General features: G+C 62.7%; 54 protein-coding genes, 1 tRNA gene and 1 riboswitch (2 of these 56 running past the window's edge). Of the genes, 20 read left to right on the top strand and 35 right to left on the bottom strand.

The features are described from left to right. The 23 genes from J2Y68_RS14635 to argS all read right to left on the bottom strand — a co-directional run. Positions 1 to 104 carry the 5' end (the start) of a DUF2550 domain-containing protein gene (locus tag J2Y68_RS14635; RefSeq protein ID WP_309994483.1) on the bottom strand. Its footprint begins 328 nt before the window's first position, so 104 of the gene's 432 nt are visible here — the first part of the coding sequence; the start codon lies at positions 102 to 104; the stop codon falls past the left edge of the window. A gap of 10 nt (positions 105 to 114) precedes the next feature. Further along, on the bottom strand, positions 115 to 399 hold the full coding sequence (locus J2Y68_RS14640) for a F0F1 ATP synthase subunit epsilon (protein WP_026540143.1): 285 nt from the start codon (positions 397 to 399) through the stop codon (positions 115 to 117). A gap of 1 nt (position 400) precedes the next feature. After that, positions 401 to 1,852: a F0F1 ATP synthase subunit beta gene (atpD, locus tag J2Y68_RS14645; RefSeq protein ID WP_144649785.1), complete on the bottom strand. Its 1,452-nt coding sequence runs from the start codon at positions 1,850 to 1,852 to the stop codon at positions 401 to 403. 84 nt (positions 1,853 to 1,936) lie between these two features. Then, positions 1,937 to 2,827: a F0F1 ATP synthase subunit gamma gene (locus tag J2Y68_RS14650; protein WP_211711548.1), complete on the bottom strand. Its 891-nt coding sequence runs from the start codon at positions 2,825 to 2,827 to the stop codon at positions 1,937 to 1,939. A gap of 76 nt (positions 2,828 to 2,903) precedes the next feature. After that, on the bottom strand, positions 2,904 to 4,541 hold the full coding sequence (atpA, locus tag J2Y68_RS14655) for a F0F1 ATP synthase subunit alpha (RefSeq protein WP_211711786.1): 1,638 nt from the start codon (positions 4,539 to 4,541) through the stop codon (positions 2,904 to 2,906). Between the two features lie 85 nt (positions 4,542 to 4,626). Next, positions 4,627 to 5,454 carry a F0F1 ATP synthase subunit delta gene (locus J2Y68_RS14660; protein ID WP_309994484.1) on the bottom strand — a complete coding sequence of 276 codons (828 nt, stop codon included), beginning with the start codon at positions 5,452 to 5,454 and terminating at the stop codon, positions 4,627 to 4,629. Then, entirely contained in the window at positions 5,454 to 6,011 is a 558-nt protein-coding gene (locus J2Y68_RS14665) for a F0F1 ATP synthase subunit B (protein ID WP_309994485.1), read from the bottom strand. The genes J2Y68_RS14660 and J2Y68_RS14665 overlap by 1 nt, the downstream gene beginning before the upstream one ends. A gap of 56 nt (positions 6,012 to 6,067) precedes the next feature. Then, positions 6,068 to 6,271, bottom strand: a complete 204-nt coding sequence (gene atpE / locus J2Y68_RS14670) for an ATP synthase F0 subunit C (RefSeq protein WP_009356484.1) — start codon at positions 6,269 to 6,271, stop codon at positions 6,068 to 6,070. 79 nt (positions 6,272 to 6,350) lie between these two features. Continuing rightward, positions 6,351 to 7,151: a F0F1 ATP synthase subunit A gene (atpB, locus tag J2Y68_RS14675; protein ID WP_309994486.1), complete on the bottom strand. Its 801-nt coding sequence runs from the start codon at positions 7,149 to 7,151 to the stop codon at positions 6,351 to 6,353. An 81-nt stretch (positions 7,152 to 7,232) separates the two neighbouring features. Continuing rightward, complete coding sequence (locus tag J2Y68_RS14680; protein ID WP_309994487.1) at positions 7,233 to 7,568, bottom strand: hypothetical protein; 336 nt, start codon at positions 7,566 to 7,568, stop codon at positions 7,233 to 7,235. After that, entirely contained in the window at positions 7,555 to 8,043 is a 489-nt protein-coding gene (locus J2Y68_RS14685) for a hypothetical protein (protein ID WP_309994488.1), read from the bottom strand. Before J2Y68_RS14685 ends, J2Y68_RS14680 begins: the two co-directional genes overlap by 14 nt. 119 nt (positions 8,044 to 8,162) lie before the next feature. After that, the gene (locus J2Y68_RS14690; protein WP_211711542.1) at positions 8,163 to 9,278 is read right to left on the bottom strand and encodes an MraY family glycosyltransferase; all 1,116 of its coding nucleotides are present in this window, start codon (positions 9,276 to 9,278) and stop codon (positions 8,163 to 8,165) included. 282 nt (positions 9,279 to 9,560) lie between these two features. Next, positions 9,561 to 10,517 carry a glycosyltransferase gene (locus J2Y68_RS14695; RefSeq protein ID WP_309994489.1) on the bottom strand — a complete coding sequence of 319 codons (957 nt, stop codon included), beginning with the start codon at positions 10,515 to 10,517 and terminating at the stop codon, positions 9,561 to 9,563. Then, on the bottom strand, positions 10,518 to 11,303 hold the full coding sequence (locus J2Y68_RS14700) for a WecB/TagA/CpsF family glycosyltransferase (RefSeq protein WP_309994490.1): 786 nt from the start codon (positions 11,301 to 11,303) through the stop codon (positions 10,518 to 10,520). Further along, on the bottom strand, positions 11,300 to 12,100 hold the full coding sequence (locus J2Y68_RS14705; protein ID WP_309994491.1) for an L-threonylcarbamoyladenylate synthase: 801 nt from the start codon (positions 12,098 to 12,100) through the stop codon (positions 11,300 to 11,302). The genes J2Y68_RS14700 and J2Y68_RS14705 overlap by 4 nt, the downstream gene beginning before the upstream one ends. A gap of 12 nt (positions 12,101 to 12,112) precedes the next feature. Continuing rightward, positions 12,113 to 12,985, bottom strand: coding sequence for a peptide chain release factor N(5)-glutamine methyltransferase (gene prmC, locus J2Y68_RS14710; RefSeq protein ID WP_309994492.1), 873 nt, complete (start codon positions 12,983 to 12,985; stop codon positions 12,113 to 12,115). Positions 12,986 to 13,028: 43 nt separating this feature from the next. After that, a complete protein-coding gene (gene prfA / locus J2Y68_RS14715; protein WP_014922181.1) occupies positions 13,029 to 14,102 on the bottom strand; it encodes a peptide chain release factor 1 in 1,074 nt (357 codons plus the stop codon). 240 nt (positions 14,103 to 14,342) lie between these two features. Further along, positions 14,343 to 16,514, bottom strand: a complete 2,172-nt coding sequence (gene rho / locus J2Y68_RS14720) for a transcription termination factor Rho (protein ID WP_309994493.1) — start codon at positions 16,512 to 16,514, stop codon at positions 14,343 to 14,345. A 300-nt stretch (positions 16,515 to 16,814) separates the two neighbouring features. Continuing rightward, positions 16,815 to 17,789, bottom strand: a complete 975-nt coding sequence (gene thrB, locus J2Y68_RS14725; protein ID WP_309994494.1) for a homoserine kinase — start codon at positions 17,787 to 17,789, stop codon at positions 16,815 to 16,817. A 2-nt stretch (positions 17,790 to 17,791) separates the two neighbouring features. Next, positions 17,792 to 18,895, bottom strand: a complete 1,104-nt coding sequence (thrC, locus tag J2Y68_RS14730) for a threonine synthase (protein WP_211711534.1) — start codon at positions 18,893 to 18,895, stop codon at positions 17,792 to 17,794. Continuing rightward, positions 18,896 to 20,212 carry a homoserine dehydrogenase gene (locus tag J2Y68_RS14735; protein ID WP_309994495.1) on the bottom strand — a complete coding sequence of 439 codons (1,317 nt, stop codon included), beginning with the start codon at positions 20,210 to 20,212 and terminating at the stop codon, positions 18,896 to 18,898. Beyond that, a complete protein-coding gene (gene lysA, locus J2Y68_RS14740; protein WP_309994496.1) occupies positions 20,205 to 21,677 on the bottom strand; it encodes a diaminopimelate decarboxylase in 1,473 nt (490 codons plus the stop codon). Before lysA ends, J2Y68_RS14735 begins: the two co-directional genes overlap by 8 nt. A 4-nt stretch (positions 21,678 to 21,681) precedes the next feature. Next, positions 21,682 to 23,331, bottom strand: a complete 1,650-nt coding sequence (gene argS / locus J2Y68_RS14745; RefSeq protein WP_309994497.1) for an arginine--tRNA ligase — start codon at positions 23,329 to 23,331, stop codon at positions 21,682 to 21,684. 245 nt (positions 23,332 to 23,576) lie between these two features. Between argS and J2Y68_RS14750 the strand changes: the two genes are divergently transcribed. The 6 genes from J2Y68_RS14750 to J2Y68_RS14775 all read left to right on the top strand — a co-directional run bounded on the left by J2Y68_RS14750 (position 23,577) and on the right by J2Y68_RS14775 (position 28,182). Continuing rightward, positions 23,577 to 24,053 carry an FMN-binding protein gene (locus tag J2Y68_RS14750; RefSeq protein ID WP_309994498.1) on the top strand — a complete coding sequence of 159 codons (477 nt, stop codon included), beginning with the start codon at positions 23,577 to 23,579 and terminating at the stop codon, positions 24,051 to 24,053. A gap of 5 nt (positions 24,054 to 24,058) precedes the next feature. Next, positions 24,059 to 24,931: an FAD:protein FMN transferase gene (locus J2Y68_RS14755; protein ID WP_309994499.1), complete on the top strand. Its 873-nt coding sequence runs from the start codon at positions 24,059 to 24,061 to the stop codon at positions 24,929 to 24,931. Beyond that, positions 24,928 to 26,430, top strand: a complete 1,503-nt coding sequence (locus tag J2Y68_RS14760) for an FAD-dependent oxidoreductase (protein WP_309994500.1) — start codon at positions 24,928 to 24,930, stop codon at positions 26,428 to 26,430. Before J2Y68_RS14755 ends, J2Y68_RS14760 begins: the two co-directional genes overlap by 4 nt. Positions 26,431 to 26,527: 97 nt before the next feature. After that, positions 26,528 to 26,600: transfer RNA gene (locus J2Y68_RS14765), tRNA-Arg, on the top strand. A gap of 183 nt (positions 26,601 to 26,783) precedes the next feature. Next, the gene (locus J2Y68_RS14770; RefSeq protein ID WP_309994583.1) at positions 26,784 to 27,800 is read left to right on the top strand and encodes a M4 family metallopeptidase; all 1,017 of its coding nucleotides are present in this window, start codon (positions 26,784 to 26,786) and stop codon (positions 27,798 to 27,800) included. A gap of 79 nt (positions 27,801 to 27,879) precedes the next feature. Next, positions 27,880 to 28,182, top strand: coding sequence for a protealysin inhibitor emfourin (locus J2Y68_RS14775; protein ID WP_309994501.1), 303 nt, complete (start codon positions 27,880 to 27,882; stop codon positions 28,180 to 28,182). A gap of 8 nt (positions 28,183 to 28,190) precedes the next feature. On the opposite strand, the gene J2Y68_RS14780 is transcribed toward J2Y68_RS14775, so the two are convergent. Next, positions 28,191 to 29,159, bottom strand: coding sequence for a GlxA family transcriptional regulator (locus J2Y68_RS14780; protein ID WP_309994502.1), 969 nt, complete (start codon positions 29,157 to 29,159; stop codon positions 28,191 to 28,193). 81 nt (positions 29,160 to 29,240) lie between these two features. On the opposite strand from J2Y68_RS14780, the gene J2Y68_RS14785 reads away from it, so the two are divergent. The 3 genes from J2Y68_RS14785 to hrpA all read left to right on the top strand — a co-directional run bounded on the left by J2Y68_RS14785 (position 29,241) and on the right by hrpA (position 34,520). Further along, entirely contained in the window at positions 29,241 to 29,411 is a 171-nt protein-coding gene (locus J2Y68_RS14785; RefSeq protein WP_309994503.1) for a hypothetical protein, read from the top strand. 155 nt (positions 29,412 to 29,566) lie between these two features. Next, on the top strand, positions 29,567 to 30,559 hold the full coding sequence (locus J2Y68_RS14790; RefSeq protein ID WP_309994504.1) for a helix-turn-helix transcriptional regulator: 993 nt from the start codon (positions 29,567 to 29,569) through the stop codon (positions 30,557 to 30,559). Positions 30,560 to 30,572: 13 nt separating this feature from the next. Next, the gene (gene hrpA / locus J2Y68_RS14795; RefSeq protein ID WP_309994505.1) at positions 30,573 to 34,520 is read left to right on the top strand and encodes an ATP-dependent RNA helicase HrpA; all 3,948 of its coding nucleotides are present in this window, start codon (positions 30,573 to 30,575) and stop codon (positions 34,518 to 34,520) included. A 59-nt stretch (positions 34,521 to 34,579) separates the two neighbouring features. On the opposite strand, the gene J2Y68_RS14800 is transcribed toward hrpA, so the two are convergent. Genes J2Y68_RS14800 through J2Y68_RS14810 form a run of 3 tightly spaced genes read right to left on the bottom strand, consistent with a single transcriptional unit; the run spans position 34,580 to position 37,073 of the window. Further along, the gene (locus J2Y68_RS14800) at positions 34,580 to 35,008 is read right to left on the bottom strand and encodes an HIT family protein (RefSeq protein WP_309994506.1); all 429 of its coding nucleotides are present in this window, start codon (positions 35,006 to 35,008) and stop codon (positions 34,580 to 34,582) included. After that, on the bottom strand, positions 35,005 to 36,159 hold the full coding sequence (locus tag J2Y68_RS14805; protein ID WP_309994507.1) for an NAD(P)-dependent alcohol dehydrogenase: 1,155 nt from the start codon (positions 36,157 to 36,159) through the stop codon (positions 35,005 to 35,007). The genes J2Y68_RS14800 and J2Y68_RS14805 overlap by 4 nt, the downstream gene beginning before the upstream one ends. Beyond that, positions 36,156 to 37,073: a sulfurtransferase gene (locus J2Y68_RS14810; protein ID WP_309994508.1), complete on the bottom strand. Its 918-nt coding sequence runs from the start codon at positions 37,071 to 37,073 to the stop codon at positions 36,156 to 36,158. The genes J2Y68_RS14805 and J2Y68_RS14810 overlap by 4 nt, the downstream gene beginning before the upstream one ends. Before the next feature lie 71 nt (positions 37,074 to 37,144). Here J2Y68_RS14810 and cds1 point away from each other — a divergent pair, with 71 nt between their 5' ends. Further along, positions 37,145 to 38,227, top strand: coding sequence for an L-cysteine desulfhydrase Cds1 (gene cds1, locus J2Y68_RS14815; protein ID WP_309994509.1), 1,083 nt, complete (start codon positions 37,145 to 37,147; stop codon positions 38,225 to 38,227). On the opposite strand, the gene J2Y68_RS14820 is transcribed toward cds1, so the two are convergent. Continuing rightward, positions 38,224 to 38,877: an MBL fold metallo-hydrolase gene (locus J2Y68_RS14820; protein WP_309994510.1), complete on the bottom strand. Its 654-nt coding sequence runs from the start codon at positions 38,875 to 38,877 to the stop codon at positions 38,224 to 38,226. The two genes, cds1 and J2Y68_RS14820, sit on opposite strands and share 4 nt — an antisense overlap. A gap of 94 nt (positions 38,878 to 38,971) precedes the next feature. Between J2Y68_RS14820 and J2Y68_RS14825 the strand changes: the two genes are divergently transcribed. Next, positions 38,972 to 39,439 carry a Fur family transcriptional regulator gene (locus J2Y68_RS14825; protein WP_309994585.1) on the top strand — a complete coding sequence of 156 codons (468 nt, stop codon included), beginning with the start codon at positions 38,972 to 38,974 and terminating at the stop codon, positions 39,437 to 39,439. On the opposite strand, the gene J2Y68_RS14830 is transcribed toward J2Y68_RS14825, so the two are convergent. The 5 genes from J2Y68_RS14830 to J2Y68_RS14850 all read right to left on the bottom strand — a co-directional run bounded on the left by J2Y68_RS14830 (position 39,436) and on the right by J2Y68_RS14850 (position 44,824). Further along, complete coding sequence (locus J2Y68_RS14830) at positions 39,436 to 40,326, bottom strand: metal ABC transporter permease (RefSeq protein ID WP_309994512.1); 891 nt, start codon at positions 40,324 to 40,326, stop codon at positions 39,436 to 39,438. The genes J2Y68_RS14825 and J2Y68_RS14830 overlap by 4 nt on opposite strands. Next, a complete protein-coding gene (locus J2Y68_RS14835) occupies positions 40,327 to 41,142 on the bottom strand; it encodes a metal ABC transporter ATP-binding protein (protein ID WP_211711516.1) in 816 nt (271 codons plus the stop codon). A 152-nt stretch (positions 41,143 to 41,294) separates the two neighbouring features. Continuing rightward, positions 41,295 to 42,296 (bottom strand): metal ABC transporter solute-binding protein, Zn/Mn family, encoded by a 1,002-nt coding sequence (locus J2Y68_RS14840; RefSeq protein WP_309994513.1) that lies wholly within the window; start codon positions 42,294 to 42,296, stop codon positions 41,295 to 41,297. A gap of 108 nt (positions 42,297 to 42,404) precedes the next feature. Further along, positions 42,405 to 43,475: a hemolysin family protein gene (locus J2Y68_RS14845; protein WP_309994515.1), complete on the bottom strand. Its 1,071-nt coding sequence runs from the start codon at positions 43,473 to 43,475 to the stop codon at positions 42,405 to 42,407. After that, positions 43,472 to 44,824: a hemolysin family protein gene (locus tag J2Y68_RS14850; protein WP_309994516.1), complete on the bottom strand. Its 1,353-nt coding sequence runs from the start codon at positions 44,822 to 44,824 to the stop codon at positions 43,472 to 43,474. Before J2Y68_RS14850 ends, J2Y68_RS14845 begins: the two co-directional genes overlap by 4 nt. 483 nt (positions 44,825 to 45,307) lie before the next feature. Between J2Y68_RS14850 and J2Y68_RS14855 the strand changes: the two genes are divergently transcribed. From J2Y68_RS14855 to J2Y68_RS22035, 5 genes are all read left to right on the top strand, one after another. Then, entirely contained in the window at positions 45,308 to 49,102 is a 3,795-nt protein-coding gene (locus J2Y68_RS14855) for a multifunctional oxoglutarate decarboxylase/oxoglutarate dehydrogenase thiamine pyrophosphate-binding subunit/dihydrolipoyllysine-residue succinyltransferase subunit (protein WP_309994518.1), read from the top strand. 138 nt (positions 49,103 to 49,240) lie between these two features. Next, positions 49,241 to 49,840 (top strand): GDSL-type esterase/lipase family protein, encoded by a 600-nt coding sequence (locus tag J2Y68_RS14860; RefSeq protein WP_014922202.1) that lies wholly within the window; start codon positions 49,241 to 49,243, stop codon positions 49,838 to 49,840. 110 nt (positions 49,841 to 49,950) lie between these two features. Then, positions 49,951 to 50,799: a DUF4097 family beta strand repeat-containing protein gene (locus J2Y68_RS14865; RefSeq protein WP_309994520.1), complete on the top strand. Its 849-nt coding sequence runs from the start codon at positions 49,951 to 49,953 to the stop codon at positions 50,797 to 50,799. Continuing rightward, positions 50,799 to 51,413 (top strand): PadR family transcriptional regulator, encoded by a 615-nt coding sequence (locus tag J2Y68_RS14870; RefSeq protein WP_309994521.1) that lies wholly within the window; start codon positions 50,799 to 50,801, stop codon positions 51,411 to 51,413. Before J2Y68_RS14865 ends, J2Y68_RS14870 begins: the two co-directional genes overlap by 1 nt. Before the next feature lie 103 nt (positions 51,414 to 51,516). Further along, a complete protein-coding gene (locus J2Y68_RS22035; protein ID WP_369299106.1) occupies positions 51,517 to 51,591 on the top strand; it encodes a 50S ribosomal protein bL37 in 75 nt (24 codons plus the stop codon). A gap of 95 nt (positions 51,592 to 51,686) precedes the next feature. On the opposite strand, the gene rsrA is transcribed toward J2Y68_RS22035, so the two are convergent. Both rsrA and J2Y68_RS14880 read right to left on the bottom strand, forming a co-directional pair. Continuing rightward, positions 51,687 to 51,947 carry a mycothiol system anti-sigma-R factor gene (gene rsrA, locus J2Y68_RS14875; RefSeq protein WP_309994523.1) on the bottom strand — a complete coding sequence of 87 codons (261 nt, stop codon included), beginning with the start codon at positions 51,945 to 51,947 and terminating at the stop codon, positions 51,687 to 51,689. Continuing rightward, positions 51,944 to 52,747, bottom strand: coding sequence for a sigma-70 family RNA polymerase sigma factor (locus J2Y68_RS14880; RefSeq protein ID WP_309994525.1), 804 nt, complete (start codon positions 52,745 to 52,747; stop codon positions 51,944 to 51,946). Before J2Y68_RS14880 ends, rsrA begins: the two co-directional genes overlap by 4 nt. Before the next feature lie 181 nt (positions 52,748 to 52,928). Here J2Y68_RS14880 and J2Y68_RS14885 point away from each other — a divergent pair, with 181 nt between their 5' ends. From J2Y68_RS14885 to hisN, 4 genes are read left to right on the top strand one after another with little or no spacing between them, the layout of a single operon-like run. Then, positions 52,929 to 53,444: a DoxX family membrane protein gene (locus tag J2Y68_RS14885; RefSeq protein WP_309994526.1), complete on the top strand. Its 516-nt coding sequence runs from the start codon at positions 52,929 to 52,931 to the stop codon at positions 53,442 to 53,444. Between the two features lie 6 nt (positions 53,445 to 53,450). Beyond that, a complete protein-coding gene (aroA, locus tag J2Y68_RS14890) occupies positions 53,451 to 54,821 on the top strand; it encodes a 3-phosphoshikimate 1-carboxyvinyltransferase (protein WP_309994528.1) in 1,371 nt (456 codons plus the stop codon). A gap of 2 nt (positions 54,822 to 54,823) precedes the next feature. Then, entirely contained in the window at positions 54,824 to 55,939 is a 1,116-nt protein-coding gene (gene rsgA / locus J2Y68_RS14895) for a ribosome small subunit-dependent GTPase A (RefSeq protein ID WP_211711506.1), read from the top strand. A gap of 54 nt (positions 55,940 to 55,993) precedes the next feature. Beyond that, positions 55,994 to 56,806: a histidinol-phosphatase gene (hisN, locus tag J2Y68_RS14900; protein ID WP_211711505.1), complete on the top strand. Its 813-nt coding sequence runs from the start codon at positions 55,994 to 55,996 to the stop codon at positions 56,804 to 56,806. A gap of 183 nt (positions 56,807 to 56,989) precedes the next feature. Beyond that, positions 56,990 to 57,026, top strand: a riboswitch (SAM riboswitch) (it continues 77 nt past the right edge of the window).

The following is a 57,026-nucleotide window of genomic DNA, read 5'->3' on the forward strand; positions in this document are numbered from 1 at the left end:
GCGCGCCGCAGATTGAAGCGGCGCACCCCGAAAAGGCACAGTGAAATGATCAGCAACGTAAACGCTGTTGCCAAGGCGATGAACGGAATAAGGGAATCGTCCATCAAGGTCTTGCTATCGGATCCCCGCTGTAGCCGCTTCGCCCAATTTGGCGTTGTCAGCAACAATGACCACGCGATCGTTGTCAACGGAGAAGAATCCGCCGTCGACAACTACCGCAATTCGGTCTCCGGAAACCGGCTGGATTGCCAGCTCGCCCTCGGCCAGGATGGCCAGGAGGGGCGAGTGGCCCGGCAGGATTCCGATTTCACCATCGCTGGTGCGGGCCTTCACCATCTTGGCCGCCCCGGACCACACGAAGTGGTCCGCTGCGACAATCTCAACCTCGAGCTCAGCCATACTACTTGGTCTGTTCCTGGATCTTGGCCCAGTTACGCTCGACGTCATCCAGGCCGCCGACGTTGAAGAACGCCTGCTCTGCAATGTGGTCCAGCTCGCCGTCGCAGATAGCGGTGAAGCCTTCAACAGTGTCCTTGATGGACACAGTGGAGCCCTCGACGCCGGTGAACTGCTTGGCGGTGTAGGTGTTCTGGGAGAGGAACTGCTGGATGCGACGTGCACGCGACACGACGATCTTGTCTTCTTCGGACAGTTCGTCAACACCGAGGATGGCGATGATGTCCTGGAGTTCCTTGTTCTTCTGCAGGATCTGCTTTACACGGACAGCCGTGTTGTAGTGGTCCTTGCCGATGTACTGGGGATCCAGGATACGGGAAGTCGACGTCAGCGGGTCAACGGCCGGGTACAGACCACGGGATGCGATTTCACGGGAAAGTTCCGTGGTCGCGTCGAGGTGTGCGAAGGTCGTGGCCGGAGCCGGGTCGGTGTAGTCATCAGCAGGCACGTAAATGGCCTGCATCGACGTGATGGAGTGACCCTTGGTGGAGGTGATGCGCTCCTGGAGCAGACCCATCTCATCAGCAAGGTTCGGCTGGTAGCCCACAGCGGACGGCATACGGCCGAGCAGCGTGGAAACTTCCGAACCTGCCTGCGTGAAGCGGAAGATGTTGTCAATGAAGAGCAGCACGTCCTGGTTCTGGACATCGCGGAAGTACTCCGCCATGGTGAGCGCCGACAGAGCGACCCTCAAGCGCGTTCCCGGCGGCTCATCCATCTGGCCGAACACAAGGGCGGTGTCCTTCAGGACGCCTGCCTCTTCCATTTCAACCCAGAGGTCGTTGCCTTCACGGGTACGCTCGCCAACACCGGCGAAGACGGAAGTACCACCGAAGTTGCGTGCAACACGGGTGATCATTTCCTGGATCAGAACGGTCTTGCCAACGCCGGCGCCGCCGAACAGGCCGATCTTTCCACCCTTGATGTACGGGGTGAGAAGGTCGATGACCTTGATGCCGGTCTCGAGCATCTCCGTGGAGCCCTCGAGGGAAGCGAAGGCCGGAGCCTTGCGGTGGATCGGCCAGTAGGCGTCAGCCTTGATCTCGGACTCTTCGACGTCCAACGGCTTGCCGAGGACGTTGAAGATGTGGCCCTTGACGCCGTCGCCGACGGGCACGGAGATCGGTGCGCCGGAGTCCTGCACGGTGGTACCGCGGACAAGTCCGTCGGTAGCCTGCAGGGAGATGGCGCGAACGAGGTTGTCACCCAGGTGCTGGGAGGTCTCGAACGTGATGGTCTTGGTCTGCCCATTGAGGGTGATCTCAGTGGTCAGAGCGTTGTAAATCGACGGGATTGCGTCAGCCGGGAATTCGACGTCGACAACCGGACCAATAACACGGGCAATGCGGCCGGTGGCACCGGCCGTTGCTACGTGTTCGGTAGCAGTGGCAGTCATCTCTCTCACTTCACTCAGTAGATGGCGTGGGGTTAAGTTTATCTGTTGTTGCAGGTAAGGCTTTACAACCGAAACAGCTGCGGGCTAGGACGCGAGAGCGTCGGCGCCGGCCACGATTTCGGAAAGCTCCTGCGTAATTTCGGCCTGGCGGGCCGTGTTGCGAAGGCGCGTGTACTTCTTGATCAGATCCGTAGCGTTGTCACCGGCCGACTTCATGGCACGCTGGCGGGCAGCGAGCTCGGAAGCTGCAGCCTGCAGCATTGCTGCGAAGATGCGGGATTCGATGTAACGCGGGAGCAGTGCATCAAGCACCTGCTCGGTTTCCGGTTCGAATTCGTACAGCGGCAACAGCTCGGACTCCGAGGCTGCTTCCTCTTCGACGACCTCCAGCGGGAGCAAACGGATAACCGTAGGTTCCTGCGTCACCATGGACTTGAAGCGGGTGTAGACGACGTGGATCTCGTCCACGCCTCCCTCTTCGAAGTCTGTGGAGAAGTCTTCCAAAAGTGCAGCGCCGACTTCCTGGGCGGTTTCGAATTCCGGTGCGTCCGTGCCGCCGGTCCATACACGGGAGTATGACCGGTTGCGGAAATCGAAGTACGCCTGCGCCTTGCGGCCAACGAGGTACGCTTTGACTTCCTTGCCTTCTGCGTGAAGAAGCTCGAAGAGACCTTCAGCCTGCTTGAGCACGCTGGCCGAGTAGGATCCTGCAAGGCCGCGGTCTGAGGTAATAATCAGGACAGCGGCACGGCGGATCTGCTCCGGCTCCGTGGTCAGAGGGTGATCGATTTCGCTCTGAGTTGCGACAGCAGAAACGGCGCGGGTAATGGCGTTCGCGTAAGGCAGTGAAGCTGCTACGCGTGCGCGGGCCTTCCCGATGCGCGAGGTAGCGATCAGTTCCATCGCCTTGAAGATCTTACGCATCGACGTCGTCGAGCTGATCTTCTGACGGTAGACCCGAATCTGGGCTCCCATACTTATCCTTTCCTATGTTCCCGATGTGCTGCCCTGCCGGGGCCCTTGCGGACCCCGGCAGGGCAGGTTATCGAAACTAGCGCTTCTGCTTGACGATCTTTTCCTGGTCGACGTCGCCGCCGGCGATCGCTGCGTGCTCTTCGTGGCCTGCGCCAACCAAGTGGTTGTCGCCCTGGCCGAAGAAGCCCTTCTTGAAGGAAACAATGGCTTCCTTCAGTGCAGCAGCGGTGTCGTCATCCAGGACGTTGGTCTGGGCCAGCGTGGTCAGGATGGAGGACTGGTGCTTGAGGTGCTCCAGGAACTCGGACTCGAAACGGCTGATGTCCTCAACCGGAACATCATCCAAGTAGCCGTTGGTACCGGCCCAGATGGAGACAACCTGGTTCTCGACCGGGAACGGCGAGTACTGGCCCTGCTTCAGCAGTTCCATCAGGCGGGCACCACGGGTCAGCTGCTGACGGGAAGCAGCATCAAGGTCGGATGCGAACATGGCGAAAGCCTGCATGTCGCGGTACTGGGCCAGGTCCAGCTTCAAAGTACCGGAGACCTTCTTCATGGACTTGACCTGCGCAGCACCACCCACGCGGGACACGGAGACACCAACGTCAACTGCGGGACGCTGGTTGGCGTTGAAGAGATCCGACTGGAGGAAGATCTGGCCATCAGTAATGGAGATCACGTTGGTCGGGATGTAGGCGGAGACGTCGTTTGCCTTGGTTTCGACGATCGGAAGACCGGTCATCGAGCCCGCACCGAGCTCGTCGGAGAGCTTGGCACAACGCTCCAGCAGACGGGAGTGCAAGTAGAAGACGTCACCCGGGTAGGCTTCGCGTCCCGGCGGACGACGCAGCAGCAGGGACACGGCGCGGTAGGCTTCGGCCTGCTTGGACAGGTCATCGAAGATCACCAGGACGTGCTTGCCGCCGTACATCCAGTGCTGGCCAATGGCCGAGCCTGCGTACGGTGCCAAGTACTTGAAGCCGGCGGGGTCGGATGCCGGGGACGCCACGATGGTGGTGTACTCAAGTGCGCCGTGGTCCTCGAGGGTCTGGCGGACGGCTGCAATGGTGGAAGCCTTCTGGCCAACACCAACGTAGACGCAACGTACCTGCTTGGTGACATCGCCCGAAGCCCAGTTGGCCTTCTGGTTGATGATGGTGTCCACTGCGATCGCGGTCTTACCGGTCTGGCGGTCACCAATGATCAGCTGACGCTGGCCACGGCCGATCGGGATCATGGCGTCGATAGCCTTGAGGCCGGTCTGCATCGGTTCGTGAACCGACTTGCGCTCGGTAACGCCCGGAGCCTGGAGTTCCAGTGCACGGGTGCCTTCGGCCTTGATTTCTCCAAGGTCGTCGATCGGCTGGCCCAGCGGGTCGACAACGCGACCCAGGAAGGCATCGCCAACCGGAACGGACAGGATTTCACCGGTGCGGTGAACTTCCTGGCCTTCTTCAATACCGGTGAAGTCACCGAGGATAATGACACCGATCTCGCGGACGTCGAGGTTCTGGGCGAGGCCCAGCGTGCCATCTTCGAAGCGAAGCAGCTCGTTCGCCATGACCGAGGGAAGACCCTCAACACGGGCGATGCCGTCACTTGCGGTGGTCACACGACCAACCTCTACGCGCTCTGCGTTACCGGGTTCGTAGGACGCCGCGAACTCGTTCAACGCATTACGGACGTCGTCGGCGTTGATGGTCAATTCGGCCATCTGCAGTCCCTGCTCTCCTGTTTTCGTGATCATCGTTGCTCACGATGACCGGGATTTATATCAGTTAAGTTGTGCTTTGTCTCTGCTAGCCAGCGAGCTGGCGGCGGAGTTCGGTCAGGCGGGCAACAACCGAAGCGTCAAGCACTTCGTCACCTACCTGAACGCGTATTCCACCGATCAGTGCCGGGTCGACATTGACGTTGACCTTTAGTTCGCGGCCGTAGAGGGCATTCAGCCCGGCCTGCAGACGGCTGGCCTGCGTTTCCGTCAACGGACGGGTAACGCTGACGTTTGCAATCCAGCGCTGCTGGCGCTTGGCTGCAAGCTTGGCGAAGGACTCGACAAGCTTGCTCGGCTTGACACCCCGCGGCTGCGTCACTGCCTGGCTGATGAGAACCTTGGCTTCCTCGCTGCTGCCAGGAACAAGCTTCTCGGCCAGTGCGATCTTTGCCGCGGGCGATGCCTGCGGCTCAGACAAAGCACGTTGTACTTCGTGGCTGGAAGCGACGGCCTGGTTGAAAGCAAACAGATCGTTTTCCAGCTCTTCCAGCCCCGTGATACCGGAGGCAGAAACGGCCGACTTGTTTTCAGCTACGGCAATGACCACCGTGGCGGCAAGGGTCTCGAGTGCATCGCCGATATCGCGTGCGGATGCCCAGCGTGAGCTGGCCAACCCGCCCGCAATCTCAGCAGCATCAGCGGAGACTTTCCCGCCAACCAGCTGCTTGACCAGCGCCGACTTCTCGTCTCCGGTACGGGACGGGTCAGTCAGGGCGCGGCGCAAGCCAGCCGAGCTGTCCACCGTTCCCAGGATTCCGAAGAGGTCCTTAGCCAACTGCAGCGAGGCGAAAGGAAGCTTGGCTTCCAGTTGCGCCAGTGCTGTGGTCAGCGATTCGCTCGATATACCTGCCATTATTTAGCTGCACCTGCGCTCTGGGTCTCCAGATCAGCAAGGAAGCGGTCCACAACGCGTGCGGCGCGCTGGTCGTCGGTGAGTGCTTCACCAACGATGCGTCCGGCCAGCGTGGTGGCCAGGGTGCCAACCTCGGAACGAAGCGAGACAACAGCTGCCTGGCGCTCCGATTCGATGGCAGCGTGTGCCTGCTCGGTGATCCGGGCGGACTCGGCAGCTGCCTTGGCCTTGAGGTCCGCGAGGATCTGGGCGCCTTCGGCGCGTGCTTCTTCGCGGATGCGGTTGGCTTCGGCGCGGGCGTCCGTGAGCTGCTGCTTGTACTCTTCGAGTGCTGCAGATGCTTCCGCCTGGGCTGCTTCGGCCTTTGCGATGCCACCTTCAATTGCTTCGGCGCGCTCTGCGAAAGTCTTCTCGAACATCGGGACAATGAACTTGACCACGATGTACAGGAGGACCGCAAAGCCGACGAGGACGACGCCCATTTCCCAAACATTGGGAACGAGAGGGTTGGTGGCCTCTTTGCCTTCAGTGGCGGCTGAGATGATCAGCTGATTCATATTTCACCCGTCCTATCTACTCGGTTGCGGAATTCGCTTTGTTCTGAAGCCGGAGACTAGAGAACGAAAGCGAAGACGAGGCCGAGGATGGCGAGAGCTTCGGTCAGTGCCAGACCAAGGAATGCGATCGGCTGCAGCACACGCTGAGCTTCCGGCTGACGAGCAACACCGTTGATGTAAGCCGCGAACACGAGACCCACACCGATACCACCGCCGATTGCGGACAGACCGTAACCTACGAGGTTGAGATTGCCTTCCATTTTTTTCCTTTCAAGATGCCACCCATGTGGCAGGTTGTTTGGTTTACTTCAATCCCCTCGAGGGGAAGTTTTTGGGAGCCTAGTGGCTGTCGGCGTGCAGGGCGCCTTCAATGTAGATCGCCGTGAGAAGCGTAAATACGTAAGCCTGCAGGGCCATGATCAAAGCCTCGAGCATGTACATGGCGACTGCTCCGACGAGAACCAGGACCGAGGTGCCCTTCAAGAGCACGTTCTCCTGCATGACAAGGAACTCGATACCCGAGCCCGCGAGCATGACGATCAGGTGGCCGGCCAGCATGGTTGCGAACAGACGGAGGCTGTGCGTGACCGGGCGAACCAGGAAGTTCGAGATGATTTCGATCGGGACCACAATGGGGAGGATGTACCACGGAACACCGGAGGGAACGGTTGCGAGCTTGAAGTACTTCAGGCCGTTCTTCTTGATGCCGATGATGATCCAGGTGAAGTACACGATGCCTGCCAGCACGTAGGCTCCACCAACATGGGAGAAGCTGGGCAGCTGGATCACCGGAATGGCGCCGTAGATGTTGTTCACCAGAATGAAGAAGAACAAGCTGAACAACAGCGGGACGTACTTGATGAAGTCCTTGCCGCCGATAATGTCTTTGGCGATGCTGTTTCGGACGAAGCCATAGGCCATCTCGCCTGCGAACTGCAGCTTGCCTGGAACCAGCTGCTGCTTACGTGCAGCGAGGATGAAGAATGTAGCGATAATGACGACCGAAAGGATCACCAGCAGCATCTGCTTGGAGAAGCCATCGTGCGCACCCCAAGGCAGGATTGCCGGCAGGTGCATTTCGTCGATTCCGGGTGGGGTGAAGGACCCCGAATCCTGGGCGGGGAGCGCAAGCGCGATCAACGCGTTTCCTCTCTGCTGTGTCCATCATTGGGCATTGGTTGAAATCCGGATGCGTTGGACGCATTCGTCATCCATGTGAAATTATTTGGCATTACTGTCCCCGTCCGTGGACGGACCGCTGTCTGCGTTGCTCTCACCAGCAGAAGAACTTTGCCTGGTGAGGCCATGCATATGGGAAAGATAGAACCCTCCTGCGGCTCCCAGCAGAGCGCCAAGGAGCACAATCCAGCGGGTCCCCCACAGATTATCCAGACCCCAGCCTATCAAACTCCAGACAATGATCCCGCCAACGATGTAGCTGAAGACGGCAATGCCGGCGTTGTATCCGCCGTCGTTTCCGGCTTCGGCAGTTTCACCACCGTTGGCACGTTGCTGGGCAGCGAGGGACGGGCGGGAATAGCGCTTACGCGGAGACATCCGGACCACCCTCCTGTTCGGCAGGGTCGTTGTAGATCTGCAGGCGGGCCTTACTGAAGCCGAAGATTTCCGCAGCTTGCCACAAAACGACAGCAACAACCGCGCCTATCAGGAACAGGCGGCTATGAAGCCAGTCCGGAGTTCCAACAGCAAAGAGGACCACAGCGAATCCGACGACTTTTACGAAGTAGGTTGCCACGAAGAGGCCGACAGCGCCTGAAGGATTGTTGCGGCCGACGAAGTGGCCAATCAGTAGGCTGATGGCGAAAAAGACCATGACAAGCCCACCGCCAAAAGCGGCAGACAGCGCACCTTGGGCGTCGTCCGTGAACAAGGCCACGACGCAGGTGATTGCAAGACCTGCCAGCGATGCGGCGGAACTCAAGAACAGCAATCGGAGCCAGAGGTTGGATGTCTCACCCGAAACAACACCACGTTTACCGGACGGGCGTCCGGTTTCGGCGTTGGATGTCATGGGGATACCAATCCTCGTGGCACAGGTGCCATATTCTCAAAGTGGGGATTTACGGGCGAGTGACTGTCCGCAGTAAGAATTCTACATGAGATAGAACTGTGACTCTAACCGGTCGTCATCTACTGCTCCCCCGGCCTCGTCGAGTTCCGGGTGAAGTAGGGCCACGCCGTGACAGCAGCCATGACGAGCGCTGCCGCTATGACGACGATGAGTACCACCTGCCAAGGAAAGACTGCGAAGGCGACACCGCCAAACGCAAGGATGCAGGTCCACACGTACAGCATGACGACGGCGGTGCGGTGCGAGTAGCCGAGGTCCACCAACTTGTGGTGGAGGTGGCCACGGTCGGCGGACCACGGGGACTGGCCCCTTGCCGTCCTCCGTATCACTGCCATTCCGAGGTCAAGGAGCGGAAGGGACAGGACGGCGAACGGCAGGAGGATGGGAACCACCGTGGGTATGCCGTTTGCGCGGTCGTAGAGGCCGGACCCGATCTGACCTGTCGCTACGACACCGGCGGAAGCCATGAGGAGCCCGATCAGCATGGCTCCTGAATCCCCCATGAAGATCTTCGCCGGGAACCAGTTGTGGGGCAGGAAGCCGATGCAACTGCCAACCAGGATGGCCATCAGAAGCGTGGCGAGGTCTGAGTTGTCGGTGGAGGGGTTGTTGCGGTGGACCCAGTAGGCGGTGAGGAAGAACGCTCCCCCGCCGATGGTTGCGACACCGGCTGCCAGGCCATCGAGTCCGTCAATAAAGTTCACGGCGTTCATGGTGGTGACAATCAGGCCTGCGGTGAGGACGATCTGGACCACCTCGGAGTCCAGGAAGATGGGTTCGGGGATGAACGGGACAACGGACATTCGTACGCCCCAGACGGCGACGATGAGGGCAGCCGCTCCTTGTCCGAGCAGTTTGATCCACCAACGGATGTCCAGGATGTCGTCCGCCACGCCAACGGCCACGATGACCACGGCACCAGCCAGGATCCCCCACGGAGCATCGTTGTGCCTGAAGATGTCTTTGACGAAGAAGGAGTTGCTGGCGACAACCAACGCAACGAAGAAGCCGCAGAAAATACCCAGGCCGCCGAGCTTGGAAATCAGGACAGAGTGCATGTCGCGGCTACGGATCGGCCGGTACAGCCGCAGTTTGTTCCCGGCTACGCGCGCCCCCCACGTTCCCGCGTAGGACACCACGGCAGCCGTGAGCGCCATCAGCAGATACATGATCATGACGCGGCTCCCGGAAGCTGCCCGCTGGCCGGAACGGAAGCCATGGTCAGCGAACGTGGCCGGTTCCCCGCCTGGATGCCGGGGAATTCCAGGCAGCTCAAGGTGTGGAATTCTGTCTGTGGATAAATGGAACTACTCCGTCGCCATGCCTGCACCGGCTCTGCCGAATGTTGCGGGATTTTCGTGGACTCTTGTCACGATACTAATGCCATCGGCCGTGACCAGCCTGTGACGCAGCCGCAGGACCCCAAGTTGTTTAGCTGCCTTAGCACCGCTTTTTTGCTACCGGACGGGCTGCCGGACATCGCGCAGCGCATAGATCCCGGCCAGCACTTCGGCGTTGGATCGCGGGGCCTTAAGTCCGTCCCGGAGGCCCTTGAAAAGCCCGGCCAACAGTACCTTCCGGTTCTTGGAGGCGGCGATCGTGCGGGTCCAGTTTCGCAGTGAAGCGCCGGTGAACAGTACCTTTTCCCATGGCGCCAGTGCGTTGGACCTCGTGTAGACCCACACCTTGTTGCGTACCTCGTAATAGAAGCGGGGGCCCGGGTCAGCGCCTGCGTCACCAAAGACTTTTGTGTGGTGGTTGGCGACCGACGCGTTTGTGCTCAGTGCGATGCCTTTGCGCGAAACCCTGGCTGTGTACTCAAGGTCATCGTTCCAGATGAAGTAGTCAGCTATGGGCAGTCCGTGGCGCCTGATTTCCGCTGCCGGGATCAGGACCGAAACGAACGACGCGCTGCGGATTTGCGTGGCGCCCAGCCGGGCAGCGGAGCTTCGGGATTCGTCGCTTGCTCCCATCCGGGGACGCATGCGGTTCATGGGGTGGTCACGGCCGTCGGTCCACACGACGCGGCTGGCAATGAAACCAGGGACGTGTCCCGTGTCCTGCCCATATGCCTGGGCAAGGTCCAGCGCCTCCTGCAGCGCCTTGGGCTGGGGCTCGGTATCGTCGTCCATGATCCACACGTGGTCTGCGCCGTGGTCCAGGACTGCGCGTTCCATCCCGACGGCGAAGCCGCCCGCACCACCGACGTTGGTATTCAACGTCACCACGTCCGTGGTCACCGGCCCCCGGTAGGTGCGCAGGAACTCCGACGTTCCGTCTGTGGAGGCGTTGTCGACAACGACGACGGCGTCAGGCACCCGGGTGCCGGAGGCGATCCCTGCCAGGGTTGTCTGGAGAAGTTCAAGCCGGTTATAGGTCACCACGACGGCGACCACAAATGGTTGGGAGGTCATTCACTGGCCTTTGGTCTGGGACGGTTGGAAGCGGCGGCGAATCAAGAGGCCAGCCAGCTTCCACGGTTCAACAAATACCCTGTAGGCAACCCGCTCCGGATGGAGCAGCAGGCGCCACGCCCACTCCAGGCCCAGGCGTCCGAGCCAGCGTGGGGCCAGCTTCTGGATGCCTGCTACCTGTTCAATGGCGCCACCGACTGCGCAATACACAGCTGGCGGCAGCTCCCCGAGCCGTCGCAGCAGGACAGTTTCCTGGAGGGGCATACCCAGGCCCAGGAGCACCAGTTGGGGACGGAAGTCGCTGAGCCACTTCACGACCGCGTCCTCCGTGGCGCCATCCCAGCCTTCACCAGGCATGCCGTCAACCCGCACTCCGGGAACGATGGATCGCAGCCGCATAACTGCCTTCGTGTTGGCCTCACGACCAGCACCTACCACTGCCAGGCGCTGCAATCCGGGCAATTTCCCCAGCTCCGGAATCCAATCCATGGAACCAAGCCGGTAGGCCATGGCTCCTTGGCCGAGGGGACGCAGTTGCTTCCTGTGGGCCAGGCCCCACAACAAGGCCACGGGCGCTCCGTCCAGCAGGACGATGGCGCTGTCCTGGTAGAGGGAGCGGAAATCGGGGCAGGAGTGGAACAGCGTAACGCTGTGGAGGTTGTGACCCAGCACTGTAGCGGTATTGCCCTCCGCAATGAGGCCGCCCATGGCATGGATGAGCTCATCAACGCGCAGCGGAGTAGCGTCGACGTCAAGGACGGGGACGCGCTGGCGGTCGGGAATCATTCGGGCTTGGCTTGGGCTGGAGCGCCTGGTTCCGCGATATCGGCCTCAGGTGACTGCTCGACGGCGGCAGCAACAGGCGCGTCGTCGGCGGTGGTTTCCCCAGGTTCAGGCTGCGGTGCCGGGACCTCCCCCAGGGTTTCCCCAAAACCGAGGATGGACGGAACGATTTCACGCAAGCGTTCAAGCTCGATGGCGCCTTGGCGAACCACACGGAAGGGCGTGGACGTCGCATCGACGATGGTGGACGGCAGTGCTGCGGTGCCCTTGATGGGCCGGAAGCCACCTTCCAGGTAGACCTCTACCGACTCCGCAAGCTGGAGGCGGGCCTCGGAGGCTGTCTGCGCCGCTTGCTGGCCGGTGCGGTTGGCGGAAGAGACAGCGAGCGGGCCGGTGAGGCCCAGAAGATCCAAAGCGATCTCGTCATCGGGCATCCTGAGGGCGACGGTGCCTTTGGTGTCGCCCAAATCCCAGTCAAGGGACGGCTGTGCATGCAGAATGAGGGTCAGGCCGCCGGGCCAGAAAGCCTGGGCCAGGGACCTGGCATCCGCCGGAACATCGGTGGCCAACCCGTCGAGGGCATTGATCCGGGGAATCAGAACCGGCGGAGGCATCTGGCGGCTGCGGCCTTTGGAAGCGAGCAGCATGGTGACGGCCAGGGGTGAAAAGGCGTCCGCACCGATGCCGTAAACAGTGTCCGTGGGAAGCACGATGCACTTCTTTTCGCTGATGGCGCGCTGGGCATGCTGGAGGCCCTCAGTCCGCTGGTCATCGGAAGTGCAGTTGTAGGTTGTGGTCACAGCCCTATTCTTTCACTCATCAGGAGCAGCGCCTGCCAGCACTGCGCTGGTGGCACGTTCCTTGCCGTTCAGGTCAAAGTGCGTGGTGACGTCATTCCAACGTCCCGAGCGTCGCAGCATTCCGGCGATCCACGCCGCCTGGACTTCTGCGTGTTCCATCACAAAGTAGCCGCCGGGTTTCAGGAGTCGCGCTGCTGAGGCTGCCGCCGCCGTCGGGAGTTCCATGCCGTCCGCTCCCCCACCGTACAGTGCCTCGGGGGGATCGTGGAGTGCAACTTCCGGTTCTGTGGGTATCGCCTCCGCGGGAATGTACGGCGGGTTGGAAACGACGACGTCGAAGGTGCCGTTGTGTTCGGGCAGGGCATCGCGCAGGTCCCCTTGAACCAGTGCGACCCCCAGCGGCTGGAGGTTCTTCGCTGCCCACGCGTGCGCGAACGGACTGAATTCCACTGCGTGGACGTCGGCCCCCGGGACCTCGTGGGCTACTGAACCTGCGATCGCACCCGAACCAGTACCCAGGTCCACCACTTTCGGGTTTGGCACTCCTGTCAGGTGATCGATGACCAACTGGACCACCGATTCCGTTTCGGGCCGGGGTATGAACACACCGGGGCCGACGCGCAATTCAAGGTAACGGAAGTACGCGACGCCGGTGATGTGCTGCAAAGGGACGCGCCCGGCACGTTCGGCCACCAGGTCCGCATAGCCTTCCGGGGCAGGATCACTGCCGAGGAGCATGGCACGAAGTCGGCCAAGGCCGACACCCATGAGGTGCTCCGCAAGAAGTTCTGCGTCCACGCGGGGCGTGGGAACGCCGGCCGCGGTGAGGACGGCAGTAGCCTCGCGGACAGCGTCCGCGAGGCTCTGGCCTGCATAAAACGTCATTGGTGTCCCTGCTGCGTGTACGGCGCGGTCTTCCTTACGGAGACTATTCGCCGATGGCGTCCAGGCGCGCCTGCTCGTCAGCTTCGATGGCCGACTGGATGACGGGCTCCAGATCGCCGTTCATGACGGCGTCGAGGTTGTAGGCCTTGTAACCCGTGCGGTGGTCCGCAATCCGGTTTTCCGGGAAGTTGTACGTACGGATCCGCTCCGAACGGTCCATGGTGCGGATCTGCGACTTGCGCTGCTCGGAGTTGGCGGCATCGATCTGCTCCTGCTGGTGGGCGAGGAGACGGGCGCGAAGGACGCGCATACCGGCTTCACGGTTCTGCAGCTGGGACTTCTCGTTCTGCATCGCCACAACGATGCCCGTGGGCAAGTGGGTGATGCGGACGGCGGAGTCCGTGGTGTTCACGGACTGGCCACCGGGACCTGACGACCGGTAGACGTCGATCTTGAGGTCGTTCTGGTTGATTTCGAGCTCTTCGGGTTCATCCACTTCGGGGAGCACCAGCACGCCGGCCGCGGAGGTGTGGATGCGGCCCTGCGATTCGGTGACGGGCACCCGCTGCACCCGGTGAACGCCGCCCTCGAACTTCAACCGCGCAAACACGCCCTGCGCGGGATCGTTCGAATTGCCCTTGATGGCAACGGCAACGTCCTTGTAACCGCCGAGGTCCGACTCGGTGGCGGAGATCATCTCGGTCTTCCAACCGCGGGACTCTGCGTACCGCATGTACATGCGCAGGAGGTCGCCGGCGAACAAAGCGGCTTCGTCTCCGCCTTCGCCGCCCTTCACTTCAAGGATCACGTTGCGGGCGTCATCGGGATCGCGCGGGATCAGCAGACGACGCAACCGCTCCTGCGCCGCGGGAATCTGCTCTTCCAACTGCACAACTTCAGCAGCGAACTCAGGATCCTCGTCAGCCATCTCCTTGGCAGCTTCAAGATCATCGTTGAGCCCGCGCCACTTGTTGTAAGCCTCCACAATGCCCTGAAGCTGAGCCGAACGACGCCCCAACTTCCTGGCCGCAGACTGATCAGCATAAACGGCAGGATCACTCAACTGCGCCTGGATAGCAGCATGCTCATCTAGCAATCCCTGTACGGACTCAAACATTTTCAAACAACCTTTCAACGCTGCGCTCAAGTTTAGTGGCGCAAACAGCGGAAGGTGACACGACCGCCGTCGAGTTATTAACTACCGGCCCGGGAAGGTGGGCCGAAAACGGAACGAGCCGCTGATTCTGCTGCCCCCGGAGTGGCTTCGGGCCTGCCGGAGCGTGGTGGCCGGGTCCGTCAGGACCTGGCCACCACGCGTAGGGGCGGGGGCAGCAGAATCAGCGGCTCAGTAAAGCAGCTATTTGTCGTTATCCGACTTCGCTCCAAGCGTCGTCTTCTGTACCTGCATGAGGAACTCGACGTTGCTCTGTGTTTCCCGGATCTTGTTGGTCAGCAGCTCAAGGCTCTGCTGCTGCTCCAGTCCGGACAGGACGCGGCGCAGCTTCCACATGATCTTGACTTCTTCAGGCGAGAGCAGGTTCTCTTCGCGGCGCGTGCCGGACGCGTTGACGTCCACGGCCGGGAAGATGCGCTTGTCTGCCAGCTGGCGGGACAGGCGGAGCTCCATGTTGCCGGTGCCCTTGAACTCTTCAAAGATGACTTCGTCCATCTTGGAACCGGTTTCGACAAGAGCCGTTGCCAGGATGGTGAGCGAGCCGCCGTTCTCGATGTTGCGGGCAGCACCGAAGAAGCGCTTGGGCGGGTACAGGGCAGCGGAGTCCACGCCACCGGACAGGATGCGGCCGGAAGCCGGTGCTGCCAGGTTGTACGCGCGGCCCAGGCGGGTCATGGAGTCCAGGAGGACTACCACGTCCATACCCATTTCCACGAGGCGCTTGGCGCGTTCGATGGAGAGCTCGGCAACCGTGGTGTGGTCATCTGCGGGACGGTCGAAGGTTGAGGCAATAACCTCGCCCTTGACGGTGCGCTGCATGTCCGTGACTTCTTCGGGACGTTCGTCAACCAGCACCATCATGAGGTGGACCTCAGGGTTGTTGGTGGTGATTGCGTTTGCGATGGACTGCAGGATGAGCGTCTTACCGGCCTTCGGCGGGGAGACGATCAGGCCACGCTGGCCCTTGCCGATGGGAGCCACGAGGTCGATGACACGCGGACCGATCTTCTTGGGGTCGGTCTCGAGGCGCAAGCGCTCGGACGGGTACAACGGCACGAGCTTGGCGAACTCGACGCGGTCCTTGAGCTCTTCCGGCGTCTTGCCGTTGACGGAAGTAACGCGAACCAGCGCGTTGAACTTCTGGCGGGCCGACTGCTGGCTGCGGTCTTCGCCGTCACGCGGTGCACGGATGGCACCGACGACGGCGTCGCCCTTGCGGAGGTTGTACTTCTTGACCTGTGCAAGCGAAACGTAGACGTCGTTGGCACCGGGGAGGTATCCGGACGTACGGATGAACGCGTAGTTCTCCAAGACGTCAAGAATGCCTGCTACGGGCAGCAGCACGTCGTCTTCAGTGACCTCGACGTCGTCAACGTCCGGTCCCTGTGCACGGCCACGGCGGCGTTCGTTGCGGTCGCGGAAGCGGTCGCTGCGGGTGTTTCCGTCACGGCTGTCCTGACCCCCGCGACGGTCGCTGCGGTCGTTCTGGTCGTTGCGGTCGCGACGGTTGCGACGGTTGCGGCGGTTGCCGGTGTCTTCGCCGTCGTTGTTGTCATCACGGCGACCGCGGGTGTTGTCGCGGCGGTCGCGCTGGTCGCCGGAGTCAGCCTGTTCGCGCTGCTCTGTACGGTCGGCACGCTGCTCACGCTGTTCCGTGCGGTCAGCACGCTGCTCACGCTGTTCGGTGCGGTCGGCACGCTGTTCGCGCTGCTCGGTGCGGTCGGCACGCTGTTCGCGCTGCTCGGTGCGGTCAGCACGCTGCTCGGTGCGCTGCTCAGCGGCCGGAGCCTCTGATACCTCAGCGGGGGCTGCTGCTTCGCCGCGGCGGCGGTTACGGGTGCGGGGCTGGCGACGCTCGGTGCCTGCCTCCAGGGCTTCCGTGGATGCTGGTGCCTCAGCAACCGGTGCAGCTACGGGCTCGGCCGGGGCCGCAGCGGCTTCAGCAGCCGCTACTACGCCGTCGCTGGTGGCGCGGCGGCTTCGGCCACGTCCGCGGGCACGGGGGGCTTCCTGGGCCGGGGCTTCAACCGACTGCGCAGAGGCGCCGTTGTCAGAGGCCTTGACCTCCTGGGCCGAAGCTTCCTTGGCTACGGCGGCGTTACCCTTTGCCGTGGCCGTTGCCTTGGCGGGGGCCTTAGTAGTGGACGTGCCTGCGCGGTGGGCGGAAATGGCCGTGACCAAGTCTCCCTTGCGCATGCGGGATCCCCCGGAAATGCCCAACTGGCTCGCGAGAGCCTGAAGCTGGGCGAGCTTAAGGCCCGCAAGCCCGCTGCTCTTGGTGGTTGCTGCCGTTGACGACTCGGCAGCAGAAGATGTTGTGTCCACAGCTGAAGACAGCTCAGTGGTTTCTGTCACGAAGGATCCTTCCCCCTCGACGGCGTCCAGAGCGAGAGCTGGACGCGATGATTTGTTCTGGGCTGCAGTTCAGATCTGCAGCCTGCGATTTGGCCGTGCCTGATGGATTGTGGCCACCAGGGCCGGATACTGATCGTCATCACTGGATCCAGTTACCCGGACAGCCGGCCGAATGATCAGGAACAGAGAAAGATCTGCGGCACCTGAGGCCGGAAAGAGACGACACCACCAACGTTGGCACAGTTGACGAAAGGTACGGCGAAACTGCCGCGATCCAAAATCAGGGAACTGCCCGCGGTTTTACCGGCGGTGCACTTCCACTCTAGCACCTTGAACGTCTACGGCCAGCGTCATCACACGCCAGCCGACCTCGGGTGTGTTGGCCGCCGTGAATGCCCCGATGAATTCAGCAACAGTCGCGGCTTCGCGTTCGCCGTTGGCCAGCACCATCACGGTGGGGCCGGCGCCCGATACTACGGCTGCATGCCCCGCGGAACGGAGCGCCGAAATGAGATCCGCGCTGGGGCGCATTGCCTGCGCGCGGTAGCTCTGGTGGAGGTAGTCTTCAGTGCCCGGGAGCAGGAACTCAGGCTGCGCAGTCAGTGCGTGGATGAGCAGGGCTGCACGTCCGGAGTTCATGGCTGCCGCGTGGTGGCCAACGGATGCCGGGAGCAGGCCACGGGCAGTTTCCGTGGACAGTTCGTAATCGGGCACTGCCACCACTGGGATCACGTCGGGTGCTACGTCGGCACGGGTGCTGCTGTACTGCTCGCTGTCCTGCCATGACAGCGCCAGTCCGCCGAAAATCGCCGGTGCGACGTTGTCCGGGTGACCTTCGATCTCACTGGTTAGCTGCAGGATCCAGTCGCGGTCCTGCCTGGATTCCTCGGGAACCAAGGCATTGGCGGCCGTCACGGCCGCGACGACGGCGGACGCGGACGAGCCAAGCCCCCGGCCATGGGGATTGACGTTGACCGCCGTAATTTTCAGGCCCGAACGCTGGAAGCCCAGGCGATCCAGCGCCAAGTCGATGGCCCGGACCACCAAATGGCTGGCATCGCGAGGGAGGGTATCAGCCCCTTCACCGGAGAGCTCGAACTCGAGCTCTCCGGTGCCAAGGGTTTCCACTGTCAAGGTGTCGTAAATGGACAGGGCCAAGCCGAGGCTGTCGTAGCCGGGGCCCAGGTTGGCACTCGTACCGGGCACCTTGACGGTCAGCCGCTGGCCTGCCGCGACGAGTGCACGATCGGTCGCGGTGGGCTGCGTTGATTCCACTCTTAGTTTTCTTCCAGTCCCAGTTCTGCGGCAACGGTGACGACGTCGTTCGGCACCTTGACGGGCTGGACATCGCTGCCGTCTTCGGTGCGAAGGGCCCACTGCGGATCCTTGAGTCCATGACCGGTGACGGTGATGACGATGGTCTTGCCCGAAGGAACCTCGCCCGCCGCGTGCTTCTTGATCAGGCCAGCAACGCCGGCTGCGGAGCCGGGCTCGACGAAGACGCCTTCCTTGGCGGACAACCAACGGTGTGCCGCCAGGATCTCCTCATCGGTGACGGCCTCGATCAGTCCGCCTGATTCATCGCGGGCCGCTACAGCGGTGTCCCAAGACGCCGGGTTGCCGATGCGGATGGCAGTGGCGATGGTGTCAGGCTCGGTGATGGGGTGCCCTGCCACGAAGGGCGCGGCACCTGCAGCTTGGAAGCCCCACATGATCGGGGTTTTGGTGGAGACGGCGGGAAGCGTTCCGTTGGCGGTCTCGAAGGGCGCGGAGTATTCCTTGTAGCCCTTCCAGTAGGCGCTGATGTTGCCGGCGTTGCCGACGGGAAGCACGTGGATGTCGGGAGCGTCGCCCAGCGAGTCAACCACTTCGAAGGCGCCGGTCTTCTGGCCCTGGATGCGCGCCGGATTGACGGAGTTCACCAGGAAGACCGGGTAGGCCTCGCCGAGCTTGCGGGCGATGTCCAGGCAGTTGTCAAAGTTGCCATCCACCTGGAGCAAGGTGGCGCCATGCGCGATGGCCTGGCTCAGCTTGCCCATGGAGATCTTGCCTTCGGGGACGAGCACTGCGCATTTGAGCCCTGCGGCGGTTGCGTAGGCCGCCGCCGAAGCGGAGGTGTTGCCAGTAGAGGCACAGACAACGGCTTTGGCACCGGCTTCCACGGCCGCGGTCATGGCCATGGTCATGCCACGGTCCTTGAAGGAACCCGTGGGGTTCATGCCCTCCACCTTGAGGTACACCTCCGAGCCGGTGAGCTCAGAGAGCTTCTGCGCGTGGACGAGCGGAGTACCGCCCTCGCCGAGGGTGATGACCTTGGTGGCTTCCGTTACGGGCAAACGATCAGCGTATTCGCGGATTACTCCGCGCCATTGGTGAGCCACTTAGACCCCTTCTACCCGCAGTACGGATGTCACAGAATTGATGACGTCAAGGCCCTTCACGGCCTCGACGGTTGCTGCGAGTGCAGCTTCGGATGCACGGTGCGTCACGATTTTCAGCTCCGCCGACTCGACCTTGGAGGCCGCGTCGCGGTGGATTGTCTGGCGCATGGTCTCGATGGACACGCCGTGCTCGGCAAAGATGTGCGCAATGCGGGCCAGGACGCCGGCCTGGTCGGCGACATCAAGGCCAATGTAGTAGCTCGTGTTCGAGGCATCGATAGGCAGCGCAGGGACGTGCCCCGTGGTGGTTTCCGTTCGGCCCGGGCCGCCCAGCACGAGGCGGCGGGCTGCGGAGACGAGATCGCCCAATACGGCGGATGCGGTGGGGGTACCCCCGGCGCCCTGGCCGTAGAACATCAGTTCGCCGGCGTTTTCGGCCTCAATGAACACCGCGTTGAAGGCTCCGCGAACGGCTGCCAGCGGGTGCTCACGGGGCAGGAGGGTGGGGTGTACCCGCACCGAAATGCCGCTGCCGTTATCCGAAGATTCAATCTTTTCGGCAATGGCGAGCAACTTGATGACAAAGCCCGCTTCCTTGGCCGAGGCGATGTCCGCAGCACTGACCTTGGTGATGCCTTCGCAGTAGACATCGTCCAGGGAAAAGCGGGTGTGGAAGGACAAGGACGCCAGGATGGCTGCCTTCGCGGCGGCATCGTGACCTTCGACGTCGGCAGTAGGGTCCGCTTCTGCGTACCCGAGCCGCTGGGCTTCTGCGAGGGCGTCAGCGAACTGTGCGCCGGTGGTGTCCATCTGGTCGAGGATGAAGTTGGTGGTGCCATTGACGATGCCCAGCACCCGCGTGATGCGGTCGCCAGACAGGCTGTCGCGGATGGGGCGCAGGATGGGAATCGCGCCGGCCACGGCCGCTTCGTAGGACAGCTGGACGCCTGCCTTGTCAGCCTCTTCGTAGAGGGTGGGGCCGTCCTGGGCGAGCAACGCCTTATTGCCGGTAACCACGCAGGCACCGTTCTGGATGGCCGTCAGGATCAAAGAACGGGCAGGCTCAATGCCGCCCATGAGCTCGATGACGAGGTCCGCATCCTTGACCAGGGTGTCGGCATCCGTGGTAAACAGTTCACGGGGCAGCTCAACGTCGCGCGGTGCATCGATGGTGCGCACGGCAATGCCCGACAGTTCCAGTCGGGCCCCGCTGCGGGCGGCCAAGGCATCGGCGTCGTCAATCAGAATCCGCGCAACCTGGGCCCCAACGTTGCCACAACCCAGCAGGGCCACCTTCAAGGTTTGCACTTCAGACATTCGCCACTCCCATGTCGCGGTTCAAGAGATCTTCTTCGGTTTCCCCGCGGACTATCAGCCGGGCGGCTCCGTCGCGTACAGCGACAACCCCAGGCCGGGCCAGGTAGTTGTAATTGCTGGAGAGGGCCCAGCAGTAGGCGCCGGTACCCGGTACTGCGAGCAAATCACCGGCTGCCACATCCGCGGGCAGATATACATCTCTAACAACTATGTCGCCGCTCTCGCAATGTTTGCCCACTACGCGGGACAGCTGCGGAACGGCCGTGGAGTCGCGTGAAGCCAAAATTGCCGAATAATCCGCGTCGTACAGCACCGGACGGGCGTTGTCGCTCATCCCGCCGTCCACCGACACATAGCGCCGCGGATACGTAACGTTCTTCTCCCCCGTTTCACTCTCCGGGACGTCGACGCGGACGGTTTTGAGCGTGCCAACTTCATAGAGCGTGAAGGTGCTGCTTCCCACAATTGCGCGTCCTGGTTCGATGGAGATCCGGGGCGCGGTGATGCCAAGTTGGGCACACGTCGAACGAACGACGTCGGCCATCGCCTGCGCGATCTCGGCTGCAGGCCGGGGCGTGTCCACAGGCGTGTAAGCGATGCCGTAACCTCCGCCGAGGTCCAGTTCGGGAAGGGTGATGGAGTATTTCGCCTGCATGGCAGCAAGGAAACCGAGGAGTTTCTCCGCAGCCAAGGCAAAGCCGTCAGGCTCGAAAATTTGTGAGCCGATGTGGCAGTGCAGGCCCAGCAACTCAATGCTGTCGTAGGCGGTGGCCGCAGCCACTGCCTCTTCTGCTGCCGAGAGCCCTGCTTCGTCGGTGGAGTCCCCCGCCATCGAGAGGCCGAACTTCTGGTCCTCGTGGGCAGTGGCGATGAACTCATGGGTGTGGGCGTGAACACCCGGGGTCAGCCGCAGCATGACTTTGGCCGTTTCGCCCCGGCTGGAGGCGATCTTTGCCACCCGTTCCAGTTCATCGAGGCTATCCACCACGATCCGGCCAAGGGACATGTCCAGGGCACGGTTGATTTCAGCGTCGGATTTGTTGTTGCCGTGCAGACCAAGGTTGGCCCCCTGGATCCCCGCGCGGGCGGCAACTGCAAGCTCACCCCCGGAACAGGTGTCCAGGCGAAGCCCCTCTTCAGCCACCCAAGTGGCCACTGCAGTGCACAGGAAGGACTTACCTGCGTAGTAGACGTCCACTCCCCCGCAGATGTCCGCGAAAGCTTCGTCGAAGGCGTCCTTGAACGCCCGGGCGCGGGATCGGAAATCCGACTCGCTCATAACGAACAGAGGTGTACCGAATTGTTCCTTCAGCGCACTGACAGCAAGGCCGTCTATGGTGACCTCGCCGGCGTCGTTCTTCTCCACGCCCGCAGCCCACATGGGTGACTGCAGGGCGTTGAGGTCCTCAGGGACGGCCAACCAATCCGGAGCGAGCGGTGAAGCGTGTGCAGCGTTTGTGTTCATGGCCCTACATCCGTTCCGGCGCCGAGACGCCCAGCAGTTCGAGTCCGTTGGCCAGCACCTGGCTGGTGGCGTCGTTCAACCACAGGCGGGTGCGGTTGACGTCCTGGACGGGTTCGTCGCCCTGGGGCGAGACACGGCAGGCGTCGTACCAGCGGTGGTAGGCACCGGCGATGACCTCGAGGTGGCGGGCCACCCGGTGGGGTTCCCGCAGTTCGGCAGCTTTCGCAACGATTGACGGGTAGCTGCCCAAATAGGAGAGCAACTCGTTTTCCGTGGCGTGGTCCAGCAGCGACGCGTCGAAGACAGAACGGTCCACGCCAGCCTCCTCGGCGTTCCGTGCCGTACCGCGGGAGCGGGCGTGGGCGTACTGCACATAGAACACCGGGTTCTCGTTGCTGTGCTTCTTCAACAGTTCCGGGTCCAGGGTCAGGGGGGAATCCGCCGGGAAGCGGGCCAGGGAGTAGCGAACAGCATCCTTGCCGAGCCAGGAAATGAGGTCCTTAAGCTCAATGATGTTACCCGCACGCTTGGACAGCTTGGCGCCGTTGACGGACACCAGCTGGCCGATCAGGACCTCAATGTTGACCTCGGGGTCGTCACCGGCACACGCGGCAATGGCCTTCAAACGGTTGATGTACCCGTGGTGGTCCGCGCCGAGCAGGTAGATCTTCTCGGTGAATCCGCGGTCCTTCTTGGACAGGTAGTACGCGGCGTCCGCTGCAAAATAGGTCGGTTCGCCGTTGGCACGGATCATGACGCGGTCTTTGTCGTCGCCGAAATCGGTGGTGCGCAACCAGACGGCACCGCCGTCGTCGAACACGTGGCCCTGCTCGCGAAGGCGCGCCACGGCGGATTCGATCGCACCGGCGTCGTGCAGTTCCTTCTCGGAGAAGAAGACATCGAACTCCACGCCAAATCCGGCCAGTGTGGTCTTGATGTCGGCCATCTGGGCCTCGTAGGCCGCAGCGCGGATGACCGGCAGCGCGGCCTCGTCAGTCAGTTCGCGGACATCCGGGTGGGCTTTCAGAACCTCGTCGCCGAGTTCCCGGATGTACTCGCCCGGGTAGCCGCCTTCGGGGACTCCGCGGCCGTGCAGCCGCGAAAGCACGGAGTTGGCGAAGACGTTCATCTGCGAACCGGCGTCGTTGATGTAGTACTCAGCGGTGACGTCGGCACCGGAAGCCCGGAGGACGCGGGCAATCGAATCGCCCAAGGCAGCCCAGCGCGTGTGCCCGATATGCAGAGGACCGGTGGGATTGGCTGAAACGAATTCCATGTTGACCACGCGGCCCGCGAGGGCCTGGTTTGTACCGTAGCTGGAGCCGGCCTCAACAATGGCTTTGGCCAAGGCACCGGCCGCAGCGGCATCGACGGTAATGTTCAGGAAGCCGGGGCCGGCGATATCCACGCCCGTTACACCGGGAATGGCCTGCAGCCGGTTGCTGAGGATGGTGGCGAATTCGCGGGGATTCATGCCGGCCTGCTTGGACAACTGCAACGCAATATTGGTGGCCCAGTCTCCGTGGTCCCGGTTCTTGGGTCGCTCCACCCGCACGGCGTCTGGCACGGACGTTTCCGTCAACGCGATTTCACCGGCAGAGACGGCGTCCTTGAGGCAGGCGGATATGGCAGCAGAGAGTTCTTCGGGAGTCACGGATCTAGCCTACCGGGGGCCCGCAAAGTCGCGGAATTGAGGCTGCCGTATGTGGATACTTTCGACACAGCCTTGGCACAGGTTTGGCTGGCGGCCGGCACAGACTGAACCATTAGGCTCATTTCAACGTTATGAACACGTAAGGGGACGGCCTGAGCGGCCTCCCGGGACAAGCAAGGACTTTGGAGTCATTGCCCCTTATGCATACCGGTCCAGTCGAACGTCCAGTTGAAACGAGTAGAACCATGACTACGCCACTCCGGAAGAGCCTCTACGTTGGATTTGCCGGCCTCTCCATCATCGGGACGGCTGCGGCCTGCGCCCCCAAGGCTGAATCGCCGGCCGTGGAGACTCCCGCTACCCAGAACGGCGGCCAGGTCTCCACCACCTCGCCCTCGTCGCAGGGATCCGCAGCCAGCGGAGCATCCAGCTACAAGGACGGCACCTACAGCGCTGACGGCACCTACACCTCGCCCAACGGCCAGGAAACAGTGGGCGTTGAGCTGACGTTGGCTGCGGATAAGGTCACTGCGGTCAACATCACAACCCACCCCTCCAATCCGAACACCAAGAAGTTCCAGGGTGAATTTGCCAGTGGCATCGCGGGTCAGATTGTCGGCAAGGACATCGATGAACTGAACGTCTCCAAGGTGGCCGGTTCGTCCCTGACTTCCGGCGGCTTCAACGATGCCGTGCAACAGATCAAGTCCCAGGCCAAGTAGCAGCCATGCCGCACCCAGGCTGGAGCCTTTTCGGCTTCGAGGGGATCGGTACCCGGTGGGAAATTTCGACACCGGACGCCCTGGCCGCCGGGGTCCGGAACCAACTGCTTGGCACAGTTTCGGCTTACGACGAAGTTTGGTCCCGGTTCCGGCCGGACTCGCTGGTGTCCAGCCTGTCCCGCAGCCCGGGGCGCATCACGCTTCCTGATCACGCATGTGGCTTGCAAAGGGTCTATTCGGCCCTGTACCGGCTCAGTGGTGGAAGGATGACGCCGCTCATCGGGAGCAGCCTTGAGCGGCTCGGCTACGACGCCGGTTACACCTTGGCAACCTCGGGCAGCCCGCAGGCCCCACCCCAGTGGGAAGGCACCCTGGAGTGGACCGGCCGGGAACTCATGGTCACCAAACCAGTGGTCCTGGATGTCGGCGCCGCGGGGAAGGGACAGTTGGTGGATCTCCTGGGGGAGGTCCTGCGGGCTTCCGGCCATACCGATTTCCTGGTGGACGGCAGCGGTGACATGCTGCATGCCGGTACCCATCCCGTGGTCGTTGCGTTGGAACATCCCTACAACCCGAAGCAGGCCATTGGCACCGTTGAACTGGCCAACTCCGCGTTGTGCGCCTCGGCGTCCAACAGGCGCGCCTGGGGTGATGGGCTGCACCATGTACTCGATGGCGCCACTGGCAGGCCCATCCAAACCACTGTTGCAACGTGGACCATGGCTGCGAGCGCCTTGGAGGCGGATGCGCTGGCCACGGCATTGTTCATGATGGAGCCGGGGCCGTTGGAGGACGAGTTTGAGTTCTCGTGGCTCAAGGTGTCATCGGCGGGTGCTGCCACGTATTCGGCGGTATTTGAGGGGAGACTGTTTTCATGATTGCCGCTAAGTCCCGACTGGATACCTGGTTGGGACGCTTCACCATGTACCGCTTGATTCTCTGGGTCCTTGGCATCCTGGTTGCCTACAGCATGGTCCTGAATGTGCTGGGTTGGCTAACGTTCGGCATCCCGGAGATGCTGGTGCACCTTGTCCTCTGCGTTGGACTGACGTACTTGTCCAATCGTTTGCTGGCCGTGGTGTTCCGCGTCAGGCCGCACTCGGAGTCCTCCCTCATCACAGGGCTACTGCTGTACTTCCTGTTCTGGCCGGCGTTCGGGGCAACTGACATGGCCGGCGTGGCGCTGGCATGCGTGTTGGCGAGCGTTTCCAAGTACGCGCTGGCATTCCGTGGGCGGCACATCTTCAACCCTGCCGCTGCCGGTGCTTTCCTGACTGGCCTGACGGGCCTGAACATCGCGACCTGGTGGGCTGCGACTCCGGCGATGCTCTGGCTCCTGGTGCCCGGGGTGCTGGTTGTCCTGTACCGCACCCGGAAGATACTCATGGCAACGGTGTTCCTGGTAGCCGCCACCGGCATCATCACCACTGAACTCCTGAGCCGGGGCATGACGTTCGGACAGGCTCTGTGGCAGCCCCTGGCTCAGCGTCCCTTGCTCTTTTTTGTGGGATTCATGCTTTCGGAGCCCCTCACCCTCCCTCCCCGCCGCTGGCAGCAGCTGGCGCTTGCCGCCGTCGTGGGTGTTGTCTTTGCTGTCCCCTACAACCTCGGTTTCGTCGCCAACTCCCCGGAACTGGCGTTGCTGCTTGGCAACCTCATCGCGTTCTTCCTGGGCCAGCGGGGCGGTGTCGAGCTGGTCTTCAAGGGTTCGCGTGCTTTGACGCCGGGGAGCACGGAGTTCAGGTTCGAACCTCAGCGGCCTGTCAGGTTCGCCGCCGGCCAATTCATGGAATTGAACCTGCCGCATTCCGGCTCTGATGGGAAGGGGCGTCGCCGGGTCTTCAGCATGACCAACCCGCCCGGCGCGGCGGAGGTGACGTTCGGCGTCGGCACGGCTGAGCCGTTGTCCACTGCCAAGAAGGCATTGTTGGCGCTTAGTCCCGGAGATACCGTCTCTGCGACGGCGGTGGGTGGTGACTTCCTCCTCCCGCACGACGCCGGCAAACCCGTACTGCTGATGGCGGCAGGGATCGGGATCACCCCGTTCCTGTCGCAGCTTGCGTCCGATTCGGGACATCGGGACACGGTGGTGCTGTACCTCGCCAAAAGCAGCGCCGAATTGGCCGGAACCAGCCAGTTGGAAGCCTCAGGGGCGAAAGTGATTGCCCGGCTCGCGGACGGTTCCGCTCCCCCGGAGTTCATGCACGACGCCGGAACGTCACGGATCGATGCAGGGCGCCTGAAGGAGCTGGTGCCGGATATCGTCGAACGGGAGGTGTTTGTCTCCGGTTCGCCCTCAAGCGTGGACTCGCTGCGGGCGGCGGCCCGCGGTGCAGGTGCCCGACGCGTTCATGTGGACTCTTTCGCGGGGTACTGAACAAGTACTTACCAACATGGGGTTTGCGGTTTTCATTTGCGGGTCAGTGGCTGCTAAGCTCTAGGACGTCCCACCGGCAACGGAGGGAACCCTGGATGCCCTCGTAGCTCAGGGGATAGAGCGTCTGCCTCCGGAGCAGAAGGCCGTAGGTTCGAATCCTATCGAGGGCACAACGAAATACCCCGCCAGCCCTGCTGGCGGGGTATTTTTGTCTCCCGGTTACCCACTATCACTTCAGGGCTTGCCGGGTCTCCAACACTATTTTGTCCGCCCCTGCTCCTAGGCTGATCCCAGATGGTCATAGTCCATAGCCAAAGGGGTTTGCCGTGATTTGCTCAATCGTCCCGCCGTACATGCTCCGTAGGATTGCTGCGCAAAACGAACCACGACTGCGGGCAGTTGCCCGGGCGGCCAAGGAATCCCTGCTGCACATCAAGGACCTGCAGGCCATTCGGACGGCGCCCCTTCCAGCGGCACCGCCAAGCGCGCGCCAGGCCAAGCCTGGGCCACCGAAGCGGACCATCTACGACGCCGGGAGCCTGGAGACGCTGCCTGGCCGTGTCGTCCGGAAGGAAGGCGCCCCGGCGGCCGGGGACTCCGCCGCGGACGAAGCCTATGAGGGATTGGGAAACACCCACCGGCTGTACGGCGAGATCTTCGGCCGGGATTCGATTGACGACGCCGGCCTTCCCCTCGACGCATCCGTTCACTACGGCAAGCTGTACGACAATGCGTTCTGGGATGGAAGCCAAATGGTCTTCGGCGATGGGGACGGCCAGATCTTCCAGCGCTTCACCAAGTCCGTGAGCGTTATCGGCCACGAACTTGCCCACGGCGTGACCCAGTACACCGCCAATCTCGCCTACCGCAACCAGGCCGGGGCCCTCAACGAGTCGATGTCGGACGTCTTCGGGGTGCTCGTGGAGCAGTTCGCGAAGAAGGAATCCGTTGAGCAGGCCAGTTGGCTTATCGGTGAGGGCCTCTTTACCGATCAGGTCCAGGGTGCCGCTCTTCGCTCGATGAAAGCTCCCGGTACCGCATACGACGACGACGTCCTGGGCAAGGACCCCCAGCCGGACTCCATGGACACCTACGTCAGGACCAGTGCCGACAACGGCGGTGTGCACATCAACTCGGGCATCCCCAACAGGGCCTTCTACCTTGTTAGCGCCGCTTTGGGAGGCAACGCCTGGGAGGCTCCCGGCCAGATTTGGTACGGCACCTTGACCAGTGGGGCGCTGCCCGCGACCTGCACCTTCGGAAAATTTGCCAGGACCACGGCCGCTACGGCAGAAGAACTGTTCGGTGCGGGTTCAGCGGAGCATGACGCCGTCCTGAAGGCGTGGGACACTGTGAAGGTCAAGGTTTAGTCAGCTGGCGGGACCCACGGCCGTGTTCAGACCCGCCGGGTGACTGGCATCTGAAGGTCGAACGAGAAGCAGCCCGGTCATGAAGATCACCGTCCAACGCAGTGGAGGAATCGCGGCGATGACGCGCGTCTGGATCGTCGACGCCGTGTCTTCCGACGAGAAGGAACGGTGGGTTCCTATCGTTGAGGCGTGCCCATGGGACGAGGCACAGGCCATGGACCGCACGCTCAACGAACCGGATCGTTTCATGTACTCGATCAGGGCCGGCCAACGCCGCGCCACCCTACCCGAGCGGGCCGTTACGGGCCCGTGGCAGGAACTGGTGGAGTGCGCCAAGGCTGAGGGCTCGGAGTCACGCGGGACGCGGGGCGGTCGGCGCTGACGCGAAGGCTAGATGGCCTCGGCCAACTGACCGCGGAACGCCCGGCGGTAGCTCTGTGGGCTCGTGTCCAGCACCTTCGTGAAGTGATGGCGGAGAAGAACCGAATGCCCAAACCCTGCCTCGCGGGCGATCTCGTCGATGTTCAGTTCCGTACTCTCCAGCAGTTCCTGGGCCCTTAGCACGCGTTGGGAATTCAGCCATGCGGCGGGTGTTGCTCCGGTTTCCGCACGGAACCGGCGCGCGAACGTGCGGGGAGACATGTGGAGCCGGGCGGCGAGGTCGTTGACGCTGTGTTCCTGGTCAAGGTGCTGCACCATCCAGCGAAGGAGTTCCTCCATGGGCGCGGATCCGCATCGCGGCATGGGACGGTCGATGAACTGGGCCTGGCCGCCGTCGCGGTGCGGTGGAACTACCATGTCTCGGGCGATGGCCGCGGCGACGTTGGCTCCCAGTTCGACACGGACCAGGTGAAGGCAAGCATCGATTCCGGCTGCCGTGCCTGCACTGGTGATGATGGTGCCGTCCTGGACGTAAAGGACATTCTCGTCCACGATGATCTCCGGATAGCGCGCGGCGAGGTCCTGGGAGTAGTGCCAGTGGGTGGTGCAGCGGCGCCCGTCCAACAAACCGGCGCGGGCCAGCGCGTAAGCCCCTGAACAGATGGACATGACCCATGCTCCCCGCGCGTGTGCCGCGCGCAGGGCCTCCAGCACGGACTCGGGGAGCTCTTGGTCCCGGCCGAAAGGCGTCATGATCACGAGGTCCGCATCGGCTGCCGCCTCAAGACCGTTCTCCACATGCATGGAGAGTCCCGACTTCATCCGGATGTCGCCCGGTTCCGGGGCGCAGACCCGGAAATCAAAGCCCGGAACTCCAGCGCCCCGGTCCGTCCTGTCAATGCCGAACACTTCGAAAGCCGTGCCGAATTCGAAGATCGAGAAGTTGGGGACAACGATCACCGCCACTGATTTCAACATACATCCAGTGTGGCAGAAAATTATCTAAATGGGGCATTTCTGCCACTGTTTCTTGTTCTGTCACAGGAGCAGGCTGGAGGCATGGAAATCTTCGGAATCATCCTCTTCATCGTCCTCCTCACCGCCGTCGCAGCCACCGTTTCAGCACTGTTGAAGGATGGCCGCGGCCACAACCCGCCGATCAACTCCAAGGAACCGTGGAGCGCTTTCGACGCTCCAAGCAGCCCGTACTGGAACCCCCGGATCTACTGAGGAATCCAACGGCCCTGCGATCCAACCTGCAACCCACCCTCATCCATTCTTCAATCGACGCCCGACCCTTCGCGGAATTCTGCAGGATTCCCCGAACGGCGGGCGTCCCTACGTTCCGGACCCGCCGGGCGGCGGCATGGACTAGATTCGCTTGCATGATCCAAACCTCAGCCCGGCTCCTCCAACTCTTATCGCTGTTGCAGGTTCGCCGGGAGTGGACCGGACCAGACCTGGCTGACCGCATGGGCGTCACAGAACGGACAGTGCGCCGCGACATCGACAAGCTCCGCAACCTCGGCTACCCCATTCATGCCACCCCCGGAATCGCCGGCGGCTACCAGCTCGGCGCGGGCGCGCAGCTCCCACCGCTCCTTCTGGACGACAACGAAGCGTTGGCCGTCGCCTTAGGCTTAAATTCCGTCGCCGCAGGCCCGGTGGCTGGAATCGGGGAAGCCTCGGTGCGTGCGTTGGCAAAGCTGGAACAGGTCCTGCCCTCCAGGCTTCGCCCCAAGTTCGCCATGTTGAAGGCGGCCGTAACCACCCTTCCCAGCAATGCAGCGAGCGTTGATCCGCAACAGTTGACCGTGGTTTCGGCCGCGATATCGGACAGGCGGCAGATTTCCTTCGAGTACGTCAGGTCCGACGGCGATTCGGCGCGTCGTCTGGTGGAACCCTACAGGCTGGTGGACACGGGCCGCCGCTGGTACCTGGTGGCCTGGGACCTGGAGCGCGAAGGTTGGCGGACGTTCCGCGCCGACCGCTTTGCTTCCTTGCCTTCGGAACGCAAGAAGTACACGCCACGGCCGTTGCCTGCAGAGGACCTGGCAGCCTACGTACAGCAGTCCATTACCCGTTCGCCGTACAGGTTCGACGTCGTCGTGCGGCTCCGGGCGCCGCTCGCCGAGGTGGCCGCCGTCGTCAGTCCCCAGTACGCGACGTTGACGGCCGACGGCGGTCGGGCCACCATCCTGCGGTCCGGTTGGGACAACCTGGCTACCTCTGCGGCCTACCTGGCGTCCTTGGACATGGATTTCGAGATCCTCGAGCCCGAGGAATTCAGGACCTTCGCCTTGGACCTTTCCCATCGCCTGCGCGCAGCGGCCGGGACTGTGACGGAGGACGCGGACGCCGGTTCCAGGCCGCAGTAGACTTGCAGCAGCCATGACACTTCATATCTCCTACCCCGCAGAGCTGCCCGTATCCGAGCGCCGCGAGGATCTGATGGCGGCCATCGCGGCCAACCAGGTAACCATCATTGCCGGCGAAACCGGCTCGGGTAAGACCACCCAGATCCCCAAGATGTGCCTCGAACTGGGCCTTGGAGACAAGGGCCTGATCGGACACACCCAGCCACGCCGCCTCGCGGCACGCACTGTTGCCGAACGCATAGCCTCGGAACTTGACGTCGAGATCGGCCAGGAGGTCGGTTTCCAGGTCCGTTTCACCGGCGAGGTGGGCGCGTCCACCAAGATCAAGCTGATGACTGACGGCATCCTGCTTGCGGAGATCCAGCGGGACAAACTGCTGCGGAAATACAGCACGATCATCATTGACGAGGCTCACGAGCGCAGCCTCAACATCGACTTCATCCTGGGCTACCTCAAGCGGATCCTCCCCCAGCGGCCGGACCTCAAGGTCATCATCACCTCCGCTACCATCGACCCCCAACGCTTCGCCAAGCACTTCGGCAGCGATGAAGATCCAGCGCCGATCATTGAGGTTTCCGGGCGCACCTACCCGGTGGAGATCCGGTACCGCCCGCTGTCCCAACCGGCGGGTGCGGACGAGGAAGACTCTGACGACGAGCTCGAAGAGGACCGCGATCCCCTTGATGCCGTGTGCGACGCTGTTGACGAGCTCGCCAAGGAAGCACCCGGCGACATCCTCATCTTCTTCTCCGGTGAACGCGAAATCCGTGACGCGGCAGAAGCCATCAATGGTCGTATCCAAACGAACCGCCGGCTGGCCGGCACTGAAGTGCTGCCCCTCTTCGCGCGCTTGAGCCTTCAGGAACAGCACAAGGTCTTCAACCCTGGGGGCAAGCGACGGATCATCCTGGCTACCAACGTGGCGGAAACATCGTTGACCGTGCCGGGAATCAAGTACGTCATCGACACCGGCACTGCCCGCATCTCCCGGTACTCGCACCGGACCAAGGTCCAGCGCCTTCCCATCGAACGCGTATCCCAGGCTTCTGCCAACCAGCGCTCAGGGCGTTGTGGGCGCGTGTCCGAAGGCATTGCGATCCGGCTCTACTCGGAAGAGGACTTCGAGTCGCGTCCCCAATTCACCGACCCGGAGATCCTGCGCACCAACCTCGCGGCCGTCATCCTCCAGATGACAGCCATGGGGGTCGCCCGGAGCCCGAAAGACGTCGAGAACTTCCCCTTCGTGGAACCTCCGGACTCAAGGGCCATCAACGACGGCGTCACTCTCCTACGCGAACTCGGCGCCCTGCGTGCATCCAAGCCTGCCGATGCCGGTGGCAACGGCCGAAACGGAGGCGGGCTGACCGCCGTCGGCCTTCAACTTGCCCAACTGCCGGTTGATCCCAGGCTGGGCCGCATGATCGTGGAGGCCGGCAAGCGCGGCTGCGTCCGGGAAGTCATGATCCTCGCCGCGGCTTTGACCATCCAGGATCCGCGCGAGAGGCCAACTGACAAGCAGCAGCTCGCCGCGGAGAAACACGCACGTTTCCGCGATGAGATCTCGGACTTTACGGGCTTCCTCAATCTCTGGAACTACATCCAGGAAAAGCAAAAGGAGCTCTCCTCCACCCAGTTCCGCAGGCTGTGCCGCAACGAGTTCATCAACTACTTGCGCGTCCGGGAGTGGCAGGACCTGTTCACCCAGCTCCGGCAAATGGCCAAGCCCTTGGGCATCGCGCTGGACAACAAACGCGAAGCAGATCCTGTGGGCAACTATGAGGGCATCCACATCAGCCTGCTTTCAGGGTTGCTGAGCCACATCGGCCTCCTGGATGAGCGCAAGCGTGAATACGCCGGTGCCCGGGGAACCCGTTTCGCGATCTTCCCGGGCTCCGCGCTGTTTAAGAAATCGCCGGCGTTTGTCATGGCTGCCGAGCTGGTGGAAACCAGCCGCCTCTGGGCCCGCGTTGCCGCGAAGTTCGACCCCTTGTGGGCCGAGCAGGTGGCACCGGACCTGGTGAAGCGCTCCTACAGTGAACCGCACTGGTCCTCGCGACAGGGCGCCGTCCTGGCCCACGAAAAAGTCACCTTGTATGGTGTGCCGATCATTCCCAACCGCCGGGTCAATTACGGGCGGATCGACCCCGAACTGTCCCGGGAACTGTTCATTCGGCACGCCCTGGTGGAGGGTGAGTGGAAGACCCACCACAGGTTCTTCCACCGCAACCGTGCCCTGCTGCAGGAAATCGAAGAACTCGAAACGCGCATGCGGCGGCGCGACATCCTGGTGGATGACCAGACCCTCTTCGAGTTCTACGACGCCCGTGTAGGCAAGGACGTGGTCTCCGAGAGGCACTTCGATAAGTGGTGGAAGGAGGCCCGCCAGACGGACCCCACGCTTCTGGACTTCGACCAATCCCTCCTGATGAGCGAAGAAGCCGAGTCCTTGGACGACTCCGCGTATCCGAAGACGTGGCTTCATAAGGGCTTTGAGCTTCCGCTGAGCTACGAGTTCCACCCCGTCGCACCGGGATCGGCTCCCAACCCTTCCGACGGCGTGACCGCTGAGGTTCCGGTGTTGTTCCTTAACCAGCTGGACGACGCCCCCTTCCGTTGGCAAATCCCCGGCCAACGTGCAGAACTGGTCACGGCCCTCATCAAGTCGCTGCCCAAGCAGGTGCGCAAGAACTTCGTGCCGGCACCCGACGTCGCAAGGCAGGCAACCGCTGCACTTGAGGCGGACTTCGATCCCGCAACCGACGAGCTGGAGCCTTCCCTGGAACTGGTGCTGCGCCGTTTGCGCGGGCATGTCATCCCTCCGGGCTCGTGGAACTGGGATGCCGTCCCGGCACACCTCCGCGTGAGCTTCAAGGTAGTGGACAGCAAAGGCAAGGTCCTGGACGAGGGCAAGGACCTTGGTGAACTCCAGGAAAAGCTGGCGCCCGCTACCCGTCGCGCCATCGCCGAGTCGCTCGGAGCCACCCCGGCCACGACGTCCCGCGCCAAGAGCGGAACGGGAACCAGCTCGCCTGGTACGTCGACCGGCCAGCAGTCGGCGCCCGGCGCTTCAGCGGCGGGCGATGGCGCGGTGGCAGAAAGGAGCGGGATCACCGAATGGGACTTTGGCACCGTGGAACGCCAGGTCACGCGCACCGTTAAGGGCCATGCCGTCACTGGTTTCCCCGCCTTGGTCGATGAGGGCAAGTCTGTGGCGCTTCGGGTCTTCCAGACCCGGCAGGAACAGGAGGCCGCCATGCGGGGCGGAGTCATCCGGCTCCTGGCATTACGTATTCCGCCCCCCGACCGTTACGTGCTGGAGCACTTGAGCAACATGGAGAAGCTGACGTTCAGCCAGAACCCGCACGGCTCCGTCAGCGCCCTGATCGCGGACTGCGCCCTTGCTGCCATCGATAAGCTGACGCCGCAGGAACTTCCGTGGGACCGACAGGCCTTTGATGTGCTGTATGAAGTAGTCCGGGCAGAACTGATCGATACCGTGTTCACGGTGACCGCCGTCGTCGAGCGTATCTTGTCGAGCACCCGCCGCATCCAGAAGGAACTGAAGTCCAACGCGAGCCTGCCCTTGATCAGTGCGCTCAATGACATGAAGAGCCAGTTGGAGCAGTTGGTCTTTCCGGGCTTTGTGGCACGTACGGGCTACGCCCAATTGAGCCAAGTGCCGCGGTACCTGCAGGCCATTGAGAAGCGCTTGGAGAAGTTGCCTGGGAACGTCCAACGCGACAGCCTCAACATGGCAGTCGTGCAAGGCCTTGAGGATGATTACGATGACGCCGTTTCGGCCCTCCTGCCGGGACGTCGGGCAGGCACCGAGTTAACCCGGGTGCGCTGGATGATCGAAGAGCTGCGGGTAAGCCTATTCGCAGTAGAGCTCGGAACCGCCTACACCGTGTCGGAGAAGCGCATACGCACCGTCCTCAACCAGGCACTCGCCCCGGCATAGCAGCCAACAAAAACCCGGCGGAGCTGATTCAGCACCGCCGGGTTAACTCTTGGATGGAATCAGTCTGCCGGAATGGCGTCCCCGTGCCCGGCAGACCGCAGGGCCGCACGCAGCTTCACCGCAGTAGCGTCCATGATCGCCGGGTCCGGGTTATGGTCCACGTTGTGCACTTCGAAGTCCGCAGTGGAGTAGGCCGGCCACACGTGGACGTGCAGGTGCTCCACTTCGAAGCCTTCCATCAGGACGCCCACGCGCTTGGCGTCAAAAAGCTCCTCCTGGACTTTCCCGATGCTCTGGGCAACGTCCATGACCTTGGCCAGCAGTTCCGGGCTTGCATGCGTCCACGAGCCGACTTCTTCACGCGGCACTACCAACGTGTGGCCTTGCGTGAGCGGGGCGATGGTCAGGAAGGCGACCACTTCATCGTCCTTCCAGACGAAGCGGCCGGGAATCTCCCCGTCGATGATCCTGGTGAACAGCGTGCTCATGCGTCTGCCCTTTCCGATGGTTCCTGAAGTGTTGCGGTGTCCAGAACGAAACGGTACTTCACGTCGCCGGCGACCATGCGGTCGTACGCCTGGTTCAGCTGTTCAGCTCCCACGATCTCGATGTCGCTGGCGACGCCGTGTTCGGCACAGAAGTCCAGCATTTCCTGCGTTTCGGCGATGCCTCCGATCAGTGAGCCCGCATAGGCGAGCCGTCGGCGGATGAGCAGCGCGGGGCTGACAGGCGGCATGTCGTCGGCGGGAAGGCCCAGCTGGAAGAGGGCACCGTCCAGGCGGAGCGTACGGAAGTAGGGGTTGAGGTCGTGCGGTGCAGCGACAGTGTCGATGATGACGTCGATGCTGCGGTTGGCTTCTTCCATGGCTTCGGAGTCCTTGGAGAGGACCACGTGGTCAGCTCCAAGTTCCCGGGCAGCGTCGAACTTGGATTCGGAGGTGGTGAACACAGTGACTTCCGCGCCCATGGCCTTGGCGATCTTGACGGCCATGTGACCCAGTCCGCCCAAGCCCACAACGCCCACGGTGTCGCCTTCTTCGACGTCGAAGTACCGCAGCGGGGAGTACGTGGTGATCCCGGCACACAGCAGCGGCGCCGCTGCTGCGGGATCGAGCGCATCGGGGATCCTCAGCACGAACCGCCGGTCAACCACCACCGACGTCGAATATCCGCCCTGGGTGACAGCGCCACCATGCCGGGGGTCCGCTGCACCATAGGTACCGATGTTGCCCCGCTCGCAGTATTGTTCGAGGCCGTCGAGGCAGCTGTCACATTCGCGGCACGAGTCCACCATGCAGCCCACGCCTACGCGGTCGCCGGGGGCAAATTCCTGCACGCCGGTGCCCACACGGGTCACCCGCCCTACGATTTCATGCCCGGGTACCAGCGGGTAGGGCGGAACACGCCATTCCCCGCGCGTGGCATGGACGTCCGAATGGCAGAGCCCACAGAATTCGATCGCGATCTCCACGTCATCTTCCGTGGGGACCCTGCGTGCCACGGTCAGGGGCACCAACCCGCTGTCCGGTGCCGTTGCGCCGTAGGCTGCGGCAAGCGTACTGGTTTCGACGCCGGTCCAGTCCGGATCAAGGGAGATGGGCTTGGCAAGGGGCGGGGGCACAGGGCGTCCGGGTGTCATGCTTCGACGCTACTCCCGGCAGTGGCGCTGGTGCCACTCTGACCCGCGTGACGGCTTTCACTCCCGGCGTCGGCGTCGAACGGTTCTGCACCCACAGCCACCGGATTGCCGGAGTTGTTGGACCACTGCGAGAAAGATCCCGGAAAGAGTGATGCCGTGAAACCAGCGATATGCAGAGCGGCAATCTCGTGGGATGCCGTCACCCCGGAACCGCAATAGACGGCGACATCGCTGGAATTTGCCAGGCCCAGGTCTTCGAACCGTCGGCGGAGCTGCTCTGCCGGCAAGAACGTACCGTCGGCTGCCACGTTCTCCGTGGTTGGAGCACTCACGGCCCCCGGAATGTGTCCTGCCCTGGGGTCGATAGGCTCCACTTCACCCCGGTAACGCTCCCCGGCCCGGGCATCCAGCAACGTCCCGTGGCAGGACCACTGTGCGGCTTCCTCTTCGGTGATGACCGGCATGGCGCCGTCCCCCAAGGACACGTTCCCGACGGCGGGCCGCACCTCCCCCTCTTCCACCGGATACCCTTTTGCACGCCAAGCGGAAAGGCCGCCGTCGAGCAAGTAGACGGAGTCGAATCCTGCGTTCCTCAGCATCCACCACAGGCGGGCCGCGGCCATGCTGCCGCTGTTGTCGTACGCCACCACCGTGTCGCCGTCGTTAATTCCCCAGCTGCGGGCAGCCGCTTGGAAGCGTTCCGGGGCAGGCAAGGGGTGGCGGCCCCGTTCAGGCTGGGCGTGGTCGGCGAGTTCTGAGGGGAGGTCAACGAAAACCGCAGCCGGCAGATGGGCGGCCAGGTACTCGCTGTGCCCGTCGCTACGGCCCAGGACCCAACGCACATCCAGGAGCACAGTCCGCTCGCCCGACTCCTGGCGCCTGCGAAGCCCTGCAGCGCTGATCAGAGTGTCCATGGGTTCTCCTTCGGTCCGACGGCACGGGCACCGTTGCTGTCGGCGCCCGCATTCCAGCCTAGGCTTATCCAGTGAGCAATTCGTGTATTCAGGACAGGGCCTGGGCCAACGAGGCCATCCGTACCATCGAGGCCGAGAACAACCGTTCGGCAGACACCCACCTTTACGCAGTGCCGCTCCCGGAGCATTGGGGCGTGCAACTGTACTTGAAGGACGAGTCCACGCACCGATCGGGCAGCCTCAAGCACCGCCTGGCACGTTCACTGTTCCTCTACGGCCTGGTCAACGGGTGGATCACCGAAGGCACCACCATCGTCGAAGCTTCCAGTGGTAGCACGGCGGTCTCCGAGGCCTACTTCGCCCGTCTGATCGGCCTGCCGTTCATCGCGGTCATGACCAGGACAACCAGCCCCGAAAAAATCGCACTGATCGAAGACTTCGGCGGCGCGTGCCTGTTCGTGGACCACGCGTCGGAGGTCTATGCCGTGGCTGAAGAGACCGCGAAGACGTCCGGCGGCTACTACATGGACCAGTTCACCCACGCAGAACGGGCAACCGACTGGAGGGGCAACAACAACATTGCCGAATCCATCTTTGAACAGCTGTCCCTTGAAGAGCACCCTGTGCCCGAATGGATCGTGGTGGGAGCCGGCACCGGCGGCACCAGTGCCACGATCGGCCGCTACCTCCGCTACAACCGCTACAGCACCCGCCTTGCCGTAGTTGATCCCGAAAATTCGGCCTTCTACCCGGCATGGCGGGACGGCGACGCCTCCACGGCCACAGGGCTGCCCTCACGCATCGAAGGTATCGGCCGTCCGCGCTCCGAACCGAGTTTCATCCCGGCGGTGATCGACCACATGATCCAGGTCCCCGACGCCGCGTCCGTCGCAGCCATGCGGCATCTCCGCGAACTCACGGGCCTGCACGCGGGACCATCCACCGGCACCAACCTCTGGGGCGTCTGGCAGTTGGTTGCAGGCATGATCGCCGAGGGACGCAAAGGCAGCATCGTTTCGCTCATGTGCGACGGCGGCGACCGCTACGCAGGCAGCTACAACGACGCAGCGTGGCTTGCCTCACACGGGCTGGATCCCGCCCCGTATGAAGCGGTGTTGAAGCACTTCCACGACACGGGAACCTGGACCGGCTAGACCTCCACGGAGTCCCGCGGAGCAAGCGTCTGGTAGGCGGTCCCGTAGCGGGCACCAATCCGCGTGACATGGCCTTCCACAAGACCCCGTCCCAGCTCATTGAGCAGCGCATCATGGACCGGGAATGCCTTGGGAGCACGCACGGAGATCACGAAGTCAAGGACCTCGCCCACCTTGGACCACGGCGCATGAATGGGGACCAGGAGCGTCTTGACGTCCAGTCCGTCCGGGACCACGAAGGAATCCCCCGGGTGGAACACGTTCCCGTCCACCAGATAACCGATGTTCGCCACCACCGGAATCTGGGGATGGATGACCGCGTGCTGGCCGCCGAAGGTTCTGACGCCAAACCCGCCAGCCTGGAAGTCCGAGCCGGGCTCGGCGACGTGCACACGAGCTGCGACGTCGCCGTTTTCCTTCAGTGCGGCGGCGACACCGGCCGGAGCATGGACTTCCAGCGAATCGTTGCTGCGCAGGGCGGCCAGAACGGCGGCTGAGTCAATATGGTCGTTGTGCTCATGGGTGATAAGTACTGCGTGGGCTCCCTTCAGCGCTTCTTCCGCTTCCGAGAAGGCCCCGGGGTCGATGACAAGGACGCTTCCGTCCTTCTCCAAGCGGACACATGCGTGGGTGTACTTGGTGAGCTTCATGGGGACAGCCTATGGGCGGCCCCTGACAGTTTCCAAGGTTCCCCTGCTGGTAAAATTGGGGTTTGCCAGCATCCCCACGGAAGTGAGTCAGTCAATGCCACACGGCACCAGTTCCACCACGACAGGCCCGGCTACGCCGGCCTCCAGCGGTGTGAAGGAGCAGCGGGTCACCAAGCAACGCTTGGCTGTCAGCGCTGCACTGGACGAATTGGACGACTTTGTGAGCACCCAGGAGCTCTACAGGCTGATGCAAAACAAGGGCATTTCAGTGTCCCTTGCCACCGCATACCGCATCCTCCAGTCCCTGGCTGATGACGGACTGATCGATGTCCTGCGCAACGGCGAAGGCGAGGCGGTCTACCGTCGTTGCGCTGTCACGGGTCACCACCACCATTTGCTGTGCCGCAACTGTGGCAAGGCGGTCGAGGTGGAGGCCCCCGCCGTCGAGACCTGGGCTGCCCGCACTGCCACGGAACACGGCTTCACCGAGGTTGCGCACACGGTTGAAATCTTCGGGCTCTGCCCGGAGTGCACTGCGAAGAAAGCCGCCGGAAAGCTCTAAAGCGCTCCCGCTGGTTGTTCCCGCGACACACGCCCGTTGAGGCCGCGGTTGGCGCGCACGCGTCCGATCACCCGGCACACCACATAGATCAGGAACGACAACGTGGTGACGTAGGGGCTGATGGGGATCCTGCTTCCAAGGGCCAGGAGGATGCCGCCCACGGTGGCGGTCATGGCAAAGGCCACGCTGAGCACCACCACCAACTTGGGCGAGGTAGTCACCTTGAGCGCAGCTGCAGCGGGGGTGATCAGCAAGGCAAGCACCAGCAGTGCGCCAACGATCTGGATGGACAGCGCCACGCTGACGCCCAGTAGAACCATGAAGCCTATCGCCAGTCCACGCACAGGCACACCGCGCGCCTCCGCCATCTCTGGGTCCACGCTGGCGAAGCTCAACGGCCGCCAGATAGCCACCAACGCAAGCATCACAACTACGGCAGTCCCCGCGAGAACCTGCAGCTGAACGGTGTCAACGGACACGATCTGCCCCGTCAACAGCCCGAACTTGTTCGCAGCCCTGCCCTCATACAGCGCCAGGAACAGGATTCCCAGGCCCAGGCCGAAGGGCATGATGACGCCGATGATCGAGTTCTTATCCCGGGCCCTGACGCCCATGAAGCCCAACAGCACTGCCGCGGCCACCGAGCCGATCAAGGACCCGAAGATGATGTCGGCACCAATCAGCAGCGCAAAAGCCGCTCCGGCAAAGGAAAGTTCCGAGATGCCGTGAACAGCGAACGCGAGATCGCGTTTCATCACGAATGTGCCAACCAGGCCGCCAAGCAGCCCCAGGACGGCGCCGGCCCAGATGGAGTTCTGGACGAGGACCAGCAGCTCCGAGTAATTCTCGAAGTTGAAGATGGTCCGAAAAACAGAATCCAGGTCCATTTAGAGTTCCTCCCCGACGCTGGCGTGGGCATCGTCATGGAAGTGCGTGGTTGCGTCGGGAAGACCGACGACGACGATCCTGCCGTTCGTGTGGATGACCTCCACATGGCTGTCGTACAGTTCCGAAAGAACTTCCGTGGTCATGACTTCCTGTGGCGTTCCGACACGGAATTGCCCACCTGCCAGGTAGAGCACCCGGTCCACGTAGTCGATCACAGGATTGATCTCGTGGGTCACGAAAACCACGGCGCTGTTCCTCTCGTGGCACTGTTTGTTGATCAGCGCGCTCACGCCTTGCTGGTGATGCAGGTCCAACGAAAGCAGCGGCTCGTCGCACAGCAGGACCTGCGGTTCCGAGGCAAGCGCCTGGGCCACCCTGAGCCGTTGTTGCTCACCGCCGGACAGTTGGCCCACAGGAACCTTGGCGTAATCGGAGGCACCTACCTGCTCCAGCAAGTCGTCGATCCGTTGGTTGACCTTGCCCGACGATAGCCTGATGCCCCAGCGGTGTCCGTCGATCCCAAGCCCCACCAGGTCGCGGGCACGTAAGGGGGTATCTGGCGCGAACGCCTTCTGCTGTGGAATGTAGCCGATCCGTTTGCTGCCCCTTTCCACCGGGTGGCCGCCCAAGGACACGGTGCCGGAATGGAGTTCCTGCAATCCAAGGAGGACCTTCAGGAAGCTCGTCTTACCGCTGCCGTTGGGCCCCAGGACGGCGAAGAACTCTCCCGGGTTGATGTCGAGATCCAGGTCCCGCCAGAGTGTCCTCTTGCCGAACTGCAGGCTGGCGCCGCGGAGGCTCACTACCGGTGTCAAAAGTTGTCCTCGATCCAAGCGCTGCTGGGAACGCAATAGTTCTGGTGCTGGTGATAACTGCTGTTCTGGTGGCAGGCAAAAGGCCCCGAAGCCATCCTGAATATCTTAGGACGCCGACAGGACCCTTTACCTCAGGTGGGCCTTGGGTAGGGTTACTTCTTCAATGCCGAGGCGATGGACTCGACGTTGTCAGTCATCCACTGGACGTAGTCCTTGCCCTCCGGCAGCGTCTCGGTGAAGTTCAGTACCGGCACCCCGGAAGCTTCTGCCGCGCGCTTGACGGCTTCGGTCTGCGGGCCCTCGGTCTGCTCGTTGTAGGCGAGGAACCGCACAGACTTGGAAGCGAGGAGGTCAGTTGTCTCCTTCAGTACCGAGGCCGGTACATCGGTTCCCTCTTCGACGGCGGCGCTGTAGGCCTCGGGAGTCTTGTTCTCAAGGCCTGCCGCCTCAAGGAGGTACAGGGGAACCGGCTCTGTGATGGCCACGGGCTGGTGTTCGTTGGCGGCCTTAACGTTATTCAACGTGGTGGTCAGCCCATTGAGTTTTGCTTTGAAGGCATCCGCGTTACCGGTGAAGGTCGCAGCGGACCCGGCGTCGAGGCTGCCGAGCTTGGCCGCCACCGCATCAGCGAGCTTGCCCATGGTGTCCAGGCTGTACCAGACGTGCTCGTTGAAGTCGCCGTGGTCGTGTGCGTGGGGCTCGTCGCTGTGGGCGTCCGCGCTGTGGGATTCCTCCTCGGGAGCGAGCCCCGAAACCTCGACGGCACTGATCATGTTCTCGTGGCCGATCTTGGTCTCGTCCGCGATTTTGTGCAGGAACTCGTCGTACCCGCCGCCGTTCTCCACCACGAGCTTCGCCTTGGAAATGACCAGCTTGTCCTGGGCGCTGGCCTCATAGGAGTGCGGGTCCTGACTGGTCTTGGTGATGATCGCCTTGACGTCCACTTTGTCCCCGCCGACGGCCTTGACGATGTCGCCGTAAACGTTCGTCGAGGTAACTACCTCGATGGCACCTGACTGGGACTGGTTGCCCGCCCCGGCCGGGCCGGCACAGGAGGACAGGAGGAGCGCGGCAAGGCCTGCAGAAGCGGCCAGGGACAGGCGGACGGCGGAACGACGCACGAAGACCTCGGATCTACTCAAAATGAGAATCAAACACAATTACTGACGGGATTCAGTGTAGCCCTAAATAGGAATGATTCCTATTTAGACAACTCTGGCGTCGATCGATAACGACCGACGCCAGAACTGGCTCACTGTGCCTTATTGGGCTTGCTGGCCACCATAACGGCGGATCCCCGTCGCCTGGGTGGCGTCCCGGATCTCCCCCACCAACTGCTCAATGACATCCTCAAGGAAGAGCACGCCCTGGGTGTCGCCACCCGCACCAACGACTCGCGCCAAATGTGATCCTGTGCGCTGCATGACCGACATGGCCTGCTCGATCTCGTCATCCGGTGCCAGGTTGGCCAAGGAACGGATCCGGCCTTCGGCAATGGGGTGCTTCCGGCCCTCCTCCGGGATGGACAAGATGTCCTTCACGTGCAGGTACCCGGCGAGTTCGCCGTCGTCGTCCACCATCGGGAAACGTGAGAAACCCGTCCGGCTGACTGCCTTTTCAAGGTCCACGGGGGTGGACGCCGTCTTGAGCACCATGAGCTTGTCCAGCGGAACCATGATGTGGGACGCCGTGTGTTCGGAGAACTCCAAGGCTCCACTCAACAGACCAGCGTCATCGTCCACCAATCCATGTCGCGTGGACTCCTGGACGATCGATTGAACCTCTTCCAACGTGAACGAGGAAGACACCTCATCCTTGGGTTCGATCTTCATCAACCGCAGGATGTGGTTGGCCAGCCAGTTGAGGGTCCAAATGACCGGATTAACCAAGCGGGCAATGAACATCAGCGGCGGGGCCAACAGCAGTGCTGCCTTGTCCGCCACGGACACGGAGATGTTCTTCGGAACCATTTCGCCAAAGGTGACGTGCAGGAACGTTACGAACAGCAAGGCGATCGCGAAGGCGATGATATCCGCCAACTCGACCGGAACGCCCACCAATTCAAGGGGCTCAGCCAGCAAATGGTGGATGGCGGGCTCGGCCACCTGAAGAATCAGGAGCGAGCAAACGGTGATGCCCAATTGGGCGCAAGCCAGCATGAGCGAGACATTTTCCATGGCGCGCAATGTTGTCTGCGCGCGTTTGGAACCCGCCTCCGCCAAAGGTTCGATCTGGCTGCGCCGGGCCGACATGACTGCGAATTCGGCACCCACGAAGAACGCGTTGCCGATCAGGAGCACGACAAGCCAGAGGATTCCTACCCAGTCGCTCATAGGGCACCTGCTTCATGACGCGCGCTTTCTGCGTCCTCCGGGGACGACTCGTCCGTCTCCACGTGATGGAAGCAGATCCTGTCGATTCTCCGGCCATCCATCCTGGTCACGGTCAGCGTGCCGCCGACCGCGTCCACGACGTCGCCCGTCTTCGCGATGCGTCCCAGCTGGCTCATGACGTACCCGCCCACGGTTTCGTAGGCGGATTCGTCAGGGACTACCAGGTTGGGGATTTGCTCTGTTACTTCGTCTGGCCGCAGAAGGCCGGGGAAGTACCAGTCCCCGGATGCGCTCTGCAGCACACCGGGACGGACTTTGTCGTGCTCGTCCGCCACTTCGCCCACAATCTCTTCCACCAAGTCTTCGAGGGTGGTGATGCCGGCCGTGCCACCGTATTCATCCAGGACAACGGCAAGTTGCAGGTTGCCCTCACGCAGTTCCGACAGGAGCGCATCCAAGTGGATGGTTTCCGGAACCTGAAGGACATCCGTCATGATCGCTCCGGCCTGGAGCTTGGAACGGCGCTCAGCGGGTACGGCCACGGCTTTCTTAACGTGGACCACCCCGCGGATATCGTCCGTGGAATCACCAATGACAGGGAACCGCGAGTATCCGGTCCTACGGGCGGCATCCAGAATGTCCGCCACCGACTGGTCGGCGTCGATTGTTTCCATCCGGATGCGCGGGGTCATGACGTCCGCCGCGGTGCGTCCCGAAAAGTTCAGGGTTCGCGCCACGAAGTTGGCCGTGCCGGCATCCAGCGTCCCAAGCTCAGCGGAACGCCGAACCAACGAAGCGAGTTCCGCGGGGGTGCGTGCGCCCGAGATCTCTTCCTTGGCTTCAAGACCGAAAAGGTTCAGCACCTTGTTCGAGAAGCCATTGAGCACCACAATCGCCGGTTTGAAGACCGCCGTGAACATCAGCTGCGGACGGGCGAGCCGCTTGCCCAACGGGAAAGCAAGGGCGATGGCCATGTTCTTGGGAACCAACTCGCCGATCAGCATGGACAGGAGGGTCGCGAAGGCCATCGCAACGATCAACGCGACAGAGTGCACCACCTCGGGGGGAAGGCCCAGCAGGCCCAGGGGCCCTACCAGCAACTGCCCAACGGAGGGCTCCATCACGAAACCAGTCAACAGCGTGGTCAGCGTGATGCCGAGCTGGCAACTGGAGAGCTGGGTGGAGAGCGATTTCAGGCACTTCAGCAACGGGGCGGCCGCTTGGTCGCCGTTGTCGACTGCACGCTGGACACTGGACTGGTCCAGGGCTACCAGGGAAAACTCAACTGCTACGAAAAAGCCGGTGCCAAGAATCAGGGCAAATCCGGCCAGGAGAAGAATCCATTCCACCTAGCGCATCACTCCAAGGGTGGGCAAGTGCAATGGGGATAACGCCATCGGCCAGGGGATTCGCCCCGGCGGAGGCTGGTCGGGCGCCGCGGACGCATGGTCTGCGGCACCACCGGCAGTAAACGCCGGCGCGTGATGGGCATGTGAACGGGTATTGCCGGCTCGACGGGCACGCTGTGCGGAGTTGCCAGATTGACTCCCCCGACAGTTCCCAGGCCGGCACCTAGATTTACTGTCCATAAGACTTTCAGTCTACAGTCCGCCGGCAGGGATCCCACACGCGGGTTACCGCACATTAATGGACGCCTTGGTCCACTAAGTCAGCTCCAACATGATTTAGGTCACCACTATTGGCAGTTAACCAACGATCCTAACTAGACTGTCAGGGGTCTGAGTTCGCGGGACCCGGACCCTGTCCCATCGTTGCGGAAAAGCAACCTTGGCCAGCGGGAAAACAACACTCATGGAAGAGGCGTATTTCAAGTGCCAGAGCAGCCCAGCCACCGTCTACCAGAGGAATTTGGCGGAAACGAGTGGCTCGTTGACGAACTGTACGAGCGGTACCAACAGGACAAGAATTCGGTCGACGCCAAGTGGTGGCCGCTCTTCGAATCCTTTGCCTCCGCTGACGGCACTTCTTCCAACGGAACCTCCGCAGCTCCAGCAGCTGCCAATCCCCCAACCCAAGTACTTCCCGTAGTGGCTCCGGCCGCAGCGGCCCCGGCACCGGCGCCGGCCGCTCCCGCAGCTGCCACGGAGACTGCCCCTGCAGCACCGGCTCCGGCCAAGAAAGAACCGGCCACGGTTGCCCGGGACGGAGCAAAGAAGCCCGCCGGCGGCAACGCAACACAGCCCATACCGGCCCAGCTGCCCAAGAGCACCAAGGCCCCCACCGCGCCGGAAGAAGACGTCGTCTCCGTCCTGCGTGGCCCGGCCAAGGCCATCGCCACCAACATGGTGACCAGCCTGGAAGTACCCACCGCCACCAGCGTCCGGGCAGTCCCCGCCAAGCTGCTCATCGACAACCGTGTGGTCATCAACTCCAACCTGGCCCGCGCACGTGGTGGCAAGGTGTCCTTCACGCACCTCATCGGCTACGCCGTTGTCCGTGCGCTGTCCCAGTTCCCCTCGATGAACGTCTACTACGACGAAATCGACGGCAAGCCAAGCGCCGTGCAGCCCGCGCACGTCAACTTCGGCATCGCCATCGACATGCCCAAGCCCGATGGCACGCGCCTCCTGATGGTTCCCAACATCAAGAAGGCCGAGACCATGGACTTCGCCGAGTTCTGGCACACCTATGAGGACCTGATCAAGCGCGCCCGCAACGGCAAGCTGACGGCCGATGACCACGCCGGCACCACGGTTTCGTTGACCAACCCCGGCGGCATCGGCACGGTCCACTCCGTCCCGCGCCTTTCCAAGGGCCAGGCTGCCATCATCGGCGTCGGCGCCCTCGACTACCCGGCGGAGTTCCAGGGCGCCAGCGAGAAGATCATCGCCCAGAACGCCATCAGCAAGATCCTGACGCTGACATCCACCTACGATCACCGCGTGATCCAGGGCGCGGGCAGTGGCGAGTTCCTCAAGCTGGTCCACCAGCTGCTCCTCGGCGCGCAGAACTTCTACGACGAGATCTTCGAAGCCCTGCGCATCCCGTACGAGCCCGTGCGCTGGAGCCCGGACCTGCAGGTGGATCCGGCCGACGAGATCAACAAGGTCGCCCGCATCCAGCAGCTGATCCACTCCTACCGCGTGCGCGGCCACCTGATGGCCGACACCGATCCGCTTGAGTACGTCCAGCGCAAGCACCCGGACCTGGACGTCCTGACCTATGGCTTGACGCTGTGGGACCTGGACCGCGAATGGCCCACGGGCGGGTTCGGCGGCAAGCCGCAGTTGAAGTTCCGCGACATCCTTGGGGTGCTGCGCGATGCTTACTGCCGCACCACCGGCATCGAGTACATGCACATCCAGGAACCGGCGGAACGCAAATGGTTCCAGGACCAGCTGGAGCACCCGTACTCCAAGCCGAGCCGTGAAGAGCAGCTCCGCATTGTCTCCAAGCTCAATGCGGCTGAGGCTTTCGAGACCTTCCTGCAGACCAAGTTCGTCGGCCAGAAGCGCTTCTCCCTGGAGGGTGGCGAGTCGCTGATTCCGCTGCTCGACGCCGTCATCTCTGACGCAGCCGACGACGGCCTGGACGAGGTTGCCATCGGCATGGCCCACCGTGGCCGCCTCAACGTGCTGACCAACATCGCAGGCAAGACGTACGCCCAGGTCTTCCGCGAATTCGAAGGCACCCAGGACCCACGCTCGGTCCAGGGCTCCGGTGACGTCAAGTACCACCTCGGCACCGAAGGCACCTTCACCTCGGACAACGGCAAGCAGACCAAGGTCTACCTCGCCGCGAACCCGTCGCACCTCGAGGCCGTGGATTCTGTCCTTGAAGGCATCGTCCGCGCCAAGCAGGATCGCCTGGACCAGGGTGAGTCCTTCCCTGTCCTGCCCATCATGGTCCACGGTGACGCAGCTTTCGCGGGCCAGGGCGTTGTGGCTGAAACCCTCAACCTCTCTCAGCTCCGCGGTTACCGCACGGGTGGCACCATCCACGTGATCGTCAACAACCAGGTTGGCTTCACCACCGCTCCGTCCTCCTCGCGTTCGTCCACGTACTCCACGGACGTCGCCAAGATGATCCAGGCACCGGTCTTCCACGTGAACGGCGACGATCCTGAAGCCGTGGTCCGCGTTGCACAGCTCGCCTACGAGTTCCGTCAGCGTTTCCACAAGGATGTCGTCATCGACATGGTCTGCTACCGTCGTCGCGGCCACAACGAGGGCGACGACCCCTCGATGACCCAGCCGCTCATGTACAACCTGATCGAGGCCAAGCGCTCCGTCCGCAAGCTGTACACCGAGTCGCTGATCGGCCGTGGTGACATCACCGAGGAAGAAGCAGAGCAGTTGCTCCGCGACTACCAGGAACGCCTTGAGCGGGTCTTCGCTGAAACGCACGCTGCCCAGACATCGCCGATTCCGATCATCACCGCGGACTCGGCAGCTGTCTCGGACATCGAGCGGCCTATCGCGCAGCAGGCGGACTTCGGGACCAACTCCCCGGCATCCACCGCGATTTCCGCTGAGACGCTTGCCCGCATCGGCAAGGCCCACCTGGAAATCCCGGATGGCTTCACCGTTCACTCCAAGCTCAAGCAGCTGTTGGAGAAGCGCGAGCAGATGTCCCGTGAAGGCGGCATCGACTGGGGCTTCGGCGAGATCGCGGCCTTCGGCTCGTTGATCATGGAGGGCGTGCCCGTTCGTTTGGCAGGCCAGGATTCCCGGCGCGGAACGTTCGTCCAGCGCCACGCGGTCTTCCACGACCGTGCCAACGGCAACGAATGGCTTCCGCTGGGCAACCTCTCGGATGACCAGGCCAAGCTGTGGATCTACGATTCGCTGCTGTCCGAATACGCCGCAATGGGCTTCGAATACGGCTACTCTGTAGAGCGCCCCGATGCCCTGGTCCTGTGGGAAGCCCAGTTCGGTGACTTCGTCAACGGTGCGCAGACCATCATTGACGAGTTCATCTCCTCGGCTGAGCAGAAGTGGGGCCAGCGTTCTTCGCTGGTGCTCATGCTGCCGCACGGTTACGAAGGCCAGGGTCCGGACCACTCGTCCGCACGCATTGAGCGCTTCCTGCAGATGTGCGCCGAGGACAACATGATCGTGGCGAACCCCACCACGGCCGCTTCGCACTTCCACCTGCTCCGCCGCCAGGCCTACAGCCGTCCGCGCAAGCCGTTGATCATCTTCACGCCCAAGCAGCTGCTGCGCCTCAAGGGCGCCGCTTCCGCCGTCGAAGACTTCACGAACGGCGCCTTCAGGCCGGTCATCAGCGATCCTGAGGTGCAGCCGGCGAACGTTGACCGCGTCATCCTGGTCTCGGGCCGTTTGTACTACGATCTCCTGTCCAACCGGCAGAAGTCCGGCGATACTTCCACAGCCATCATCCGCGTAGAGCAGCTTTACCCGCTGCCCAAGGCTGAGATCGATGCGGAGCTTGCCAAGTACCCGAACGCTGACGTCGTGTGGGCGCAGGACGAACCCGCCAACCAGGGTCCATGGCCGTTCATGGGCCTGAACCTGGCACCGGAGCTCGATCGCAAGCTTCGCTTGGTGTCGCGTCCGGCGTCTGCGTCGACGGCTGCTGGTTCCATGAAGCGCCACGCTGCTGAACAGGATGCCCTGATCAAGCAGGCGTTCGAACGCAAGTAAAACCGAAACTGCCCGGCCCGAGGAGCGATAAGCGCGCCTCAGGCCGGGCAGTTCTGTTTAATGGGACAGGTACCGGTTCCCGAACCGGCTGTTGAGCCTGAACCGTGCAAGGACCGTAACGAGTGTGAAGAGGTAACCGTGGAAGACAGGAAGCTGCGCATTGCAGCTGTAGGAGATGAACTGCTCGCGGGCCTGGGGGATCCCCGCGCATTGGGTTGGCTCGGAAGAGTGCTTGCCCGTACGCCCCAGGACTCCGTCGTAGTGGAGAGTTTCCCGCTCCCCTGTCCCATGGAGGGGACCGAGGGGCTCGCCGCGCGTTGGCAGGATGAAGCGGGCCGGCGTTTCAGCGACACCCACGAGAACCGCCTGGTGATCGGTTTGTCCGGCCGCGACCTGGAGTTTGGCTTGTCCACTGCGCGGAGCAGGCTGAACCTCGCAAATATCCTGGACGGGGCCTCACACAGCAGCGTTGAGGTCTTTGTGGTGGGTCCCCCGCCTACGCTCGATCCCGCCCGGAACAAGCGGCTTGCCGAGCTCAACACGGCGTTTGCCGATGTCACCACCCGGCGGAACCACCACTACGTTGACACCTTCTCGCCCCTGCTCAATCACGAACAGTGGAGGACGGACCTTGCAGCCAACGGAGGAACTCCGGGCCAGGCGGGCTACGGGTTGATTGCGTGGCTTGTCCTGCACCGCGGCTGGTTCCAATGGCTCAACATCGCCCAGCCTGAGTAGCAGGTATACGGGTTTGCCAGCCTGCCTGATTCTCGCAAACCATTGCACCCCTCCGATTCGCGATATATCGTGAGTTCCATCAACGCGATATATCGCAATCTGGAGGGGACATGTCTGAGGAGCTATGGACCGTAACTGGTCCGCAAACCATCGAAGTGGACCACGTCCGCTCGCTGAAATTGGGAATCGTCAAGGGTCGCTTCGACGTGGTGACCCATGATGAGGACTTTGTCCGGATCGAAATCAGCGAGATCACCGGCGACCCGCTGACTGTCACCCTGGTGGATGGCCGCCTTGAAGTGCGCCATCAGCTACAGGGTCCGCAAGGCTGGTTCCGGAACCTGATGGGCACGGTCAACAACACCAGCACCAACTCCGTGGTGGTGGGCATCGCCCTCCCCAACGGCGTCGATGTCGAAGCGGGTACAGTCAGCGGCGACGGCATGGTGTCGGGCACCAGCGGGCGCACCCGGCTGAACACAGTCTCCGGTTCCGTCATGGCGGACGGGACCAGCGGCGAACTCCACGTCAACACGGTGAGCGGCGAGGTCATCGCCAGAAACCACGACGGCGTCCTGACCGCCAAAAGCGTCTCCGGCGAAGTTACCGCGTCGGGCACGTTCAAGAACGTCCGTGCGAACACTGTCAGCGGCGATCTCAGCTTCGACCTCCAGGACTACACGAACGATCTTGGGGCGAACTCCGTCTCCGGCGACCTGACCATCCGGCTGCCCCACGACGTTGGCTTGGACATCGTCGCGAAGTCGGCCAGCGGATCAGTGGTGATCGACAATCAGATGTACGCCCAACCGGGCAGCAACGTGCACACCATCGTGGGACCCGACGAGCGGCTGATGTTGGTCCGCACCAACACGGTTTCCGGTAAGACGTACATCATGCATGCCTCCGCACCCACCCCGGACCACGACCATCCGGCCAGCGGGGAAGCGGGCCTCTGATGCCCCCGGTCTTCGCCCACGGGGCCCTGCGCCTCTACCTGCTTGCCTTGCTCGAAGCAGGCCCAAAGCACGGATATGAACTGATCAAGGCCCTGGGCGACCGTTTCGGCGGCACCTACTCCCCCAGCGCCGGCACCATCTATCCCCGCCTGGGCAAGCTGGAAGAAGAAGGACTCGTCGCCACCGAGACCGAAGGCAGGCGCACCACATACTTCATCACCGACGCCGGCCGCGCCGAGTTGGATGGCAGACGTGCTGAACTGGCCGATGTAGAAGACACCATCTCGGCGTCGGTCAGGCGGCTCGCTGACAACCTGCGGGAGGACATCAGGACCAACATGCGTGGCTTGCGGGCAGACCTGGCAGCCACCGCGGAGGCCGCACGCAGCAGTGCTTCAGCAGCCGCCTCCCGAAGCCGGACCGGGGGGCACACGCCGGAGAGCCAACGCATCCTCAAGGAAGCTGAGCTGATGGTCCAGTCCTTCAGGGATGACATCCGGGTTGAATTGCGCCAGCACGGCGCTTCGCATCCGTTGACGCCTGTGGCCCTTGAGACAGTCCGTACCGTGCTGGACCAAGCACGCATATCGATCCGAAATTCGCTGCGGAGCTGACGTCCTGTTCCGCTCTGGGCGGCGCCGGTTCGCGACGCAGCACCCGGGTGTGCGAAACTGGAGGGCAGCTTTATTGAGTATCAATCCTTGAAGGAGGCCAGCTATGAGCAAGCGTGCACGTAAGCGTCGTGACCGTAAGCGTGGCGGCGCGAACCACGGCAAGCGTCCCAACACCTAAGCCAGCGGCTTAGTGTCACATGCCTAAAAACGAGGGCCCCGGAAACCATCTGGTTTCCGGGGCCCTCGACGCTTAATACACTTTGCCAGGACGGATCAGGCGTCCACGGACTTGATGGAGTGAATCCTGTCAAGAATGGAATTTTTGAGGTTTTCCGGCGCGGACTCCGTGCACGACCGCTTAACCATGGTGCGGATAAGGCACTCGAGGTCGTACTGCTCGGCACATTCCTCGCAGGTGTCGAGGTGCTGCTTGATTTCAGTGAGGTCCTCGCGGGTCAACGCACCGTCCAGGTACTCATAAATCCGCTGCATTCGCGTATCGTCGCAATCGCCCAATCCCTGGCAGTCGCTCATTTCTCTTTCTCCTGATTGTTGCTTCCGGCCGCGGCCTGATCTTCGGTGTGGGCCCTGAAGCCCCGTTCGGCGGCATAGTCCGCCAGCATGTCCCGCAGCATTTTCCTGCCGCGGTGCAACCGCGACATCACTGTGCCGATGGGAGTGTTCATAATTTCTGAGATCTGCTTGTATGCATATCCCTCGACGTCCGCGAAGTAGACCGCCAACCGGAACTCCTCCGGGATGGCTTGCAACGCGTTCTTGACGTCGGAGTCCGGCAGATGGTCCAACGCTTCTGCTTCCGCGGACCGCAGCCCTGCGGAGGTGTGCGACTCGGCCTTGGCCAACTGCCAATCCTCAATCGTGTCCGAATTCGACTGCAGGGGCTCCCGCTGACGCTTCCGGTAGAGATTGATGTAGGTGTTGGTCAGGATGCGGTACAACCACGCCTTGAGGTTGGTTCCGGGCTTGTATTGGTGGAAAGCGGAAAAGGCCTTTGTGTAGGCCTCCTGGACCAGGTCTTCCGCATCCGAAGGGTTCCGTGCCATCCGCATCGCCGCCGAGTACAACTGGTCCACGTACTGCATGGCGTCGCGCTCGAATCGGGCGCGCCGCTGCTCGGACGTCTCAGTTGCGACGTCGACGGCGGCCGGCGCCTCCGCAGTGCCCTCTGCGGACGAGTCGGCTGCTTCATACATGGCCGCTGCGGCCGGTTCAATGGTGCTCATCGTTGCCAAGTCTACTGTCAGCTTCGGTGAAACCAGCTGTGAACCATACCCAGGCTCGGACAGGACCGCCCGGTCCTTAACCAAAGTCAAAAAACCAACTCCGTTCAGCGAAGCGGCAACGCCATGCCGCGGTCCGGTCTCCACCGCACCTGTTGTTCACAACGGCCGCCGCTGGGTAAATATTCCGCAAAGGTGCAAGACTAGAGCAGACTGCACCCCGTGAACACAACACTCATCGAAAAGTGTGGCAAGGCCATCCAGGAGGCAAGACATGTCTGTTATCCGTTTTCTCGCGCGTCCCATGCTCGCGTCCAGCTTCGTCGTCGCAGGTCTGGACAAGCTACGGAACGCGGACGACACCGCGAAGCAACTCTCGCCTGTGCTGCGTCGCGCATCGGAGTCGCTGCCCTTCAAAGCAGACGAGAAGACCCTTGCCCGCGTTATCGGAGGCGCCCAGCTGGGCGCAGGAACCTTGCTCGGCCTGGGCAAGCTTTCCCGTTTCGCTGCAACTGTGCTGGTTGTGACCTCGGCCCTTAACTCTTATGTCGAGTGGCGCTCAGCCGATATCAGCACCAAGGAAGGCCGGATTGCCCGCAAGGCCCGGCTCCTCAAGAACATTTCCCTCACAGGAGGCGTCCTCCTGGCTTCCGTTGACACCGAGGGGCGGCCGAGCATCGCCTGGCGGGCAGAACACCTCGCTGCCGATGCCAAGAAGGTCACCGGCAAGCAGATCAAGCGCGCCGATAAAGCAGTACGCAAGGCCGTAGACAACGCAGTTGGAGCATAAGGAAGCATGACAGGTACCACCCCCGCCAACAACGATCCAACAGCAACCAGGACCGAGCTTCCGCTGTGGTCCGCCCCGTACGCCCGGGGGCCGGTGAATGCGTCGGTGACGGTACCGGGTTCGAAGTCCCTGACCAACCGTTACCTGGTGCTGGCGGCTTTGGCGGACGGCCCGTCGCGCCTGCGGGCTCCCCTGCATTCCCGCGACTCTGCCCTCATGATCCAGGCGCTCCGGCAGCTTGGCGCTACGGTCACCGAAGAACCCGGTGACGGCGACTACGGACCCGATCTTTTGATCACGCCGTTGGATCCCCTGGCCACCAGCGCAGAAACTGCGATCGATTGCGGGCTGGCTGGAACGGTGATGCGTTTTGTTCCGCCGCTCGCGGCGTTGCGCCGCGGGGCTACCGTGTTCGACGGCGACCCGCACGCACGCAACCGGCCCATGGGCACCATCATCGAAGCACTGGTTGCGCTGGGGGTTCCGGTCGCAGCTGAAGGCGGCAGGACGCCGTCGGCCCTTCCGTTCACCGTGGAGGGTACCGGCGAGGTGCGGGGCGGCCACCTGGTGATCGATGCCAGCGCTTCGTCGCAATTCGTGTCCGCCTTGCTGCTGGTGGGTGCCCGATTCACCGAGGGTCTTCACCTGGAGCACGTCGGCAAGCCTGTTCCGAGCCTCGACCACATCTCAATGACCGTGGCCACCCTCCGCAGCGTAGGGGTCTCCGTGGACGATTCGGTGCCCAACCATTGGCGGGTCTCCCCCGGCCCCATCAACGCCTTCGACCAGCGGATTGAGCAGGACCTTTCCAACGCCGGCCCCTTCCTGGCAGCCGCGTTGGCTACCAAGGGAACCGTCAGAATTCCCAATTGGCCATCCGGCACCACCCAGGTAGGCGACATGTGGCGGAGCATCCTCGCCACGATGGGAGCGGAAGTCAGTCTTCAGGACGGGACCCTCACGGTAACCGGCGGGCAAGAGATCAAGGGCGCGGACTTCGACGAGACCAGCGAACTCGCACCCACCGTTGCCGCGCTTTGCGCACTGGCAGCCAGCCCCTCGCGGCTCACTGGCATCGCCCACCTTCGTGGCCACGAAACTGATCGGCTCGCTGCCTTGGTGGCCGAGATCAACAGGCTGGGCGGTGACGCTGAGGAAACGGCCGACGGCCTGGTTATCCGGCCAGCCGCCCTGCATGCCGGCGTGGTGCACAGCTACGCAGACCACCGCATGGCCACAGCCGGAGCGATCCTTGGCCTCGCCGTCGAAGGCGTCAAGGTGGAAGACATCGCCACCACCTCGAAGACCATGCCGGAGTTCCCGGACATGTGGGTGCGGATGCTCGAATCTGCGGGCGCGGAAGAGGCCGGCAACTGACCATGGCCCGCGACGCACGCTCCTGGGATGAGTCCGACGTCCGTATCCGTCCCAACAAAAAAGGGTCACGGCCCAGGACCAAAGACCGCCCAAGCCACGATGACGCCGTCATTGGCCGCATCATCACCGTAGACCGGGGCCGGTACAGGGCAATTGTCGGGGAAGACTCCGACAACGAGCGCCTGGTCATCGCGGCACGGGCCCGTGAATTGCGGCGTAATCCCGTGGTCCCGGGTGACTTCGTCGCCTTAGTGGGCGACGTCTCCGGATCCCCGGATACCCTTGCCCGCCTCGTCCGCGTGGAGGAACGCAGGACCCTCCTGCGCCGCAGCGCTGACGATACCGATCCGATTGAACGCGTCGTAGTGGCCAATGCCGATCAACTCGTGGTGGTTGTGGCGGCGGCAAACCCCGAACCCCGGACCGGCTTCATCGACCGCGCCCTGGTGGCAGCGTACGACGCCGGCATCGAGCCGTTGCTGCTCATCACCAAGGCGGACGTCAAGGACCCGGCGGAATTGCTTGCGAACTACCTCAGCCTGGACTTTCCCGTGATCATCAGCCGGACAGCCGACTCAGAGGCAGGCGGTATTGACGCCCGCTCCGACGATGGCTTATCCGCCCGGCTCGATCGGGACGCCGTCGCGCAGCTCCGCTCCCACCTTGGCGGAAAGGTAACTGTGATGCTCGGCCATTCAGGCGTGGGCAAGTCCACCATGGTCAACGCCCTCACGGGAGCCGAACGCGCCACCGGCGGCGTGAATGCCGTGACGGGCCGCGGCAGGCACACCTCGTCATCGGCGCTGGCCCTCAAACTCGACGATGCCCCCTCGGGAAGCTGGATCATCGATACACCCGGTATCCGCTCCTTCGGTTTGGCCCACGTGGATCCGGACCGGATCCTGCGTTCCTTCCCCGACCTGGAGCCCGGCACGGAAGCCTGCGAACGCGGCTGCAAGCATGACGCCACCGCCATCAACTGCGGCCTGGACGCGTGGGTAAACGAAGGGCACGCCGGGCCGTCAGGCGTTGCCCGCCTTGCCTCGCTGCGTCGCTTGCTCGGTGCTGATCCCAGGCTTGAAGCAAAAGAGGCCAAGGAATTGGGGACCGTCAACTGATCGTTGCGGCTTCACGTCCCCACTGCAGCGATTGATTCAGGATAGTTTGGTGGCATGACCCATCCCGTTTCCACCTACAACGATGACCTGCGCCTCGCCCACGTCCTCGCCGACTCAGTAGATGCCCAGACCATGGATCGCTTTAAGGCGCTGGACCTGCAGATCGAAACCAAGCCGGACCTCACGCCCGTCACAGATGCGGACAAGGCCGCCGAGGAAGCGATTCGCGGCCAGTTGTCCCGTTCCCGGCCCCGCGACGCCGTCCTGGGCGAGGAGTTCGGCAGCAGCGGACACGGCTCGCGTCGTTGGATCATCGACCCCATCGATGGCACCAAGAACTTCGTTCGCGGTGTTCCTGTCTGGGCAACGTTGATCGCGCTCGTCGATGAAGGCGAACCTGTGGTGGGCGTAGTGAGCGCCCCCGCACTGGGCAAACGGTGGTGGGCAGCCAAGGACATGGGTGCCTACATGGGCCGCTCCCTCGCCTCCGCCACACGCCTGAAAGTTTCCAACGTCTCCCGGTTGGCCGACGCCTCAATGTCCTATTCGAGCCTGTCCGGGTGGAAGGAACGCGGCAACCTGGATGAATTCATGGGACTCACCGAGGACATCTGGCGTACTCGGGCTTACGGGGATTTTTGGTCCTACTGCCTGGTCGCCGAGGGCGCCGTGGACATTGCATGCGAACCTGAGCTGAATCTCTACGACATGGCAGCCCTGGTGCCCATCGTCACTGAAGCCGGTGGACGCTTCACGTCGTTGGAAGGCGAAGACGGCCCGTTCGGTGGCAACGCATTGGCCACCAATTCCATCCTGCATTCGGAAGTCCTCAAACGGCTGAACCCAGGCCTGGACGACCTCCTCTAAGCTGAGCGCGACTCCGGCACAGTCTGGAAACTGACGAAATTTTCGACGGCGGATGGCCCCTTTTGGGGCTGTCCGCCGTTTTTTCTTCGCCTAACAGCGACTTTTTCCGCCAACGTAACAATGCGCTTAACAAAGCCAACAGGCTTTGGAGGGGCCGGATCGTATGCTCTAACCTTTTTTACAGGTCACGAGTGCCAGCGCTAAACCCCGGTTTGCTGGC

This window comes from Paenarthrobacter nitroguajacolicus, assembly GCF_031455195.1.
In the GTDB taxonomy this organism is placed as follows: Bacteria; Actinomycetota; Actinomycetes; order Actinomycetales; family Micrococcaceae; genus Arthrobacter; species Arthrobacter nitroguajacolicus_D.

Bases quoted from the DNA above. Each gene is read 5' to 3' on its own strand.
- atpE (WP_009356484.1), bottom strand. From the start codon at position 6,271: ATGGAAGGCAATCTCAACCTCGTAGGTTACGGTCTGTCCGCAATCGGC.
- atpA (WP_211711786.1), bottom strand. From the start codon at position 4,541: ATGGCCGAATTGACCATCAACGCCGACGACGTCCGTAATGCGTTGAAC.
- J2Y68_RS14760 (WP_309994500.1), top strand. From the start codon at position 24,928: ATGATTGCCGCTAAGTCCCGACTGGATACCTGGTTGGGACGCTTCACC.
- J2Y68_RS14660 (WP_309994484.1), bottom strand. From the start codon at position 5,454: ATGGCAGGTATATCGAGCGAATCGCTGACCACAGCACTGGCGCAACTG.
- J2Y68_RS14790 (WP_309994504.1), top strand. From the start codon at position 29,567: ATGATCCAAACCTCAGCCCGGCTCCTCCAACTCTTATCGCTGTTGCAG.
- J2Y68_RS14885 (WP_309994526.1), top strand. From the start codon at position 52,929: ATGTCTGTTATCCGTTTTCTCGCGCGTCCCATGCTCGCGTCCAGCTTC.
- J2Y68_RS14770 (WP_309994583.1), top strand. From the start codon at position 26,784: ATGCTCCGTAGGATTGCTGCGCAAAACGAACCACGACTGCGGGCAGTT.
- rsgA (WP_211711506.1), top strand. From the start codon at position 54,824: ATGGCCCGCGACGCACGCTCCTGGGATGAGTCCGACGTCCGTATCCGT.
- J2Y68_RS14825 (WP_309994585.1), top strand. From the start codon at position 38,972: ATGCCACACGGCACCAGTTCCACCACGACAGGCCCGGCTACGCCGGCC.
- J2Y68_RS14780 (WP_309994502.1), bottom strand. From the start codon at position 29,159: ATGTTGAAATCAGTGGCGGTGATCGTTGTCCCCAACTTCTCGATCTTC.
- J2Y68_RS14665 (WP_309994485.1), bottom strand. From the start codon at position 6,011: ATGAATCAGCTGATCATCTCAGCCGCCACTGAAGGCAAAGAGGCCACC.
- hrpA (WP_309994505.1), top strand. From the start codon at position 30,573: ATGACACTTCATATCTCCTACCCCGCAGAGCTGCCCGTATCCGAGCGC.
- J2Y68_RS14680 (WP_309994487.1), bottom strand. From the start codon at position 7,568: ATGTCTCCGCGTAAGCGCTATTCCCGCCCGTCCCTCGCTGCCCAGCAA.
- J2Y68_RS14650 (WP_211711548.1), bottom strand. From the start codon at position 2,827: ATGGGAGCCCAGATTCGGGTCTACCGTCAGAAGATCAGCTCGACGACG.
- J2Y68_RS14700 (WP_309994490.1), bottom strand. From the start codon at position 11,303: ATGATTCCCGACCGCCAGCGCGTCCCCGTCCTTGACGTCGACGCTACT.
- J2Y68_RS14755 (WP_309994499.1), top strand. From the start codon at position 24,059: ATGCCGCACCCAGGCTGGAGCCTTTTCGGCTTCGAGGGGATCGGTACC.
- J2Y68_RS14685 (WP_309994488.1), bottom strand. From the start codon at position 8,043: ATGACATCCAACGCCGAAACCGGACGCCCGTCCGGTAAACGTGGTGTT.
- J2Y68_RS14810 (WP_309994508.1), bottom strand. From the start codon at position 37,073: ATGGACACTCTGATCAGCGCTGCAGGGCTTCGCAGGCGCCAGGAGTCG.
- rsrA (WP_309994523.1), bottom strand. From the start codon at position 51,947: ATGAGCGACTGCCAGGGATTGGGCGATTGCGACGATACGCGAATGCAG.
- atpD (WP_144649785.1), bottom strand. From the start codon at position 1,852: ATGACTGCCACTGCTACCGAACACGTAGCAACGGCCGGTGCCACCGGC.
- J2Y68_RS14785 (WP_309994503.1), top strand. From the start codon at position 29,241: ATGGAAATCTTCGGAATCATCCTCTTCATCGTCCTCCTCACCGCCGTC.
- J2Y68_RS14800 (WP_309994506.1), bottom strand. From the start codon at position 35,008: ATGAGCACGCTGTTCACCAGGATCATCGACGGGGAGATTCCCGGCCGC.
- aroA (WP_309994528.1), top strand. From the start codon at position 53,451: ATGACAGGTACCACCCCCGCCAACAACGATCCAACAGCAACCAGGACC.
- prmC (WP_309994492.1), bottom strand. From the start codon at position 12,985: ATGACGTTTTATGCAGGCCAGAGCCTCGCGGACGCTGTCCGCGAGGCT.
- J2Y68_RS14870 (WP_309994521.1), top strand. From the start codon at position 50,799: ATGCCCCCGGTCTTCGCCCACGGGGCCCTGCGCCTCTACCTGCTTGCC.
- J2Y68_RS14735 (WP_309994495.1), bottom strand. From the start codon at position 20,212: ATGTCTGAAGTGCAAACCTTGAAGGTGGCCCTGCTGGGTTGTGGCAAC.
- lysA (WP_309994496.1), bottom strand. From the start codon at position 21,677: ATGAACACAAACGCTGCACACGCTTCACCGCTCGCTCCGGATTGGTTG.
- J2Y68_RS14690 (WP_211711542.1), bottom strand. From the start codon at position 9,278: ATGATCATGTATCTGCTGATGGCGCTCACGGCTGCCGTGGTGTCCTAC.
- J2Y68_RS14640 (WP_026540143.1), bottom strand. From the start codon at position 399: ATGGCTGAGCTCGAGGTTGAGATTGTCGCAGCGGACCACTTCGTGTGG.
- J2Y68_RS14805 (WP_309994507.1), bottom strand. From the start codon at position 36,159: ATGACACCCGGACGCCCTGTGCCCCCGCCCCTTGCCAAGCCCATCTCC.
- J2Y68_RS14845 (WP_309994515.1), bottom strand. From the start codon at position 43,475: ATGAGCGACTGGGTAGGAATCCTCTGGCTTGTCGTGCTCCTGATCGGC.
- J2Y68_RS14820 (WP_309994510.1), bottom strand. From the start codon at position 38,877: ATGAAGCTCACCAAGTACACCCACGCATGTGTCCGCTTGGAGAAGGAC.
- J2Y68_RS14695 (WP_309994489.1), bottom strand. From the start codon at position 10,517: ATGACCTCCCAACCATTTGTGGTCGCCGTCGTGGTGACCTATAACCGG.
- prfA (WP_014922181.1), bottom strand. From the start codon at position 14,102: ATGTTTGAGTCCGTACAGGGATTGCTAGATGAGCATGCTGCTATCCAG.
- hisN (WP_211711505.1), top strand. From the start codon at position 55,994: ATGACCCATCCCGTTTCCACCTACAACGATGACCTGCGCCTCGCCCAC.
- J2Y68_RS14775 (WP_309994501.1), top strand. From the start codon at position 27,880: ATGAAGATCACCGTCCAACGCAGTGGAGGAATCGCGGCGATGACGCGC.
- J2Y68_RS14865 (WP_309994520.1), top strand. From the start codon at position 49,951: ATGTCTGAGGAGCTATGGACCGTAACTGGTCCGCAAACCATCGAAGTG.
- J2Y68_RS14830 (WP_309994512.1), bottom strand. From the start codon at position 40,326: ATGGACCTGGATTCTGTTTTTCGGACCATCTTCAACTTCGAGAATTAC.
- J2Y68_RS14750 (WP_309994498.1), top strand. From the start codon at position 23,577: ATGACTACGCCACTCCGGAAGAGCCTCTACGTTGGATTTGCCGGCCTC.